The sequence below is a fragment of the Enterococcus sp. DIV0008 genome, assembly GCF_050542615.1.
Lineage (GTDB): Bacteria > Bacillota > Bacilli > Lactobacillales > Enterococcaceae > Enterococcus_D > Enterococcus_D innesii.
In genome coordinates this window covers 3,288,187-3,345,000 of the sequence record NZ_CP172937.1, presented here as the reverse complement: position 1 = coordinate 3,345,000, position 56,814 = coordinate 3,288,187, and the positions used below count along the sequence as shown (strand labels likewise).

55 protein-coding genes and 1 riboswitch (2 of these 56 cut by a window edge) are annotated in these 56,814 nt (G+C 45.4%); of the genes, 46 read left to right on the top strand and 9 right to left on the bottom strand.

Going from position 1 to position 56,814, the window contains the following annotated elements:
* From rsgA to IGI84_RS15675, 13 genes are all read left to right on the top strand, one after another.
* Positions 1-685: the 3' portion of a ribosome small subunit-dependent GTPase A gene (gene rsgA / locus IGI84_RS15735; protein ID WP_086291441.1), read on the top strand. 200 nt of this gene lie to the left of the window's left edge; only the last 685 of its 885 coding nucleotides appear in the window; its start codon lies beyond the left edge, outside the window; its stop codon occupies positions 683-685.
* An 8-nt stretch (positions 686-693) separates the two neighbouring features.
* Positions 694-1,347, top strand: coding sequence for a ribulose-phosphate 3-epimerase (gene rpe / locus IGI84_RS15730; RefSeq protein WP_005232947.1), 654 nt, complete (start codon positions 694-696; stop codon positions 1,345-1,347).
* Positions 1,348-1,980, top strand: coding sequence for a thiamine diphosphokinase (locus IGI84_RS15725; RefSeq protein ID WP_216691522.1), 633 nt, complete (start codon positions 1,348-1,350; stop codon positions 1,978-1,980).
* 142 nt (positions 1,981-2,122) lie between these two features.
* A complete protein-coding gene (mreC, locus tag IGI84_RS15720; RefSeq protein ID WP_077454117.1) occupies positions 2,123-2,980 on the top strand; it encodes a rod shape-determining protein MreC in 858 nt (285 codons plus the stop codon).
* 2 nt (positions 2,981-2,982) lie between these two features.
* On the top strand, positions 2,983-3,492 hold the full coding sequence (mreD, locus tag IGI84_RS15715; protein ID WP_005230239.1) for a rod shape-determining protein MreD: 510 nt from the start codon (positions 2,983-2,985) through the stop codon (positions 3,490-3,492).
* Positions 3,493-3,678: 186 nt separating this feature from the next.
* Positions 3,679-5,025: an NlpC/P60 family protein gene (locus tag IGI84_RS15710; protein WP_368256480.1), complete on the top strand. Its 1,347-nt coding sequence runs from the start codon at positions 3,679-3,681 to the stop codon at positions 5,023-5,025.
* Positions 5,026-5,094: 69 nt separating this feature from the next.
* Entirely contained in the window at positions 5,095-6,843 is a 1,749-nt protein-coding gene (locus tag IGI84_RS15705; RefSeq protein ID WP_368256482.1) for a PTS sugar transporter, read from the top strand.
* Positions 6,824-8,854 (top strand): BglG family transcription antiterminator, encoded by a 2,031-nt coding sequence (locus IGI84_RS15700; RefSeq protein WP_368256484.1) that lies wholly within the window; start codon positions 6,824-6,826, stop codon positions 8,852-8,854. Before IGI84_RS15705 ends, IGI84_RS15700 begins: the two co-directional genes overlap by 20 nt.
* A gap of 12 nt (positions 8,855-8,866) precedes the next feature.
* Complete coding sequence (locus tag IGI84_RS15695) at positions 8,867-9,301, top strand: PTS sugar transporter subunit IIA (protein WP_005232954.1); 435 nt, start codon at positions 8,867-8,869, stop codon at positions 9,299-9,301.
* A 317-nt stretch (positions 9,302-9,618) separates the two neighbouring features.
* Complete coding sequence (locus IGI84_RS15690) at positions 9,619-11,391, top strand: PTS mannitol transporter subunit IICBA (RefSeq protein WP_144771831.1); 1,773 nt, start codon at positions 9,619-9,621, stop codon at positions 11,389-11,391.
* Positions 11,392-11,406: 15 nt separating this feature from the next.
* Positions 11,407-11,844 (top strand): PTS sugar transporter subunit IIA, encoded by a 438-nt coding sequence (locus tag IGI84_RS15685; protein ID WP_005230254.1) that lies wholly within the window; start codon positions 11,407-11,409, stop codon positions 11,842-11,844.
* Positions 11,845-11,866: 22 nt separating this feature from the next.
* On the top strand, positions 11,867-13,015 hold the full coding sequence (locus IGI84_RS15680; RefSeq protein ID WP_010748851.1) for a mannitol-1-phosphate 5-dehydrogenase: 1,149 nt from the start codon (positions 11,867-11,869) through the stop codon (positions 13,013-13,015).
* 175 nt (positions 13,016-13,190) lie between these two features.
* Positions 13,191-13,490 carry a hypothetical protein gene (locus IGI84_RS15675; protein ID WP_010748852.1) on the top strand — a complete coding sequence of 100 codons (300 nt, stop codon included), beginning with the start codon at positions 13,191-13,193 and terminating at the stop codon, positions 13,488-13,490.
* Between the two features lie 137 nt (positions 13,491-13,627).
* Here IGI84_RS15675 and IGI84_RS15670 read toward each other — a convergent pair whose 3' ends face one another.
* Positions 13,628-14,140: a type 1 glutamine amidotransferase domain-containing protein gene (locus tag IGI84_RS15670; protein WP_142425192.1), complete on the bottom strand. Its 513-nt coding sequence runs from the start codon at positions 14,138-14,140 to the stop codon at positions 13,628-13,630.
* Positions 14,141-14,264: 124 nt separating this feature from the next.
* Here IGI84_RS15670 and IGI84_RS15665 point away from each other — a divergent pair, with 124 nt between their 5' ends.
* The 3 genes from IGI84_RS15665 (at position 14,265) to IGI84_RS15655 (ending at position 16,196) form a co-directional block, all read left to right on the top strand.
* Positions 14,265-14,816, top strand: coding sequence for a hypothetical protein (locus IGI84_RS15665; RefSeq protein WP_368256487.1), 552 nt, complete (start codon positions 14,265-14,267; stop codon positions 14,814-14,816).
* Positions 14,817-14,997: 181 nt separating this feature from the next.
* Positions 14,998-15,432: a hypothetical protein gene (locus IGI84_RS15660; RefSeq protein WP_077454124.1), complete on the top strand. Its 435-nt coding sequence runs from the start codon at positions 14,998-15,000 to the stop codon at positions 15,430-15,432.
* An 8-nt stretch (positions 15,433-15,440) separates the two neighbouring features.
* Positions 15,441-16,196 carry a DUF6681 family protein gene (locus IGI84_RS15655; protein ID WP_086291449.1) on the top strand — a complete coding sequence of 252 codons (756 nt, stop codon included), beginning with the start codon at positions 15,441-15,443 and terminating at the stop codon, positions 16,194-16,196.
* 56 nt (positions 16,197-16,252) lie between these two features.
* On the opposite strand, the gene IGI84_RS15650 is transcribed toward IGI84_RS15655, so the two are convergent.
* Positions 16,253-16,660, bottom strand: coding sequence for an Hsp20/alpha crystallin family protein (locus IGI84_RS15650; protein ID WP_077454126.1), 408 nt, complete (start codon positions 16,658-16,660; stop codon positions 16,253-16,255).
* Positions 16,661-16,834: 174 nt separating this feature from the next.
* Between IGI84_RS15650 and ispE the strand changes: the two genes are divergently transcribed.
* The gene (gene ispE / locus IGI84_RS15645) at positions 16,835-17,686 is read left to right on the top strand and encodes a 4-(cytidine 5'-diphospho)-2-C-methyl-D-erythritol kinase (protein WP_034878197.1); all 852 of its coding nucleotides are present in this window, start codon (positions 16,835-16,837) and stop codon (positions 17,684-17,686) included.
* Positions 17,687-17,863: 177 nt separating this feature from the next.
* On the opposite strand, the gene IGI84_RS15640 is transcribed toward ispE, so the two are convergent.
* On the bottom strand, positions 17,864-18,043 hold the full coding sequence (locus IGI84_RS15640; RefSeq protein ID WP_077454128.1) for a hypothetical protein: 180 nt from the start codon (positions 18,041-18,043) through the stop codon (positions 17,864-17,866).
* A gap of 306 nt (positions 18,044-18,349) precedes the next feature.
* Here IGI84_RS15640 and IGI84_RS15635 point away from each other — a divergent pair, with 306 nt between their 5' ends.
* From IGI84_RS15635 to thiT, 7 genes are all read left to right on the top strand, one after another.
* Positions 18,350-19,297: a metal ABC transporter substrate-binding protein gene (locus IGI84_RS15635; RefSeq protein WP_430600555.1), complete on the top strand. Its 948-nt coding sequence runs from the start codon at positions 18,350-18,352 to the stop codon at positions 19,295-19,297.
* Positions 19,298-19,309: 12 nt separating this feature from the next.
* On the top strand, positions 19,310-19,990 hold the full coding sequence (locus tag IGI84_RS15630) for a metal ABC transporter ATP-binding protein (protein ID WP_005232967.1): 681 nt from the start codon (positions 19,310-19,312) through the stop codon (positions 19,988-19,990).
* On the top strand, positions 19,963-20,793 hold the full coding sequence (locus IGI84_RS15625; protein ID WP_005230272.1) for a metal ABC transporter permease: 831 nt from the start codon (positions 19,963-19,965) through the stop codon (positions 20,791-20,793). Before IGI84_RS15630 ends, IGI84_RS15625 begins: the two co-directional genes overlap by 28 nt.
* 151 nt (positions 20,794-20,944) lie before the next feature.
* A complete protein-coding gene (purR, locus tag IGI84_RS15620) occupies positions 20,945-21,769 on the top strand; it encodes a pur operon repressor (protein ID WP_005230273.1) in 825 nt (274 codons plus the stop codon).
* A 177-nt stretch (positions 21,770-21,946) separates the two neighbouring features.
* Entirely contained in the window at positions 21,947-23,320 is a 1,374-nt protein-coding gene (glmU, locus tag IGI84_RS15615) for a bifunctional UDP-N-acetylglucosamine diphosphorylase/glucosamine-1-phosphate N-acetyltransferase GlmU (RefSeq protein WP_368256494.1), read from the top strand.
* Between the two features lie 116 nt (positions 23,321-23,436).
* Entirely contained in the window at positions 23,437-24,411 is a 975-nt protein-coding gene (locus IGI84_RS15610; protein WP_005230276.1) for a ribose-phosphate diphosphokinase, read from the top strand.
* A 182-nt stretch (positions 24,412-24,593) separates the two neighbouring features.
* A riboswitch (TPP riboswitch) is annotated at positions 24,594-24,695 on the top strand.
* A 51-nt stretch (positions 24,696-24,746) separates the two neighbouring features.
* Positions 24,747-25,319: an energy-coupled thiamine transporter ThiT gene (gene thiT / locus IGI84_RS15605; protein ID WP_074934241.1), complete on the top strand. Its 573-nt coding sequence runs from the start codon at positions 24,747-24,749 to the stop codon at positions 25,317-25,319.
* Positions 25,320-25,373: 54 nt separating this feature from the next.
* Here the strand turns inward: thiT and IGI84_RS15600 are convergent, their stop codons facing one another.
* On the bottom strand, positions 25,374-26,162 hold the full coding sequence (locus IGI84_RS15600; RefSeq protein WP_005232973.1) for a hypothetical protein: 789 nt from the start codon (positions 26,160-26,162) through the stop codon (positions 25,374-25,376).
* 231 nt (positions 26,163-26,393) lie between these two features.
* Here IGI84_RS15600 and IGI84_RS15595 point away from each other — a divergent pair, with 231 nt between their 5' ends.
* From IGI84_RS15595 to gor, 18 genes are all read left to right on the top strand, one after another.
* Positions 26,394-27,110, top strand: a complete 717-nt coding sequence (locus IGI84_RS15595; RefSeq protein WP_368256496.1) for a class A sortase — start codon at positions 26,394-26,396, stop codon at positions 27,108-27,110.
* Positions 27,111-27,185: 75 nt separating this feature from the next.
* Positions 27,186-28,850 carry a patatin-like phospholipase family protein gene (locus IGI84_RS15590; RefSeq protein ID WP_368256498.1) on the top strand — a complete coding sequence of 555 codons (1,665 nt, stop codon included), beginning with the start codon at positions 27,186-27,188 and terminating at the stop codon, positions 28,848-28,850.
* Positions 28,843-29,058, top strand: coding sequence for a YdbC family protein (locus tag IGI84_RS15585; RefSeq protein WP_005230288.1), 216 nt, complete (start codon positions 28,843-28,845; stop codon positions 29,056-29,058). The genes IGI84_RS15590 and IGI84_RS15585 overlap by 8 nt, the downstream gene beginning before the upstream one ends.
* 27 nt (positions 29,059-29,085) lie before the next feature.
* Positions 29,086-29,970: a YicC/YloC family endoribonuclease gene (locus IGI84_RS15580; RefSeq protein ID WP_288362432.1), complete on the top strand. Its 885-nt coding sequence runs from the start codon at positions 29,086-29,088 to the stop codon at positions 29,968-29,970.
* A 13-nt stretch (positions 29,971-29,983) separates the two neighbouring features.
* Positions 29,984-30,265, top strand: a complete 282-nt coding sequence (locus tag IGI84_RS15575; protein ID WP_005230307.1) for a hypothetical protein — start codon at positions 29,984-29,986, stop codon at positions 30,263-30,265.
* A 124-nt stretch (positions 30,266-30,389) separates the two neighbouring features.
* Positions 30,390-31,004 (top strand): guanylate kinase, encoded by a 615-nt coding sequence (gmk, locus tag IGI84_RS15570; RefSeq protein WP_005230308.1) that lies wholly within the window; start codon positions 30,390-30,392, stop codon positions 31,002-31,004.
* A 5-nt stretch (positions 31,005-31,009) separates the two neighbouring features.
* A complete protein-coding gene (gene rpoZ, locus IGI84_RS15565; protein ID WP_005232977.1) occupies positions 31,010-31,315 on the top strand; it encodes a DNA-directed RNA polymerase subunit omega in 306 nt (101 codons plus the stop codon).
* Positions 31,316-31,443: 128 nt separating this feature from the next.
* Positions 31,444-33,846 carry a primosomal protein N' gene (gene priA / locus IGI84_RS15560; protein WP_368256501.1) on the top strand — a complete coding sequence of 801 codons (2,403 nt, stop codon included), beginning with the start codon at positions 31,444-31,446 and terminating at the stop codon, positions 33,844-33,846.
* A gap of 10 nt (positions 33,847-33,856) precedes the next feature.
* Positions 33,857-34,348 (top strand): peptide deformylase, encoded by a 492-nt coding sequence (def, locus tag IGI84_RS15555; RefSeq protein ID WP_005230314.1) that lies wholly within the window; start codon positions 33,857-33,859, stop codon positions 34,346-34,348.
* Positions 34,341-35,294: a methionyl-tRNA formyltransferase gene (gene fmt, locus IGI84_RS15550; protein ID WP_096741976.1), complete on the top strand. Its 954-nt coding sequence runs from the start codon at positions 34,341-34,343 to the stop codon at positions 35,292-35,294. The genes def and fmt overlap by 8 nt, the downstream gene beginning before the upstream one ends.
* Entirely contained in the window at positions 35,284-36,642 is a 1,359-nt protein-coding gene (rsmB, locus tag IGI84_RS15545) for a 16S rRNA (cytosine(967)-C(5))-methyltransferase RsmB (protein ID WP_015510616.1), read from the top strand. Before fmt ends, rsmB begins: the two co-directional genes overlap by 11 nt.
* Positions 36,643-36,656: 14 nt before the next feature.
* On the top strand, positions 36,657-37,397 hold the full coding sequence (locus IGI84_RS15540) for a Stp1/IreP family PP2C-type Ser/Thr phosphatase (RefSeq protein ID WP_077454136.1): 741 nt from the start codon (positions 36,657-36,659) through the stop codon (positions 37,395-37,397).
* A complete protein-coding gene (pknB, locus tag IGI84_RS15535; RefSeq protein WP_430600552.1) occupies positions 37,394-39,397 on the top strand; it encodes a Stk1 family PASTA domain-containing Ser/Thr kinase in 2,004 nt (667 codons plus the stop codon). Before IGI84_RS15540 ends, pknB begins: the two co-directional genes overlap by 4 nt.
* 223 nt (positions 39,398-39,620) lie before the next feature.
* Entirely contained in the window at positions 39,621-40,088 is a 468-nt protein-coding gene (locus IGI84_RS15530) for a CtsR family transcriptional regulator (protein WP_005230319.1), read from the top strand.
* Positions 40,089-40,093: 5 nt separating this feature from the next.
* Entirely contained in the window at positions 40,094-42,574 is a 2,481-nt protein-coding gene (locus IGI84_RS15525; protein WP_008381720.1) for an ATP-dependent Clp protease ATP-binding subunit, read from the top strand.
* Positions 42,575-42,843: 269 nt separating this feature from the next.
* Positions 42,844-43,764 carry a peptidase U32 family protein gene (locus IGI84_RS15520; RefSeq protein WP_220426906.1) on the top strand — a complete coding sequence of 307 codons (921 nt, stop codon included), beginning with the start codon at positions 42,844-42,846 and terminating at the stop codon, positions 43,762-43,764.
* Positions 43,765-43,777: 13 nt separating this feature from the next.
* Positions 43,778-45,019, top strand: coding sequence for a peptidase U32 family protein (locus IGI84_RS15515; protein WP_008381725.1), 1,242 nt, complete (start codon positions 43,778-43,780; stop codon positions 45,017-45,019).
* A 93-nt stretch (positions 45,020-45,112) separates the two neighbouring features.
* Positions 45,113-46,459 carry a glutathione-disulfide reductase gene (gene gor / locus IGI84_RS15510; protein WP_096741972.1) on the top strand — a complete coding sequence of 449 codons (1,347 nt, stop codon included), beginning with the start codon at positions 45,113-45,115 and terminating at the stop codon, positions 46,457-46,459.
* A gap of 161 nt (positions 46,460-46,620) precedes the next feature.
* Here the strand turns inward: gor and IGI84_RS15505 are convergent, their stop codons facing one another.
* The 4 genes from IGI84_RS15505 to IGI84_RS15490 all read right to left on the bottom strand — a co-directional run bounded on the left by IGI84_RS15505 (position 46,621) and on the right by IGI84_RS15490 (position 50,744).
* Positions 46,621-47,607 (bottom strand): polyprenyl synthetase family protein, encoded by a 987-nt coding sequence (locus tag IGI84_RS15505; protein WP_368256616.1) that lies wholly within the window; start codon positions 47,605-47,607, stop codon positions 46,621-46,623.
* Positions 47,608-47,618: 11 nt separating this feature from the next.
* Complete coding sequence (locus tag IGI84_RS15500; RefSeq protein WP_005232987.1) at positions 47,619-48,179, bottom strand: Gx transporter family protein; 561 nt, start codon at positions 48,177-48,179, stop codon at positions 47,619-47,621.
* A gap of 10 nt (positions 48,180-48,189) precedes the next feature.
* Positions 48,190-48,597 (bottom strand): NusG domain II-containing protein, encoded by a 408-nt coding sequence (locus IGI84_RS15495; protein ID WP_005230326.1) that lies wholly within the window; start codon positions 48,595-48,597, stop codon positions 48,190-48,192.
* Between the two features lie 206 nt (positions 48,598-48,803).
* A complete protein-coding gene (locus IGI84_RS15490; protein ID WP_005230327.1) occupies positions 48,804-50,744 on the bottom strand; it encodes an NAD(P)/FAD-dependent oxidoreductase in 1,941 nt (646 codons plus the stop codon).
* A 270-nt stretch (positions 50,745-51,014) separates the two neighbouring features.
* On the opposite strand from IGI84_RS15490, the gene pplA reads away from it, so the two are divergent.
* The 3 genes from pplA (at position 51,015) to menA (ending at position 54,258) form a co-directional block, all read left to right on the top strand.
* Positions 51,015-51,953, top strand: coding sequence for an extracellular electron transfer flavoprotein PplA (gene pplA / locus IGI84_RS15485; protein ID WP_077454144.1), 939 nt, complete (start codon positions 51,015-51,017; stop codon positions 51,951-51,953).
* A 262-nt stretch (positions 51,954-52,215) separates the two neighbouring features.
* The gene (locus IGI84_RS15480) at positions 52,216-53,292 is read left to right on the top strand and encodes an FAD:protein FMN transferase (protein ID WP_411415924.1); all 1,077 of its coding nucleotides are present in this window, start codon (positions 52,216-52,218) and stop codon (positions 53,290-53,292) included.
* Between the two features lie 12 nt (positions 53,293-53,304).
* Positions 53,305-54,258, top strand: a complete 954-nt coding sequence (gene menA / locus IGI84_RS15475) for a 1,4-dihydroxy-2-naphthoate polyprenyltransferase (protein ID WP_411415923.1) — start codon at positions 53,305-53,307, stop codon at positions 54,256-54,258.
* Positions 54,259-54,535: 277 nt separating this feature from the next.
* On the opposite strand, the gene IGI84_RS15470 is transcribed toward menA, so the two are convergent.
* A complete protein-coding gene (locus tag IGI84_RS15470; protein ID WP_411415922.1) occupies positions 54,536-55,498 on the bottom strand; it encodes a biotin--[acetyl-CoA-carboxylase] ligase in 963 nt (320 codons plus the stop codon).
* 433 nt (positions 55,499-55,931) lie between these two features.
* Between IGI84_RS15470 and rpoB the strand changes: the two genes are divergently transcribed.
* Positions 55,932-56,814: the 5' portion of a DNA-directed RNA polymerase subunit beta gene (gene rpoB / locus IGI84_RS15465; RefSeq protein ID WP_008381746.1), read on the top strand. It continues 2,735 nt past the right edge of the window; 883 of the gene's 3,618 nt are visible here — the first part of the coding sequence; its start codon is at positions 55,932-55,934; its stop codon lies beyond the right edge, outside the window.

Genomic DNA, 56,814 nt, shown 5'->3' with positions numbered 1-56,814 from the left:
ACCGCCAGTCGCAAATGTGGATCAAGGAGTGGTCGTGACAAGTCTAGTTGAGCCGAACTTCTCCTATAACCTATTGGATCGCTTTTTAGTGACCTTAGAGTATGAGGGGATCGAACCGATCATCTTTTTGACAAAAGCGGATCTTGTGAAAGATCTTGCCGCAATGAAAGCAATTGAGGAGACCTATCAAGCAATTGGCTACCACGTGATCACGTCAAAAGCAGAAGGCGAAGATCTATTGGAACTTCAACGGTACTTCCCTGAGCGGATTACCGTCTTTATGGGGCAATCCGGTGCTGGAAAGTCTACGCTATTGAATCGAATCGTCCCGGAATTGGCATTGGAAACAGGAGTGATCTCAGAATCTCTCGGACGGGGGAAACATACGACCCGTCATGTGGAGCTCTTGCCGATTTGTGATGGATTGGTTGCCGATACGCCTGGTTTTAGTTCAATCGATTTTCTGGAAATCGAAGCAGTAGAGTTACCAAAGCTCTTCCCTGATTTTTTAGCAGTAGCTGCCAACTGCCGTTTTAGGGAATGTATGCACCTCAATGAACCTGATTGTGCAGTCAAGCAGGGAGTTGCAGCAAATGAGATCGCCGAGACTCGTTATAAGAATTACGTGCAATTTTTAGAAGAGATTGAAAACCGACGTCCGGTTTATAAAAAGAAGAAAAAGTGAGGGAAAACATGATGAAACTAGCACCATCTATTTTAAGTGCCGATTTTGCAAATCTTCAAAGAGACATTGAGCTGGTAGAGCGCCATGGCGCAGATTACATTCACGTAGACGTGATGGACGGTCATTTCGTCCCTAATATCACCTTAGGCCCAAACATCGTTAAAGCGATTCGCCCAGTTACCAAACTGCCGTTGGATGTTCACCTAATGATCACCGAGCCAGAAAAGTATATCCATGCCTTCGCAGAAGCTGGAGCAGATATCATTGGTATCCACGCAGAAGCAACACCTCATATCCATCGTGCGATCCAAATGATTGTGGCAGAAAATGTCAAAGCAGAAATCGTCATCAACCCAGGCACACCAGTTTCAGCCATTGAACATGTTTTATCCATGTGTGATCAAGTGTTAGTTATGACGGTCAATCCAGGGTTTGGTGGGCAATCCTTTATTGAAGAATCACTGGAAAAAATTGCGGCGCTGGCTGCTTTAAAAGAAGAAAAAGGCTATCATTATGATATCGAGGTAGATGGCGGGATCGTTCCTGAGACAGCCAAACGTTGTCTGGAAGCAGGTGCAAATGTTTTCGTAGCAGGAAGCTATATTTACGATGCCGATGAACCTGCAGCACAAATCAGAGCCTTGAAAGAAGCTTTGCAATAAATGAAGATTTTGTTAGCAGCAGGTGGGCGCCCTGAAAATTGGCCACAGTTGATGGCGTATGATAAATACATTGGAATTGATCGCGGGGCCCTGTTTTTGCTTCAGCACCAACGGCCAGTCGATCTGGCAATCGGTGATTTCGACTCCCTGACCGTAGCAGAACTGCAAGCGGTCAAACAACAAGTTAGGACAGTGATTCAAGCCCCTGCTGAAAAAGATGATACAGATACCCAATTGGCATTGGTGGAGACGTTGCGCCGCTATCCAGAAGCGCAAATCGACTTGATTGGTGCAACAGGGGGACGTCTCGACCATCTTTTAGCCAATCTATGGCTGCCCTTAGAAGATCGGTTTCGTCCATTTGCCCCAAATCTGCGTTTTTTAGATCGTCAAAATGTTGTTCAGTTCTTTTTACCAGGCACCTATCAACTGGAAAAAGAACTCGGAATGCAGTATTTGGCGTATTGCTGTTTGACGCCGGTAACAGATTTGACGTTAACAGGTAGCAAGTATTTATTAGAAAACGTCCAAGTACCGTACCCAACTTCATATGCCAGCAATGAATTTCTGACACAAACAGCAGGTTTTTCCTTTAGCAGCGGGATGATAGCAGTCATTCAAAGTTGTGATTAAGAGACGGAACGTCTCTTTTTTTTGTTGAAAATTTCAGAAACTTAATTACAAAAAAAACATTAAGACGGTCAACTTAGCTTTTGTTTGCAGGGTATTAATGGTAAAATTGGAACTACAGTTTGGAATTATTTGAGGTGTCTTTGTGAAAAAGTTTAATCCTAATAAAAATATTATCATCACATTGATTATTGTGATTTTAGTTGTCACGGTATTAAGCGTGACGATCGCCCGCCGAGCAGCGGGAAACTCCACCAATGCCGTGCAATCTACGGTCAATGACTCCGTTGGCTTTATCGATAAAGTGATTACCGCTCCTTTTCGTTGGATCGAAAATGGTGCCAATTCAGTCAAAAATTTATTTGTGACCTATGAAGAAAATGAACGTTTAAAAGAGAAGTTGGACAGTTTTGAGGAACTGGAACAAGCGAAGGACAATGCGCAAAGAGAAATCGATGCCTTGAAAGAAGAGCTAGAGCTGAACGCAACCTTGACGAATTATGAACGGATCTCCGCCAATGTCATCAATCGGTCACCGGATACTTGGCAAGATATGCTGATCGTGGACCGAGGCTCAAGAGATGGCGTTGAGGTCAACATGGCAGTCATGTCACAAAAAGGCTTGATTGGTCGTGTCATTGAGGTCAATGCAGCTTCTTCTAAAATTGAACTTTTGACTTCTGAAAACCAGAATTCCAACCACTATCCGGTTCGGATCAGTGGCGAAGATGGGTCAAACTTTGGGATCCTAAGTAGTTACGATCAAAAAGAACGTTCCTTAGTCATTACCCAATTGACGGGGGACAATGAGCTGAAGGAAGGCGATGTCGTGCAGACCTCTGGATTAGGAGGGAACTCGCCCGCCGATTTAGCGATCGGAACAGTGATCCGTACCACCAAAGATGAGTTTGGTCTTGATACCCAAGTATTTGTAAAACCGTATGCCCAAATGTATGATATTCAAGCAGTAACGATTATCAAACGCTTGGCAGGTGAGGAATAGCCATGAAAAAGCATGACTACATCAAATACCTGGCAGCGGGCGTCTTCTTTTTGATGATGTTGGCAGATGGACAACTGACGCGTTTTTTGGAAAAATGGACCCAAGACAATTATATCGCCAGTGCCCATCTTTTGCTGATCGCCCTTTTGTGTGGCGCAAAGTATTTGCCGAAAAACTTTTTGATTACCACGGCGCTGGTGATCGGCTGTCTCTATGACGTGTATTATGTCGGTGTGATCGGCATCTACACGGTGGCGTTTCCCTTGATCGTGTGGATCATGTACATTTTGAAAAATACGCTTTATCAAAATGTATTTACCATGTTTTTCGGAATGATCATCTTTGTTACCAGCTTAGAAGTTGTGACGTTGGGCGTCCAGTTGCTATTTAAGATCGCATCAGTTAGCACGTCATTCTTTGTTTCCCGCTTTTTAGCACCAACGCTTTTATTGAACATCATTTTGTTTATCCTTTTAGTCGTTCCATTCATGAAGCTATTCAAAGACGAATAGCTTCATTTTTTTTTGCGTTTGACGGTATAAAAATAACAGCGATTGAAATGTTTTTGTAATATTCCTTTTATCTCTCTGACATACGGCTGTGTTACAATCACACTATCGTGAAGGACTTTAGGTATTCTTAAGCATTTATACATAAAAAAACCATATTAGGGGAAGCAACAGCCGGAGGAATGAAGAGTGAAAAAGCGAATTTTATCTTTCTTGTTAGTAAGTTCAATTGTTCTTACTTCTGCAGCAGCACCGACACTTGTCTTTGCATCAGATTTTGACAATAAAATTGAAGAAAAAAATCAAGAAATCTCTGACTTGCAAAACCAGCAAGCAAGCATCCAGTCACAAGTAGCAGCACTTGAAAGCGACGTGGCTGCAATCAATGAAAAAGCCCAAGCTTTGTTGCAACAACAAGGGGATTTGCGTGCGGATTCTGAAAAGTTGAAGCAAGAAATTGTCGATTTGAAAGTCAGAATCGAAAAGCGTGAAGAAGCGATCCAAAAACAAGCCCGTGACGTTCAAGTCAACGGTCAAAGCACAAACTTTATTGATGCAGTATTAGAAGCTGACTCTTTAACCGATGCCATTGGTCGTGTGCAAGCAATGACAACGATCGTCAATGCTAACAAAGATCTTGTGGATCAACAAAAAGCAGACCAAGAAGCAGTTGAAGCGAAAAAAGCGGAAAACGACGATAAATTGGCAGAAATCGCAGCGAACCAATTTGAATTAGAAACACAATTAGGGGATCTACAAGCCAAACAAGCTGATTTAAATGTTTTGCAAGCGGAATTGGCTGTTCAACAAGCATCGAAAGAAGATGAAAAAGCTGATTTAGAAAAACAAAAAGAAGAATACGAAGCAGAACAAGCACGCATCGCTGCAGAAGAAGCGGCGGCAGCAGCAGCTCGTGAACAAGCAGCACAAGAAGCGGCAGCAGCTGAAGCAGCTACTCAGGAAGCAGCATCAAGTGAGTCTTCAACGTCGAATTCAACGACATCAAACTCAACAACAAATTCTAGTACGACGACTGATACTACGCAAGGCAGTTCATCACAAGGTGGCGGTTCAACAAATACGACACCATCGACGCCTGCCAACAATAACAATAGCAATAACAACCAAGGATCGAACAATAGCGGCAATGGTGCAAGCAATACTCCTGCACCCGCACAAACGGTCAACGGTTCAGCAATCGTAGCAGAAGCAATGAAATACATTGGTACCCCTTATGTTTGGGGTGGTACGACACCAGATGGCTTTGACTGTTCTGGCTTTACACAATATGTATTTGCTAAAGTTGGCATCTCATTACCACGGGTAACTTACGCACAAGAATTTTCCGGTACGGTGATTTCGATCAACGAAGCAAAAGCTGGCGACCTGTTATTCTGGGGTAGCCGTGGAAGCACGCATCACGTGGCGATCGCTATGGGTAACGGACAATACATTCATGCACCAACACCTGGTCAAAGTGTTTCTGTCAGCAGTTACTCTTATTACTCACCAGATTTCGCGGTACGCGTAAACTAAATCAATTGAAGCTATTTCAAAAGCTGGCGTTTTACGTCAGCTTTTTTTGATTTCTGTTTAAAAAAACGTATGCTTTTTTTGTTTTCAGTCTTGCCAGAACATCTTATAATAGAAAAGAGAAAGGAAGCGGATAAAATGAACAAGACCTCGTCTTCCAGAGAAAAAATGATAACGGTTAAGTTTTATACGAATTATCTTTCTCGCATGATGATGCCGAATCTAAGTATTTTTATTGCGTGGATGCTGATTTCATTCCTGCTGCCTTTTTTTTCAGTCGATCAACAAGTGATCCAGCAAATGGAACAAGGGGTCTTGACTGTGTTGCTGCCCCTCATGATTGCTTATACAGGTGGGCAAATGTTGGCACCTGAGCGAGGTGGGGTCGTAGGAGCAGTGGCGGTCTTAGGGGCTATTCTCGCAACGGATATTCCCCAAGTCTTTGGGGCGATGCTACTGGGACCACTGGCAGGCTGGCTGTTGTATCGCAGTGATTCGTTCGTTAGTAAGGTCAAAAGTGGCTATGAGATGCTGGTGCGCAATTTTATTGCAGGTGCGCTTGGCGGACTCCTTTTTTTAGGTAGTTATTTCCTATTGGCGCCGCTTTTTAATTGGTTCAGTCTCGGCAGCTATCAGCTCGTGGATTATTTCGTTCGGCAAAATGTCTTGCCCTTTATTCATATCATTGTAGAACCATTGAAAGTTTTGTTTTTTAATAATATTGTCAATCATGGACTATTTACGCCGCTAGGAATCGAAGCTGCGGCAGTCAACGGTCAGTCGGTTTTATTTTTGATCGAGGCCAACCCCGGTCCGGGATTAGGGGTCTTAGCGGCGTATCTTTTCTTTGGTTCAAAGCGAAACCGAACGAATGCCGCAGCATCCATTTTTGTGCAGGCCATTGGCGGGATTCATGAAGTGTATTTCCCGTTTGTTCTGCTCGATCCTTGGGTGTTGCTCGGTCCGATCGTTGGTGGTTTCAGCGGTACACTGATCTTCCAATTTTTAGGAGTAGGCTTGAGAGCACCGGCGTCCCCGGGCTCGATTTTGGCGATATTACTCAATACACCGGCTTCTATGATCCTGGGTGTCTTAGCTGGGATTGTCGTCAGTACGGTCGTATCGTTTGCAATTGCTAGTGTGCTATTAAAACGGAAGACCAATACAGAAAATGAGGAGCGTAAGATGCCGAAAATGAAGAAAGTGACGGAGATCGTCGTGGCCTGTGACGCAGGGATGGGGTCCAGTGCAATCGGCGCCAGCATACTAAAGAAAGAGTTAGAAGAAGCCCAGCTAACGTTTCCTGTCCGCTATCAGTCGATTTATCGTGTGACGGATGATCCCGCGCTTTTGGTGATCACCCAACGGGAATTAGCAGCTATTGCCCAAAAGCAGACACCTCACGCACAGCATTATGTGTTAGATAATTTTTTGGCGGCAGATGAGTATACCCCGCTGATCCAAGAATTACAAAGAAGAGAACAGGATCCGCAACAATCGCTACAAATCGAAGCAGCAAGTTCGCTAGGGTTTTCAACGATCATCTTTTTGTATACTGGAAAAAAACGCGGTTCACAAACGATGGCAGTGGAGATACTAAGAAAAATGGCCCGCCAACAAGCGCTTCCTTTGACCATCAAAAAAATGGCATATGAAGGACAAGCTCTTGATCCTACGGCAATCTATATCCTCCCGAAAGAACTTGCAGAAAAGTGCCCGATCCCAGATGTTCCTTTACTGGTGGTGGATGATTTATTGACGACAGATGCGTATCGTCAGTTACTGACAGAAGGAGTCGACTATGTTTTTGACCAATCGTGAAACACTTTTATTAACGGAATTGATGAATAGTACCGGTCCGGTTTCTTTAGATCGCATGATGCAAGTCTTAAAAGTCAGTAAACGAACGGTGTACCGTGAACTGGCTAATCTAGAAAAATCCCTGGAAACAGTAGGAGCTACCTTAGAGAAGGTCGGTCGTGGTCATTTCCAAATTTTTGCATCAGAAACGAGCATTCGCCAATTACAAGAAGCCATTATGGCAGATACCGATCAAGAATTCGCGGCTAGTGAGCGGCAACACCGTATTTTGTTGCAACTGACTACCGCCACGAAGCCTGTATCCAGTCATTTTTTCTTGGAGCGTTACCAAATCAGCAATACGACGTTTTTTTCAGATATCAAACAACTAGAAGAAAGTCTCGCACGGCTGCCGTTAAGGATCGTGCGCAATCAAGGGTATGAGATCGAAGGCTCCGAAAAGTACCGGCGGTTGCTCACAGCCAATACACTAGTGATGGAGATCAATGAATACCAATTTTTCCATTTACTGGAAACCGATGATGAAGCCCCGTTTATTTTTCAATTTCTGTCCCGTGACCATCTATTGCTAGCCCAGCGGCTGATTCGAGAAACCATCGAGCCGCAGTTCAAAGAACTTAGTGACCGCAAATTGGCGTTTATCGTCTTGATGCTGGCGCTAGCCATGGATCGGGTAGCTTTGGGCTACACGGTGGAAGAAGAGACGTACCCGAGTCAGATCAACAAAGACTTGCTGAAGGTGGCGAAAAAGATTTTTGCTCAGATCGCCGAAAAGACCAAACTGCTTTATTCCATCAACGAAATCGTCTTTTTTGCCGTGTTACTAGGTGATTTTGCCAATTCCTTTGACCGTGATTTTTTTGATGACCATTTTGATACCGACTTGGCTTATCGTGTAAAACGCTTGATCGAATTGGTCAGTGAGCAAACGGAAGTGGCGTTTTATGAAGATACGAACTTGTATAAAATGCTGCTGACCCATATCTCAGGTGTGATGACGCGGGCGATTTTAGAAGAAGATCATTTGAACAACCCTATCCTAGAAAAAATCATGAACCAGTATGTCGAGATCGCCAGCGGGATTCGCAATCATTTGCCGCAAGTCTTTCCGCAGCAGCAGTTCTCGGAAGAAGAAATCGCCTATATGGTCCTGCATTTTGCCAATTCGTTGGAAAAAAATCCGAAAGTGTTAGAAGTCAATATTGCAGGGATCTCTCCTAGCGGATTAGCCTCCATCAGTTTATTAGAGATGCAGCTGCGGAAACATTTTCCCTTTATCAATCAAATCACCTTCTTTCGAGTGGGGGATGTCAAACGGGAAAATATCGAGGAGACCTATGACTTGGTGATCTCGACTTCCTTGCTGCCAGGGTATCAAGGAGAATACAAACTCGTTTCACCGATCTTGCTAGAAGAAGACATTCAAGAGTTGAAGAAGGCCTTCCAAGCCATTAGTCAGAAAAAACGTTCCGCCAAAAAAGCGCCCTCTGCTTTGGTCAAAGAGGAATCCTATGAAGCGGTCTTGGCTTTTATCGAAGCTATTAACCAGCTATTGGCGCTGTTTCAAGTGCAGACCATTGATAACCCATCGGACTTGGAAGAAACGTTGCAGCTGGTGCTGACGTCTTTTGATGCACATGTTGTTTTGGATCGTGAGAAAGTTGTTGATCGTCTCTTAAGGCGCTACTTCCAAGCGCCAGTGGGCATTCCTGACACCCACTTTGCCTTGTTTCACGCGGCGAGTTCGGCGATCCTGCAACCTGTTTTTCGTATTTTCGATTTGAAACAGCCACTGCCACTTCTAGCGATGGATAAAAAAGAAATCGCTGTTACCCGTTTATTAGTCATGCTGGCGCCGTATCCTATCAATGAAACAAGCTCTCAGATGTTAGGAAAAATCAGTGGTTCGATCATTATGAATGATCTAAATACGGAGATTTTTAATTCCGGCAATGATTCGATTATTTATCAGTTGCTCTCTTCGCTCTTGATTGAAGAAGTAAAACAATAGGAGGGATCAGCGATGTATATTCCACAGGAGCGGATTTTGTTGGATCAACACTTTACCGATGCCACAGAGGCTCTGACAAAAATTGGCGAGTACTTAGTCAACCAGGAGATCGTTTCCTTGCCCTATGTCAAAAGCCTTTTGCGGCGCCATCAAAAAACAGGTGTTTACATCGGTAACTTTGTGGCATTGCCCCATGCGGAAGAAGAAGCCCAGCAATGGATCAAGGAAGAAGGACTCTTTTTGATCCAAGTGCCTGATGGCGTCGACTTCGGCACGAAGGAGCAGCCCAAAATCGCTACGATCCTTTTCGTAGTCGTCCTAAAAGAGCAGCAATTAGCTGTTTTGCAAGAAATCGCCTTTTTTTGTTCTGATATGCAAAATGTTCGGGCGCTTAGTGATGCCGAATCGGTTGAAGAGATCCAACAGATTTTGCTGGCAGAAGAATAAGCGATCAGCAGCAGACTGGCTTGCAACAAGAGCAGCGAACGAAATACATGAATGAGCTGCCTCCGTGTGCTCGCTCTTTCTACCTTGAGTAGAAGGAGCGGGTACACGTTTTTTTTTTTGCGTTTTGGCAAAAAACAAATAGAAATGCTTCACGTGAAACATAACAAAAAGCCAGTGAGTGTAGGGCTACTCGCCTTTTTTTGTGATGTCCGTTTGGCTACAAGTTTTGGCACAGTTTTTTGTGCCAAAGTACGACTTTCGAGCTTTTTGGGAAGCGCCTACAATAAGGGTGTAAGCAGACGAGAGGAGAGAAAAAAATGGAACAGACACAAAAAGCAGCCAAATCATCAGTCAAAGCAAAAGTTCAAAAATTAGGCAGTACGTTGTCGAGTATGGTGATGCCGAATATCGGCGCATTGATTGCATGGGGTGTATTAACGGCATTATTTATTCCAGATGGGTATTTACCAAATGAAGCCTTTGCAACGATGGTCGGTCCAATGCTAACGTATTTGATCCCAATCTTGATCGGGTACACTGGCGGGAAAGTGATTGCTGGTGACCGCGGAGCCGTGGTTGGGGCGATCGCAACGATGGGGGTCATCGTCGGAACGGATATCCCAATGCTATTGGGTGCAATGATCATGGGTCCTTTAGGCGGTTGGGTCATCAAGAAATTTGACGAGATCTTCCAAGACAAAGTTCGCGCTGGCTTTGAAATGTTGGTCAACAACTTTTCATCAGGTTTGATCGGTTTTGCTTTAGCATTACTGGGCTTTGTAGCAATCGGGCCAGTTGTTAACACCTTGACAGAAGCAATGGCAGCAGGGGTAGAAGTGATCGTCAATGCCCACTTGATTCCATTAGCCAATATTTTTATTGAACCAGCAAAAATCTTATTCTTAAACAATGCCATCAACCATGGAATTTTGACACCACTAGGCACTGAGCAAGTCAGCGAATTTGGGAAATCGATCCTTTACTTATTAGAAGCCAATCCTGGACCTGGTTTAGGAGTCTTGCTAGCCTTCACTTTCTTCGGAAAAGGAGCAGCGAAATCTTCGGCACCTGGAGCGATCATCATTCACTTTATCGGTGGGATCCATGAGATCTACTTCCCATACGTCATGATGAAACCATTGATGTTCTTAGCAGTGATTGCCGGCGGTGTATCAGGAAGCTTTACCTTCCAATTGCTAGGTGCAGGCTTACGGGCACCTGCTTCACCAGGTTCGATCATTGCGATCTTAGCAATGACGCCATTCAACTCGGTGATGAGTGTCGTTTCTGTCTTAGCCGGAATTGCCGTAGGAGCAGGCGTGTCCTTTATCGTCGCTGCCGCAATTTTGAAAGCGGATGCGAAGGATACAGTGGATAATTTTGAAGAAAAAGTACAACAAACGCAAGCAGCAAAACTCAGCGCTAAAGGCTTGGCGGCTCAACCAATGACTGGCATCAATCGTATCATCTTCGCATGTGATGCAGGCATGGGCTCCAGTGCTATGGGGGCATCGATCTTACGTAAAAAAGTCAAAGAAGCGGGTCTTCCACAAAATGTCTCGAATTCCGCCATCAACAATTTGACGGACGATGCCAATACGCTGATCGTCACTCAAGAAGAATTGCAAGAACGTGCCAAACAAAAAGCGCCAAATGCGACCTTCGTCGCGGTTGAAAATTTCCTGAACTCTCCACGGTATGATGAAATCGTAGCCACATTGTCAGGGACTAAGACAGCGGGGGAGTCAGCAAAAACGTCTGAAGCAGGCAACCAGGCAGATGTTCCTTCCGCCAATGACCTTAAGCAAGTCAGTGAAATCATTTTGGCCCACGATGATCGCAAAGGTTCGGCAACGATGGCTCAGAAAGTCTTCCAAGATCTTTTAGCCAAAGAAGCTCTGACGATGCCGATCAGAAAAAGCCATATCAATGATCTCCATGCCAACGCCTCTTCATTGGTGATCACGAAAGAAGCCTTAACGCCGCAAGCGCAAACGTCAGCGCCAGAAGCGATCCACCTATCTGTCAATAATTTGATGGGAACGACGAACTATCAACGGATCGTAGCATCGATCAAAGCAGCAAATTAAGAAAGGATGAGCCGAATGCAAGTATTAGAAAAAGACATGATTGAATTGAACAAACAATTTGCGACCAAAGAAGAAGCCATTCGTTACTGCGGCGAAAAACTGCTGGCGGCAGGCTGCGTGGAAAAAGAATACGTCGAAGCCATGCTTGAGCGTGACGAGATGCTCTCAGTCTATATGGGGAACTTTATTGCGATTCCTCACGGTACGGATGAAGCAAAAAAATACGTCAAAAAATCAGGTATCTGTATCGTGCAAGTGCCGGATGGCGTGAATTTCGGTACCGCGGACGAAGAAAAAATCGTCACCGTCCTTTTCGGCATCGCGGGCAAAGGAGAAGATCATCTGCAATTGGTCCAACAAATCGCCCTCTTTTGCAGCGATATCGATAACGTTGTCGAATTGGCGGATGCCTTAGATAAAGAAGAAATCGCCCAAAGTTTGACCGTGGCATAAGGATTTAAGGAGGAGACAAGACATGAAGGCAGTTCACTTTGGTGCAGGTAATATTGGTCGCGGCTTTATCGGCGAGATATTGGCTGCCAACAACTTTGAAATCACATTTATTGATGTCAATGAAACGATCATTGACGCCTTAAAAGCAAGACAAGGGTATACCATCGAATTAGCCGATGAGACCCAAGAACAGATCCACATCGAGCATGTGACAGGATTGAACAATGCCAAAGAACCAGAAGCGGTGATCCAAGCGATCGCCGAGGCAGACATCCTTACGACCGCCATTGGTCCCAACATTTTGCCGCATATCGCTGAGCTGATCGCCAAAGGCTTAGAGGCACGTCAGCAACACCCAGACAAGCCAGCTATTGATGTGATCGCCTGTGAGAATATGATCGGCGGATCGACCTTTTTAAAAAGCGAAGTGCAAAAATACGTTGCGGATTGGTCAGCATTGGAAGCGACGGTTGGTTTTCCAGATGCAGCGGTGGACCGCATCGTACCGCTGCAACACCATGAAGATCCCTTATTCGTTCAAGTAGAACCCTTCTGCGAATGGGTGATCCAAGAGTCAGGGATGAAATCCTCGATCCATCTGCAAGGGGTCCATTATGTGGCGGACCTGGAACCGTATATTGAACGGAAATTATTCAGTGTCAATACGGGTCATGCTACGGTAGCGTACACAGGCGCCCTCCAAGGCTATCAGACGATCGATGAAGCGATGCAGGACCATTTAGTGGTTATCCAATTAAAATCCGTTCTCGAAGAAACTGGGCGGCTTTTAATTGAGAAGTGGGCTTTTGATCCTGAAGAACATGAACGGTATATCGAAAAAATCATCCAACGCTTTAAAAACAAACACATTTCCGATGCCATCACACGGGTGGCACGGACACCTGTCCGCAAATTAGGAACCGAAGAACGCTTTATTCGACCAGTCCTTGAGTTAGAAAAACGCAACATGCAGCCAGATCATCTCTATGAAACGATCGGCATGATCTTCAACTACAAAGACCCTGAAGATGAGCAAAGCCAACAGTTACAAGCACTTTTGGATGAAAAATCACTACCGGAAGTTATTGCAGAAATCACTGGCTTACAAGATGAAGACATGATTGAAACGATCCGACAAAACATTGAAAAATATGCGTATGTTGCCGCATAAAAACGAGTAACACACAGAAGAAGCAGATAAATTGCCGCATCCGTAAAAGCTAGCCCAACAAGCGAGCTTTTGCGGATGCGTTAATTTCTTTCAACGCTTGTTCTGTGTTTTTTTGCTCACTGATTGACCTTTGCTGCTAACTTGACGATAATAAGAAAAGAAATGAGGGAGAGCGATGGAACGATGGTTTGAAGAAGCCCAGCTTCAAGTAATTGAGTTGCCAATCGAATGGCAGGAAAACCGCCCCGTCTATCGGGCCTTTATCCGTGAATTGCCGACGATCCAGGGGGAAGGAACTTCACGGCAAGCTGTTTATCGGCAGTTGGCAGAAGCCTATGCGGCTTACCTTGCACAACTTCGAGAGGCCAATGAGACACAGGAAGAAATGACGTCTTCCTTATTATCGACGGAAGAATTATTGCGCTACTATGATGGCGAGACTTTCGATGGTTTTGAGCTGCCCTCTGACGAGTAACGGGGAAAGAGCCATTCACTGAAAACTGAAAAGCTACGCAAGAAAAAACCGCTCAGCTGCAGCTCGATCGATACGAAGGATCGAACGCTGCAACTGGCGGCTTTTTTTCTATCAAAGAAACCACGTCTTATTCGCGGTTAGTTCAATGCCTCAGTAATCGCTTGATTGAAGGCATCTAGGTCATCTGGGTTCCGACTGGTGATCAACCGATAAGTTTCGTCGATCACGACGGGCTCATCTTTGACGGTGGCCCCTGCGTAGGCTAAATCTGGTCGCACAGAATCATAAGCCGTCAAGGTCAAATCTTTCGTCAGTCCTGTTTGGATAAACAGTTGTGGCCCGTGGCAAATGGCAAAGACGGGACGATCAGATGTCAAAAAGTCTTTCGTCAATGACACATAGCGCTCATCGGTTCGTAATTGGTCAGGGGAGAAACCGCCTGGGATCAACAAAGCATCAAAACTGGCGGGATCGATCGTATCGATGGCCGCATCGACGGGAAATGTTCCACCTTGTTTGCCTTCGACGGTCTCGGCGCCTTCATTACTAATAACGACTACTTCGTGTCCAGCCGCTTCCAGTGCTTCTTTGGGTGACGTCAACTCAACATCTTCAACTAGATCAGTGACAATAACAGCAACTTTACTCATTCGATCTCCTCCTTATTACTTGATGAACAATTTGTTCACCTGCTATTATTTATGCTAACGAAGATTTTCGCTGTTGACAAATCATCTGTTTGTCCGCAGCTTGAAAAAGAAAGAAGGCAACGTCATGGCAACGATCCAACTATTTATCTCTGATACCCCCCTTTGCTTTGAAAAAGCGGAATTCACTTTTATGGAAGAAACATTTGTCATCGAGAAACAGCAATTATTTGAAAAAGTTGATGCGGTGATGCATCAGGAAGTATCCTCGGCCTTGGTTTCATTGGTAGAAAAAGCCCTTTTGACGCTAGAAGCGATCGGGGAAGAAGAGGATTATTTCGACCTGCTTTATTTGACCTATGAGAATACCCGCCATTCCCTCAGCGGACAGCAATTACTCGCGCAGCCTTTTCCAGATGTAGAAGCAGCCTTGCAGCCAGTCTTTGATGAGTTGGCAGAACCGATCGTAGAAAAGTTTTATGAGGAGCTGACCAATCAGCTAGAAGAAGTCGCTGATGATGAACTGTTTAGTTCTTATTATCTGGATGAGGAAGAAGCGGTGATCCAAATCGATGCCCCGATCCAACATGAAGAAGTGATCGCATTGCCCGCCCTTTTACGGGATTACCATGGCACGTTGCACCTGACCTTTGAAAAGTTTTATGAATACCTTGTGTAGCGGCGGCAACTGTCGTCGTTATTTTTTGTGAAAACAGTTACATGTTTAGTTTTTTTTAAATCCTGCGACAGAAGCCTCGGGAATCTTGACCCTTTTGTCAGAAACGATTATAAAGGTAAGAAGAGGCTGAAGGAACCGAGACTGCCAATGGGCAGAATCGGGTAAGAAAAGGATGAGAATCATGCGAAAAGTCCCGCCTATTTTAAAACCAATTGCACTTTTAACGATATCAACGATCATTGCCACTGCTACCGGCGTGGTGAATTCAGGCAGTTATCGCCAACCAAGTCGTGCGACGGAAACGACAGAAACGACCGAACAAGCACCAAGTGAAAGCACACCGTCTTCGATAACGGAGGACAGTCAAAATCAAACACCTGCTAGCACGGACTCACAACCGACGAACGATGACCAGCAGACAACACCGTCATCCAGCAGTGAAGTAGTAACACCAGAAACGACCCCGTCTTCTTCGGTGCCGACAGAAACGACACCATCAAGCGATGAGAGTGTTTCACCGACGACACCGGAAAACAATCAAGAAACGCCTTCTTCAAGTGAAGAAACCACGCCAGATCAGCAAGTGATCATGGATGAGAATCAAGGAAATGAGTAGGTGAGAAAATGACGCTTATTTTAGATTTAATCAACGGCATCCACAAATTTTTGGGCTATCTTGACATCAGTCCCAAATACTTGAATCGCGCCTATACCATCCTCAGTATCATTCCAACGGCGTATATTTTGCGGATCGTCTATGGAATGTTTGCGAACCAAAACTATTTTCAAGCGATCCTTTATACGATCGGCTTTTTGGTCTTAGTCTATTTCTGGGTACTGAATATCTTCTATTATTTCTTGAATAAAAACCTGAAGTTCGATGTCACTCAGACCTTTGTCAAAGTCTTGCCGGATGAAGTCTTCAATATTGAAGGGGAAACTATCAGCACCACCGACATTGATCGTTTGACGACTGAAAAAGCGGTGATCGATTTTGAAGAAGACTATCAGCTAGTATTGGCGAATCATTTGCAGACCTTGATCGCTCAAGAAGAATTGGCGATCAAACCGTCATCCAATGGCTTTACGATCCCGAAAAATACTTTGTACCCTTACTATTTTGTCAAACAGCAAGGGAAAAACGAGTACGTATTGCAGATCGGGACCAGCTACACGGAGATGACGAAAGTCGGCACGATTCAATGGACCGGCAAGCAACCTCTAGAGCCAGTGGGCTTATTTATCACTGGCGGTGATTTTGTCAAAAACGATGTCAAATACCATGAACCGTACAGTTTGAAATTGTACGTCAAAAAAGAGGTCTCCGAAGAAGAACCACAGACCTCAAGACAGGCATATCGACGACAAGCACGCAAATAAGAAAAGGCAGTTCCCCCAGAGCGTTCTCTGAAGGGACTGCCTTTTTGGTATCTCGGTTATTCGATCGGAATATTTTTTGCGGGTGCGTCTTTGTAGCTAGCTTTCGGTAAGGTCAGGGTCAAAACGCCGTCTTCAAACACTGCTTTAATGGACTCTTCATCAATGTCTGTGATGGTGAAGGTCCGTTGATAGGCACTGCTAGAGCGTTCTTTGCGCAAATAATGTCCGAAATCATCCTCGGTTTCAGTGGTCTCTGTTTGAGCCGCTGAAATCGTCAAGGTATTGTTGACGTAACTGACGCGGATGTTTTCTTTCTTGATGCCGGGTAAATCTGCTTGAACGAGATACTTGTCTTCGTACTCTTTAATGTCCGTGTTCATTTGCCGTTCTTGCCAAAAACTGTTCATTAATTTGCCTAATAGTTCTTCGCCGCCTGCTAAATCTCTTGGAATCAAATTTGCCATGTGGTTCCCCCGCTTTCTTTTATCTATTGAGTTGGTACCTCTATTTTACGAGGAACCAAGCCAAAGGGCAACCAAAATGGCAACAATCACAAAAACAAGAGAAATCACTCAACTATCTTATAAGAATCTGCTATGATAGAACTAAATAACTATCAGATGATTGGATGAATGAAGATGGAGATTATTGAAAAAGCGCCAGCTAAGATCAACCTCGGTCTCGATGTGTTAGAGAAAAGAACAGACGGTTACCATGAGTTGGAAATGGTGATGTCTAGTGTTGATCTAGCCGACCGTCTGATAATGGAAGAGATAGCAGAAGATAAGATCATTGTAGAAACCAACAAAGCTTTTTTACCAATCGATAAACGCAATAATGTCTATCAGGCCGCCAGTATTTTAAAAAAACGCTATGGTATCAAAAAAGGCATCCGCATTCGCATCACCAAGAATATCCCGGTGGCAGCTGGGTTAGGTGGTGGCAGTACGGATTGTGCGGCAGCGTTGCGGGGGATGGTTCGCCTTTGGGACTTGGATCTTTCCATGGCAGAGCTGATCGATATTGGTATGGAAGTTGGTACTGATGTTCCCTATTGTCTGTATGGGACCACTGCTCATATTGCAGGAAAGGGGGAGCTAGTGACGCCGCTGCGGCCGATGCCGCAATGTTGGGTCATCTTAGTCAAACCTCGTCTGAGTGTTTCAACGGGGAAAATCTTTCAAGAAGTCGAGCTAGACCAACTGCACCATCCAGATATCGCAGCATTGTCTGCCGCCGTCTTAGCCGAAGACTACTCGGCTATGATCGCTGCCATGGGCAATAGCCTAGAAGCCATCACGATCCCAAAATATCCGATCGTCCAACAGATCAAAGATCGCATGATGAAATATGGTGCCGATGTTGCCTTGATGACCGGCAGCGGACCGACTGTTTTTGCTCTTTGTCAAAAATATTCACGGGCACAGCGGGTCTACAATGCCTTAAAAGGGTTCTGTGACGAGGTTTATCTTGTACGTACATTGAAATGAAGGAGTCAAGGACACAGGCAGGAAGTGCCTGTGTTTTTTCGTTCCTTCGATAAAAATCAGTCATATAGCGAAGAAAAAGGCAGCTGAGGTAGGGAGGAAGCATCTAGAAGCTGCCCTACACAAAAGTCCCCGACGAAAAAAAGGCGTCGGGGTCTGATTCTTTACCTAAAGCAAAGGCTATTCTTTTTGGTGCTGCTTCTTTGCGGATTTTTTCTTTTTGTCTTCTTCATACAATGGTTTGTCGATCGTTTTGCGGATTTCTTCGGTTTGCTGCGATGCAGGATCTTCTGGTAAATCAACTCGATTCAGCAATTCGCTGTTGTTTACAGTTGGCGGCACAGTTACAAATTCGTTCATCTTCGTTTCCTCCAAGTGCTTTTAGCTTATTATCCTACATACTCTCTAATTTTTCAAGCTGACACAAAGGAATCGCATGGCCAACAGTGTAAAATAAGACGATGTTCCCGAGAGAAGAATCCGCTTCAAATGAACGTTTTCTCCTATGTTTTCCGATTTATCTCGAAATAAAAGTTTTAAATCGTAAAACGTACGATTTGTCTTGACGAACCGGAAATCATTTGATAGAGTAACTTTTGCTAACAAAACGGAGTTGTTCCGTTTTAAAATAAAAAGATGAGCCAGCAAATGGAAGGGGAAGTCCCGATGAAAAAAATCTTACTTACTACAGCACTCCTTTTAGGGGGCGTGCTTCTTGGCGCTTGCGGGCAGCAAGAAGCGACAAGTCAATCGAGTGACACCGAGAAGCTGTCGATCGTCACGACGTTTTATCCAATGTACGAATTTACGAAAGAAGTCGTAGGCGATGCAGCAGAGGTCTCCTTGTTGATCCCTGCAGGAACCGAACCTCACGACTATGAGCCAAGTGCCAAAGATATGACCAAAATTATGGATGCAGATGCCTTTGTCTACAATAGTCCTGAGCTAGAAACTTGGGTCGCTAGTTTGACGGATTCCGTCGATCCTGAGCAAACAGCCGTGATCGAAGCGGCCAAAAACATTCAGTTGGTGGAAGGCACAGAGGAAGAGCATGGTCACGAGGATGAAGACAGCCATGAAGGCCATGATCATACGTATGACCCTCATGTTTGGACCGATCCAGTCTTAGCGATCCAAGAAGTAGAAACGATCCGCGATGACCTGATTGCGAAGTTTCCTGAGCAAAAGGCAACCTTCACGGAAAATGCGGCTGCCTATATCGAAAAACTTTCTGCTTTAGATGAAGCCTACCAAGCGGCGTTAAAGGATGCGACTCAGCGGACCTTCGTTACGCAGCACGCAGCCTTTTGCTATTTGGCACGGCAGTATAATTTAGTCGAAGAATCGATTTCGGGCATTTCACCCGATCAAGAACCAACGCCAAGTCGGTTGGCTGAACTGAAAGAATATGTAGAAGAAAAGCAAGTCAAAGTTATCTATTTTGAAGAAAACGCGTCATCGAAGGTGGCTGAGACCTTAGCCTCTGAAACAGGAGTGGAGCTGGCGGTCTTGAATCCATTAGAAAGCTTGACGCAAGCGCAGATGGATAACGGCGAAACATACCTGTCTGTAATGGAAGACAATTTGGCAGCATTACAAAAAAGTATTCACTAAGGAGGCGCCTGCGTGCGTTATATCGATGTAAAAGATTTGACCTTTTATTATGATGATGAGCCCGTCTTGGAAGATATTTCCTACTTTGTCGAAGACGGCGAATTCGTGATTTTGACCGGCGAAAATGGGGCGGCAAAATCTACTTTGATCAAAGCAACCCTTGGTTTGTTGAAACCTTCTAAAGGAGCAGTCACCTTGGCGACCAAGAATGCCGCTGGTGAAAAATTAAGCATCGGCTACATTCCTCAGCAGATTGCTTCCTTTAATGTGGGATTTCCCAGCACCGTTTTGGAATTGGTCCAATCAGGCCGCTACCCAAGAGACCGCTGGTTCAAGCGACTGACGAAACGAGACCATGAACATGTCCGCCGTGCATTAGATGCCGTCGGGATGTGGGACGTGCGTCATAAACGGATCGGTGAGTTGTCCGGTGGCCAAAAACAACGGATCAGCTTGGCACGGGTCTTTGCCACGGATCCTGATTTATTTATTTTAGATGAACCAACCACGGGGATGGATGAACAATCCCGCAATCTGTTTTATGAACTGCTGCGACACAATGCTCATGACCACGGCAAGTCGATTTTGATGATCACCCATGATCACGAAGATATCAAAGAATATGCGGACCGTCAGATCCGTTTAGTGCGGAAGGAGGATTCACCATGGCGCTGCTTTCATATGAATTCATGAGAAGAGCTTTTCTTGCGGCGATTTTTATTGCTGGTATCGCACCAATGCTAGGGGTCTTTCTGGTGATTCGACGACAGTCATTGATGGCTGATACGCTGTCCCATGTCTCTTTAGCAGGGGTGGCACTAGGCTTCTTTCTAAATCTAAATCCCAGTTTGACGACGCTATTGATCGTAGTCATTGCCGCAATCATTTTGGAATACTTGCGAACACTGTACCGCAGTTATTCAGAGATCTCGATCGCCATTTTGATGTCCGGCGGTTTAGCGTTAGCCCTCGTACTGATGAACCTTAGCGGTGGAAACTCCGCAACGAGTATCCAATCGTATTTGTTTGGGTCGATCGTTACGATCACACAAGAACAAGTCTGGATCTTAGGCTTTTTGTTTTTAGTCGTTTTTGCTTTATTTTTCTTATTCAAACGGCCCATGTACATCTTGACCTTTGATGAAGATACCGCCCATGTCGATGGCTTGCCTGTGCGAGTGATGTCGATGCTCTTTAATGTCTTGACGGGGGTGGCAATCGCCATGATGATCCCGATTGCGGGTGCATTGTTGATCTCTGCGATCATGGTTTTACCAGCTGCCATCAGTATGCGTTTAGGCAAGAGCTTCAACGCGGTGATTTTGATCAGTGTCGTGATCGGCATGATTGGGATGATGTCTGGTTTGACCAGTTCCTTTTATTTGGACACACCACCGGGAGCGACGATCACGCTGGTTTTTATCGCTCTTTTCTTAGTGATCAATTTGATCAAACGCATCGTGATCCTCGTGCAACGAAAACAGCGCCTCAAATAAAGGGCTTTATGAAAAAGAAACGAAGAATTTTCGTTTCTTTTTTTTAAACTCTAATCAAAACCGAACAATATAAGCAATATTTCAGATAATGCTCGCATTTATCCCGAAAAAGCCTTATAATAAGGCGAATAAACTAAAGGAGTTGTCCGGTGTGAAAATACGTCGAAGTGAACGACTGATCGATATGACACATTACTTGTTGAATCATCCCCATGAATTGATTTCATTGTCCTTCTTTTCTAAACGATATGCCTCTGCAAAATCATCGATTAGCGAAGATTTATCTATTATCAAAAAGACCTTTAAAGAACGAGGAACAGGCATTCTTGATACCGTGCCAGGCGCTGCTGGCGGTGTTTTTTTTGTGCCTGAAATTTCTGAAGAAGAAGCGTATGCGTACGTCGAAGGGCTGGCAGAACGCTTGTCTGAGCAAGACCGTTTGTTGCCTGGCGGCTATGTTTATCTATCTGACTTATTGGGCGAACCGGAATTGCTGCGCCAAGTCGGCCGCATCATCGCTTCCAAATATTTAGGCGAACAAATCGATGCGGTGATGACCGTTGCTACTAAAGGAGTGCCGATCGCTCAAGCAGTCTCTTACTACTTGAATGTTCCCTTCGTGATCGTGCGTCGTGATTCCAAGATCACTGAAGGCTCGACCGTGAGTGTCAATTATGTCTCTGGTTCTTCAGAGCGCATCGAAAAAATGGAATTATCCAAGCGCAGCTTAAAGCGCGGCTCTAGAGTATTGGTGGTCGATGACTTTATGAAAGGCGGCGGCACGGTCAATGGGATGAAGAGCTTGATTGAAGAATTTGAAGCCGAATTAGTCGGTATTACGGTTTTTGCCGAAACGAAATTCAAAGGCAAGCGGGCCATCAGCGATTACAGCTCTCTGCTGTATGTTGAAGATGTCGATACCCAGACCAAAACGATCTCGGTAGTACCGGGAAATTATTTTGAGAAAAAAGCCTGATTTTTGTGGCTCTTAGACTGGCGCAAGCAGCTGTTTTTAAAACGGCGGCTGCCAGTCTTTTTTTGATTGGTCTAGGTGGCGATTCCTTAAATCGTTGAAATTTACAAGTACTTGGGCTAAACTGTTTATAGGAAATTCAATGAATAAAAATCCTTCAGATTGATAGGAGTGGAATACGTGGACGCACGTTTTGCAATAATTTTAGCGGCTGGAAAAGGCACGCGCATGAAATCGAAGTTATATAAAGTGTTACATCCGGTTTGCGGTAAGCCAATGGTGGAGCACATCATGAACCGAGTGGTGGAAACAAATCCTGAAGAGATCGTGACGATCGTTGGTCACGGGGCGGAAATGGTCAAGGAGCAACTGGGGGATCGCACCAATTACGCCTTACAAGCCGAACAATTAGGTACCGGTCACGCTGTCGTTCAAGCCGAATCATTTTTAAAGGGCAAAAAAGGCACGACCTTAGTAATTAGTGGGGATACGCCGTTATTGACGACGGAAACCTTGAATAACTTGTTCGATTACCATCAAGGGAAAAATGCATCGGCAACGATCTTGACGGCACAAGCGGCAGACCCAACGGGCTATGGCCGGATCGTACGGGATCATGTCGGCATCGTGGAAAAAATCGTCGAGCAAAAAGATGCGTCGACCGAAGAAGCACTGATCCAAGAAATCAATACAGGCACGTATTGCTTTGACAATGAATTGTTATTTGACGCCTTGGCAAAATTAGATACGGACAATGCCCAAGGGGAGTACTACTTGACTGATATTATCGAGATCTTAAAGGAAGACGGCAAAATCATCGCTGCTTATCAAACCGAAGATTTCCATGAATCTTTAGGGGTCAACGACCGCATCGCCTTAGCCGAAGCCAATCGCTTGATGCGCCAGCGGATCAATCGTCAGCACATGCAAAATGGCGTGACCTTGATCGACCCGGCGACGACTTATATCGACGAAGGCGTTGTGATCGGTTCAGATACCTTGATCGAAGCCGGTGTGATCATCAAAGGGAAGACGACGATCGGAGAAGATTGTGTCATTACGGCAGCTTCTGAAATTGAAGACAGCAAGATCGGCAACCAAGTGACGATCAAGGCATCGACGATCGAGGAGAGCATCATCCATGATGGCGCCGATGTTGGTCCCAATGCCCATCTTCGCCCCAATGCGGAAATTTTGGCCCATGCCCATATCGGTAACTTTGTGGAGGTCAAAAATGCGACGATTGGCGAAGGCACCAAAGTCGGACACTTGTCTTATGTTGGCGATGCGACCTTAGGCAAAAACATCAATGTCGGCTGCGGCGTAGTCTTTGTTAATTATGACGGCAAGAGCAAATTTAAAACGACTGTCGGGGACAATTGCTTTATCGGCTCTGGCTCCAATCTGGTTGCGCCCTTGACCATCGAAGAGGAAACGATGATCGCTGCTGGCTCAACGATCACCAAAGATGTTCCTAAACACAGTATGGCTATTGCCCGCGCCCGTCAGGAAAATAAAGCGGATTACGCGAAAAAGTTGCCTTATCTAAATTAGAAATAGCGAAATGACTTGATTTCTTAAGGAAAAATGACTACTATTTATTAGGAAGAAGATTCTAGTAAAAAGGAGTCATTTTTTTCTAGATGAACGCAAAGAAAGTGGAGGTTCTCATGTCAAATCATTATTTTGATCCAAGATTGAAGATTTTTTCTCTGAACTCAAATCGTCCTTTGGCGGAAAAAATCGCAGCTGCAGTAGGTGTTGAATTAGGTAAGTGTTCAGTCAAACAATTTAGCGATGGTGAAATCCAAGTGAATATTGAAGAAAGTATTCGTGGTGCCCACGTCTACGTGATTCAATCAACCAGCAGCCCTGTAAACGATAACCTAATGGAATTGCTGATCATGATCGATGCTTTGAAGCGCGCCAGTGCGAAGACGATCAATGTAGTAATGCCTTATTATGGTTATGCAAGACAAGACCGCAAAGCGCGATCAAGAGAACCAATCACCGCAAAACTTGTAGCAAACATGATCGAAAAAGCTGGTGCGAACCGCATGGTTACACTGGATTTGCATGCCTCACAGATTCAAGGGTTCTTTGATATCCCCGTTGACCACTTGATGGGTGCACCATTGATCGCCAACTACTTCTTGGAAAGAGGCATTCAAGGCGATGATGTCGTAGTTGTTTCACCAGACCACGGGGGCGTGACTCGTGCCCGCAAATTAGCTGAGTTTCTTAAGTCACCAATCGCGATCATCGACAAACGTCGTCCGAAAGCCAACGTAGCGGAAGTCATGAATATCATTGGTCATGTTGAAGGCAAAACTTGTGTCTTGATCGACGATATGATCGATACTGCGGGTACCATCACATTGGCTGCGAATGCGTTGAAACAAGCAGGTGCCAAAAGTGTTTACGCCTCATGTACCCACCCTGTCTTGTCAGGACCTGCCTTGGAACGGATCGAAGATTCGGCCATTGAGCATCTAGTTGTGACAGATTCGATTCACTTGCCAGAAGACCGCAAGTCGAAAAAAATCGATGAGATCAGTGTCGGTGCCTTGATGGGCGAAGCGATCAAACGAATCCATGAGAACAAACCAGTAAGTCCACTGTTTGAATCAAAATTATCAATTTAATCGTGTCTCATATGCATGAGAACAACAGCCAATGGTCGGTCTTTAGCCCCTCATTGGCTGTTTTTTTTCTGAGGAGTTTCAGGATGTTTTTAGAAAAAACGATCGCAGTCATGTTTCTTTTCACCAATTTATGGTATTCTTGAAAGTGACTTGCGAAACGCAAGCAAAAAATAAAATAGAATCTAATCACAAAGGGGAGTCTGCAAAGGCTGAGAATGAGAGTACTCTAAACCCTTCGTACCTGTTTCGATCATGCGAACGTAGGAATTGTGACGAGTTGAAGTGTCTAACACTTCTCCTTTGTGAATTGTGATGATTCTAAAGGAGGAGTTTTTTTGAAACGAAAAATGTCGCTGCAAGTGTGGACGGAAGGAACGATGATTGCTGCTATCGGGGTCGTCTTGTCGTATATCCCGATCCAGACAGCCAATTCCAGTATCGACTTGTCTCTAGGGCTCGTGCCCTTGGTCTTGTATTCGTATCGTCGCGGGGTGCTGCCGGGAATGACGGCGGGATTTATGTGGGGCTTGCTGAATATTTTGATTGGTAGTGCGATGCGTAACTTTATCACCGTTCCACAGATCATCTTTGAATATCCCTTTGCCTTTGCTTTTGGTGGGATGGGCGGCTTGTTTGCTAATAAAATCCAGCAAGCGATCCGACAAAACAGCAAAACCGTTACGTGGTATGTCGTCTTAGGGGGCATCGTGGCGGTGATTAGCCGTTGGTTTTGGCATTATTGGGCAGGGGTTTTTGTCTGGGGAATGTACGCACCGCCAGGACAAAGTCCGTATCTGTATTCCTTGATCTTTAATGGGTCATCGGTCATCATCAATATCGTTTATGTAGGGGTCGTATTAGGTCTCTTAGTCAAGGCCGCTCCAAAATTATTTGTGCCGAAAGTTTAGTTTTAGAAATGAAATCATAAAAAATGTCTTGATGCTCTTTGAAAAAGAGAAGCATCAAGACATTTTTTTGTCGAAAAATCCAAAAGCCAAATCTTCTTGATCAATTTCCAACGACCAGTTTTTTTTGCTGGCTGAGTAGCGCAAAACTGCAATTTGATCTAACTCTTTTTGATTGACCAATGTGCTTTTCAAGCCAGCATCTTCTGACAGATAGATCGGGATCGTATAAGTTTTATCGATCAGTTGCTCTTGTGTCAGACAGAAGACGATGCCTTCTTGCATGATTCCCCGCAATTCTTTCAGCAAATTAAAGTCGAGCTTTTCCACCGGTGTCGCTTTTTTAAAAAAGGAGAGACGATCATTGATTTTTTCTAAGACGATACGGGTGATCCGATCCGCCAAGATCCGGTAATATTCATCTAAATAGCGATAATAAACGCGGGAACGTGCATCTTTTAAGTCAAAGAAAACAAAGTTATTTTGCAGTTTGTAAAAGAAAGGGGAGTGGAGGTGTGTCTTCATGTGGCCGAAATATAACAATTCGGAGATCTCTAAAGGCGTCAATTCTTTGACCATCTCGTAATCATTAAAATCGATCCACTTCATTTCTTCGGCAATGCGACCTTTGTTGATCTGCTGAAAAAACAGTTGGACATCTTCCATTCCACGGATGACTTTTAAGCCCGTATGACCGTCGAATTCGCCGAAATCACTGGAAGGATCAAGCAAGAGCAGATTCTTGGGCTGATGGACAATGCTCTTGTTAAAATCTTGGGGGGCAAGCCCGCGGGTCAAGACGGCATTGCTGGTTGTATCAATATGTACGTAAATCGTGTTAGACATGCCGATCGATCCCTCCTATCTACTAAGTTCATTCTACAACAAAGCGCTGAAAATTGCTTGTATCTTTTCGTTTAAAGTTATATTACAAAATAACAGAAAAAACAATTTTTAAGTTCCCTTTTTCGACAAAAAAAGGCAAATCTTGTCTTTTCGTAAAAAAAATTGCCCAAATTGGCGTCTTTATGAGGATTTTGGTATGATAAAAGAAGAAACTAATGGAGACGAAAACCTATGAGAAAAAAGAAAAGCAGACTTTCGAATTGGCTGAGCAATCTCTTTTTGCTTTTGCTGTTATTGATTGGTTTAGCATTGATTTTTAATAATCAAATCAAAAATTATTTTATTAAACAAACAGGTGAAGCATACGCAGTCGGCACCATTGATCGTAGTGATGTGGAAAAAAACATGGAAGCGGAAGCGACCTTTGATTTTGATGCCGTGGAGCCGGCAAGTTCAGAAGCAGTCTTACGGGCGCAGCTGAGCAACAAAGCTTTGCCAGTGATCGGCGGCGTGGCGGTTCCCAGTGTTGGGATCAATCTGCCGATTTTTAAAGGCTTGGCCAACGAGGCCTTGCTGTATGGTGCTGGTACGTTAAGTCCCACCCAAAAAATGGGGGAAGGCAATTACGCGTTAGCTAGCCATCGCGCCCAATCGCCAGATCTTTTGTTTACACCATTGGATGATGTCGCCATCGGGGCGGCTATCTATGTGACCGATCTGGAAAATATTTACACGTATACCGCGACTTCTTCTGTGCGGGTCAATCCGACCGATGTCTATTTGCTTGACGAAGTAGAAGGCCGCAAAATGATCACGCTGATAACCTGTGGCGAAATGGGCGGTGTCACCCGTCGTGTGATCCAAGGTGATTTGGAATCTGTGACGCCAGTCGATGAAGCCACGGATGAGATGCTGGCGGCATTCAACATGGCACAACGAACATTTTAATCAAAAGAATAGCTCGAGTGGTACGGCAGCCGGCGTGTCATTCGTCTATTCTTTTTTGCTTAAGGAGGCGTCTTGATGAAAGTGAAAAAACTGACTTCGATCGATTTTCTTGCACAAAGGGCAGGGTTTCAAGAAAGCCGACTGGTCTTTTCCTTTTTTGAGTCGCACTCAAAAGCGCGACGAGCCTTTCTTGCCGACATGGCGCAGCAGGGCTGGCAGATCGACAGCCGTTATGGCCGCTTTTACCTTGCCGGGCAGTTTGATTTTGACCAAAAGACACTGACTATCACCAATCTGCTGGTGGAAGCAGCCGCCGAGTTTACTTGGAAACAACTGCTAGCTGTGACAGAAAGCTTTGCCCGCAGTCGTTTTGTAGCAGCCGTCTTGTGGCAGCTTCCTCATCGGAACCCCTTGGCTGAGTGGTTTATCCAGCAAGGGTATCAGGTGGTCCCTCAAGGGTATCAAAGAGTGCTAGCTTATCAGACGGCGCTGGTTTTAGGCGGTGGCGGTGCTCATGGGGCGTATCAAATCGGGGTTTGGCAAGCGCTGCAAGAACGAGGCATCACCTTTGAATGGATCACGGGAACTTCCGTTGGTGCGTTGAATGGCGCCTTGATTTTAATGAACGATGTGGAAGCGGCCGTCGATTTATGGGCAAATATCTCTAATGAGCAAGTATTGCACTATCCGCTTGCTTCGGTACGTGCTCAAACGCTGCGGGATTTGATGAATCAAGCCAACTCGCTGGTCCGCGAAGCGGTCAAAAGCAACGGCGCCAGTACCGAACCCTTGGCAAAGCTTTTGCAGAAGACCTTTGATCAAGAAAAATTCAGCCAAACTGCTTGTCATTTGCTGATCTGTACGACTCGTCTGCCCGACTTCAAGGAGACGATCTATGCCTTTGATCCATCCGCAGTTGAGGAAAATCTGCATTGGTTGTTGGCATCCGCCTCATTTTATCCAGCGATGCAGGCGCAAAAAATTAATGACGCCTATTACATCGATGGCGGCTATCGCAACAACCTGCCCATCGATGTCGCTCTACAGCAGGGGGCAACGGAATGTATCACCGTGGATGTCCAAGGACCCGGCATCAATAAAAGGACGGTTTTGACGGAAGAAACTGCGCAACTTTCGTTAGGGTCTCCTTGGTCCTTAGGCAGCTTTTTGGTTTTTGATGCCCAGCGTTCGCTGGATAATATGACCTTGGGCTATTTGGAAACCTTGAAAGTGTTCGGCAAATACCAAGGCCATTGGTATACCTTTGAAAAGACGGTTGATTTTCAGCCGTTATGGCGGGGTTTTTTGAAAGAGCTACGCCAGACCGACCCGTTGCTTTATCAGGAACTAAAGAAAAAAGAATTTTGGAAAAAAATGCGTAAATTCTATCAACAGGATGTGCCATTTGAGCAGTGGGGGCGTATACTGATAGAGTGTACCGCGAAAGTATTGTATCTAGCGCCTACGGTGATTTATGAGCAGGAAACGATGCTAACGGCTTTAGCTGAAAAAATTGCGCTAAAGGCAGTGGAAGAAGCCGATGCCTGGTCGATCACCGAGTGGCTGAGCTATTATCGCGACCGTTTTTTTGTCTTGTCCGAGCAAAACCGCTTTTTCTTTTTTTATCGGACGCAGCAATTGAATCTGCCCGCCCTTCAGCAGATTCGTCGGCGTTACCCGCTGACTGCTTTAATGGCAGCGTATAGTCACTATCTTTTGAAAGGAGCAGAAAATGGATAAATTTTCGTATGAAATCGTTGAAGAGATCGCCGTGCTTTCGGAAAATCAAAGAGGCTGGCGCAAAGAATTGAATTTGGTGAGCTGGAATGGGCGTCCGCCAAAATTTGATCTGAGAGATTGGGGCCCAGAGCACGAGAAGATGGGCAAAGGCGTGACCTTATCCAATGAAGAATTTGCAGAACTTAAAAAAGCCCTGCTTTCCATGTAAGAAAGCAAAAGGGTGAGGAGTGATCAAATGAAAAGTATGACTGGTTTTGGCAAAGGCAGTGCAGAAACACCAGATGTGCAGATCGAAATTGAAATCAAAAGTGTCAATCAGCGCTTTTTGGACCTGCAGCTGCGAATGCCCAAACAATTGAATCCTCTAGAAGGTGCTTTACGGCAGTCGATCAAGCAGACCCTCCAGCGAGGACGGATCGAATTGTATGTGACTTTAAAAGAAAAAACCGCAAATACGAAACAGATCGAGATCCAATGGGACCTGCTGGAACGTTTCATGCAGGAGATCGATACCGAAGCCAAAGACCGTTTTGACCTAGCAGAGCTGCCTAAAGCAGCATTGCTGGAACAATTCCTGCTCCATGAGGCTTTTCTAACGATCTCTGATCAAGAGCCAGAAGAAAGCACCTTAGCCGATGGCGTGATGGAAGCATTAGATCAAGCGCTGGCAGCGATCGACCAAAGCCGCTGGGTGGAAGGGCAAGGCATTCTGCAGATCTTACAAGAAAATCAGCGACAGCTACAGGAAAAACTGACAGAACTCAAACAATTCGTGACCCTCTATGAGGCGGACTACCAAGAACGCTTTGAAAAGAAACTGACTGCCTATCTAGGGGAAGAAGTCGAGCGCGATCGTTTACTGACAGAGTTGGCGATTTTATTGGAACGCGGCGATATTCACGAAGAACTGGATCGTTTAAGTATCCATTTAACGACGATGACGGAGCTGATGGCAGCTGAGACACCAATAGGTCGAGAGCTGGATTTCTTGATCCAAGAGATGAACCGGGAAGTCAATACGATCGGCTCAAAATCGAGTCCGATCCAAATCAAAAACAGTGTCGTCCAAATGAAGACGATCATTGAAAAAATCAGAGAACAAGTTCAAAACATCGAGTAGGAGGAATGAACCAATGAAATATTACGATATCACCTTTCACGAACTAAGCGGAAAAAATGTCATCAAGCGCAGTATTCCCTCTGACAAAGAGAATTTCTCTGCATGGGAAGATGCCTGCGTAGCCATCGAGCCGGATTTTCTTCATCTATTAGTTGATGGCGTAGCGGTTTCTTTAAATCGTCGGTACATCGTGCGTATCGATTGCCAAGAAGTGACGGATCCTACCGAAAAAGCGATCACCGCTAAAGACGAATTGGCAGGGGTCATCAATACCTTAAGCAACATGGGCTTTTAAGAAAGCAGCCGAAGTGTAGACTAGCAATTTCATGAAATTCCCATTATAATAAAGTAGTTCTTGAAAGTTGCTGAAAAAAAGTGCAAAATAGACGTTAAGCAAATGTCAGTGAAAGGACGTCATTATGTCAGAGCGAGGATTACTTATAGTTTTATCAGGACCTTCCGGAGTAGGGAAAGGGACCGTGCGCAAAGCAATTTTTGAGAGTGACGACAACGATTTTCAATATTCCGTTTCAATGACCACTCGTCAAAAACGCGAGGGAGAAGTGGAAGGGGTCGATTACTATTTCCGCACGCGGGAAGAATTTGAAGCCTTGATCGAAGCCGGTGAAATGCTGGAATACGCCGAATATGTCGGCAATTATTATGGCACCCCATTATCTTATGTCCAACAGACACTGGATCAAGGAAAAGATGTGTTTTTAGAGATCGAAGTGCAAGGGGCAAAACAAGTAAAAGACAAAGTTCCCGATGGTGTGTTTATTTTTCTGACGCCACCTGATCTGGCAGAATTACGCTCTCGTATTACAGGAAGAGGAACCGACTCTGCCGAAGTGATCGATGAACGGATGCGTGTCGCCCGTGAAGAAATCGAAATGATGGCTTTGTATGATTATGCCGTTGTCAATGATGAAGTACCTAAGGCAGTCCAACGAATTCGCGAAATTATTTCAAGTGAACATTTTCGCGTTGACCGAGTGATCGGAACCTATATCAAAATGTTAGAGGAGCTGTAAGAAATATGATGTTAAAACCTTCAATCGATTCTTTGTTGGATCGTGTCAATTCAAAATATTCATTAGTGATCTTAGCAAGCAAACGGGCGCATGAACTTGATGCCGGTGCGCAAGCAACACTAGAAAACTTTGATTCAGTGAAAAGCGTGGGTCAAGCGCTTGAAGAAATCGAAGCGGAATTAGTCGTTAATGATCCGCATCCAGAAATCAAACGGGCCCGCTTGAAAATGGAACAAGAAGAGCGCAAAGCGCAAAAAGACCAAGAACAAAAAGAATTAGAAGCGCGTATCCGCGACGAACAAAAGCTATAGACAAAAGCAAGCTAGAGCACGCCTGTGTTCTGGCTTTTTCTTTTGAATGGCGATGGTTAAATTTTTGTAAGGGGTACAGACAAACCCCCACCCATTTAGTAAAATAGAACCTAAAAGGAGGAGAAGAAATGGCGTACATAGCAGAAGTGATCGTGGATGTTCCCACGATGCAGACCGATCAGCCTTTTACCTATCTGATCCCATCAGAATTACAAGCCGCCATTGAGACAGGGATGCGGGTCGAAGTGCCATTTGGCAAGGGCGACCGCCATATCCAAGGGTTCGTCGTCGGCCTTTCAGAAGTTGCCGAACCGCAGCAGACCTTAAAACCAATCGTTCGTTTGTTGGATTTGTCGCCTGTCGTCAATGAAGAACTTCTCCAATTAGCCGACTACATGAAGGAAACGACCTTTGCCTTTAAGATTACTTGCTTGCAGACGATGCTGCCTAGTGTGATGAAAGCCGAGTACCAAAAGCAGATCGTTTTGCTGGAAGGAAATCATCCCATCAAAGAATATTTTCCCGAAGACGGCATCCTCAGTTGGCAAGACGCCGAAAGTGCAGGGCTGCTGCCGCAGTTGAAGCCTTTGCGGGAAGCCGCAGTAGTTGAATTGCAGTATCTCGTGAAAAATAAAAACAAAGCGAAAATGACCCGTTACATTGAACGCAAGATCGAGCCAGCAGAAATCCCCGCCGTCCAGCAACAGCTGCGCAAAGGGGCCAAACGCAAGCTGGAAATCTTACAGATTTTGACAGAGGAAGCCCGCTTGCCGGTTTCCTTTTTTACCGAACAAGGGATTTCCACCGCGGCTTTGAACCAAGCGCAAGAAGCTGGCTGGCTGACCTTTACGGAAGTTGAAGCCTACCGTGATCCTTACAAAGACCGTCAATTTCAAAAAACGGTCCCCCTTGAATTAAATGAAGAACAGGCAGCTGCAGTAGCGCAAATCACTGCTTGTGCGGATAACCAAGAGGCGCAGACTTTTTTACTGGAAGGGATCACCGGCAGTGGAAAAACAGAAGTCTATCTACAAGCGATCGCCCAATTGCTGAAACAAGGCAAAACCGCGATCATGCTCGTACCGGAGATCGCTTTGACCCCGCAAATGGTCGAACGCTTTAAAAGCCGTCTCGGCGACGCAGTGGCTGTTTTACACAGCGGCTTGTCCCAAGGTGAAAAATACGATGAATGGCGTAAGATCGAACGTGGGGAGGCGCAGGTGGTGGTTGGCGCCCGCTCGGCGATTTTTGCTCCGTTGAAAAACATCGGGGTCATCATCGTCGATGAGGAGCACGAAGCTTCCTACAAGCAAGAGGAAGCCCCTCGTTACCATGCGAGAGATTTAGCGATTTGGCGCAGTCAGTACCATCACTGTCCAGTGGTGTTAGGCAGTGCGACGCCATCATTAGAATCTCGTGCTCGGGCCCAAAAAGAAGTCTACCGCTTATTGAAATTGAATCAACGAGCAAAAACCAGTGCGCAATTACCGCAGATCGAAGTCGTGGATATGCGTACCGAATTTGCCAACAAAAAGTATCAAACCTTTTCTCGTCCGTTACAGGAAAAAATCACAGACCGTTTGGCCCGCAAAGAACAGATCGTCTTGCTGCTGAATCGGCGCGGCTACTCTTCCTTCGTGATGTGCCGCGATTGCGGGTATGTTTTGCCTTGTCCAAATTGCGACATCTCCTTGACGCTGCATATGGATACCAAAACGATGCGCTGTCATTATTGCGGGCATGAAGAACACATCCCCCATCGTTGCCCCAACTGTAATGCAGACAAGATTCGTTATTACGGAACGGGCACGCAAAAAGTGGAAGAAGAGTTGAAGGAACTGTTTCCTGAAGCGCGGGTCTTACGGATGGATGTCGATACCACCCGCAAAAAAGGCGCCCACGAAAAAATCTTGACCTTGTTTGGGGAGAAAAAAGCGGATATTTTGTTAGGGACTCAAATGATCGCTAAAGGCTTGGATTTCCCTGATATCACACTGGTAGGGGTCTTGAATGCCGATACTGCCTTGAACTTGCCAGATTTTCGTTCGAGTGAACGGACGTTCCAGCTGTTGACTCAGGTCAGTGGTCGGGCAGGTCGGGCGGAAAAAACCGGCGAAGTGGTGATCCAAACGTTCAACCCTGAGCACTATGCCATCCAGTTGGCGCAGTCGCAAGACTACGAAGATTTCTATCAAAAAGAGATGTGGATGCGGCACCAAAGCGGTTATCCACCGTATTATTTCACCGTCAAAATCACCTGCAGCCATCCCGAAGAGCAAGTCGCCGCTCAGAAGATTTTTGCGATCGCGCGGGATCTGCAGCAGGAGCTGTCACCGCAAAGTATTTTGTTGGGGCCGGCACCAAGTGCGATTTTGCGGGTGAAAAACCGTTATTACTACCAATTGATCATTAAATACAAAAATGAACCGCAGCTACCTGCTTTGTTGACCCGTCTGTTGGATCAAAGTCAAATCGATCAGCGCAAAGGATTGTACGTGTCGATTGACCAAGAGCCGTTGAATTTTATTTAGAGGAGAAAATATGCGTTATCCTATTATTATTACCCCCGATGAACGTCTTCGTCGGCAAGCAAAACCCGTCAAAGTAATTACCGATGAGCTCGTTCAGCTACTAGACGACCTTTATGAAACGATGGTTGCCCACGATGGGATCGGTATTGCCGCACCGCAAGTCGGCAAAAACCTGCAAGTGGCGATCGTGGAAGTCGAAGAAGACGATCGCTTTGAAATGATCAACCCTGAGATCATCGCTTCTTCTGGTGAATCCCTTGATGTGGAAGGCTGCTTGAGTATTCCTCACACCTTCGGGACCGTCAAACGAGCAGACGAGATCACTGTCCGCTATTTCGATCGAGAAGGAGAAGAAATGGAAGTGGAAGCATTCGGTTACTTGGCGCGGGCGATGCAGCATGAGATCGATCATTTAAATGGCGTGCTGTTTGTCGACAAGCTCGTCGAACGCATTCCTGAAGAAGACTTAGAAAAGTATATGGAGGAACATGAAAATGACTAAAATCGTCTTTATGGGTACCCCGGCGTTTTCCGTCCCAATTTTAGAAGGCTTGCTTGAAGCCGGCTACGAAGTGGCAGCAGTCGTGACCCAGCCGGATCGTCCCGTCGGTCGCAAAAAAACTATCACTCCGACCCCCGTCAAAGAAGCGGCGTTGAAGCATGGCTTGTTGGTTTTACAACCAGAAAAAATCAGTGGATCACCAGAAATGGAGCAGATTCAAGCTTTAGCACCTGACCTGCTGATCACGGCAGCTTTCGGCCAATTTTTACCTAGTGCTTTACTAGAAGTACCGAAGTATGGCGCTATCAACGTTCATGCGTCCCTACTGCCGAAATACCGAGGCGGAGCACCTGTGCATTATGCCATCATGGAAGGGGAGCAAGAAACGGGTGTAACCATCATGGAAATGATCAAAAAAATGGATGCTGGCGGTATTTTTGCTCAAGCTCGTTTGCCGATCACGGCACAAGATGATGTGGGGACGATGTTTGATAAGTTGAGCCTATTAGGCAAAGATTTGCTGCTGGAAACTGTGCCGAAAATCTTGTCAGGAGAGCTGCAGCCGGTTCCGCAAGAAGAAGCAAAAGTCACCTTTTCACCAAATATCAGCCGTGAACAAGAAGCCATCGACTGGCAGAAAACGGCGGTGCAAATCGATGCCCAAGTCCGAGGCATGCGGCCATGGCCGATCGCCTTTACGACACAAAACGGCAACCGCTGGAAGCTTTGGCAAGTAACACCACTGGAGCAAACGACGACAGCCCAGCCAGGAACGATCATTGAACGGACGAAAAAAACGTTGCTGATCGCTTGTGGTGAAGGCACGGTATTGGCTATCGATGAATTGCAGCCAGCTGGAAAAGGCCGACAAGACATTGCCGCATTCTTAAACGGCAGTGGACAACAGATTCAAAAAGGAGATCAGGTAGGTACCTATGAAGCGTAATCTTGGAGACATACAATATACAGTGCGCTTTGTGGCCCTAGAAGCGTTGTTACGAATCGAAAAAGGCGGCGCTTATTCCAATCTACTGCTGCGGGAATTGATGAATCAAGGGCGTTTAAATGACAAAGACGGTCGCTTATTGACTGAATTGGTGTACGGCACCATCAGTCGTCAGCTTTTATTGGATTATTATTTGGACCGGTTTATTAAAAATGCCCGCAAAGTCGATCCGTGGGTCAAAACGCTGCTGCGGCTTTCCTTGTATCAGATGCTGTATCTCGATAAAGTACCCGCCCATGCCATCATTCATGAAGCCGTGGATATCGCGAAAGCCAAAGGCAATCCGGGAACCGGTAAATTCGTCAATGGGGTGCTGCGCACGATCCAACGACAAGGAGTGCCAGACTTGGCATTGATCAAAGACCCAATGGAACGTCTAGCAACGGAAATCAGTTTGCCCCTGTGGCTAACGAAGAAACTAGTCAAACAAATTGGGATCGAAGAAACCAGTGAGCTGGGCTATGCCCTATTTGAACCCAATCATGCCAGTGGTCGTATCGATCTGCAGCGCATCTCGCAAGCAGCAGCGATCGAGCGGCTGCAAGAAGAAGGCATCGACGCACGGCCAAGTGAGCTTTCCCCCTATGGGGTTGTGGCTGACAAAGGCTTTATGGCGGGCTCTTCCCTCTACAAAGAAGGCTTACTGACGATCCAAGATGAAAGTTCGATGCTGGTTGCCCCCGTTTTACAAGTAGCTCGGGACCATCAAGTATTGGATGCCTGCGCCGCACCAGGAGGCAAAACGACCCATATCGCTGCCTTCTTGTCTGCCGCAGAGGGCGGCAAAGTGACAGCACTGGATATCCATGCCCATAAGGTTAAGCTGATTCAGCAAAATGCCCAACGTTTAGGCGTAGAAGCAGTTGTGGAAACCCGCGTGATGGATGCGCGGGAGACGGCTCAAACCTTTGCACCCGAACAATTTGATCGCATCTTAGTGGATGCCCCTTGTTCTGGACTAGGATTGATGCGCCGTAAGCCAGACATCAAATACAGCAAGACGGAAGCCGATTTCCAACGCTTGCCGCAGATTCAGCGAGAGATTTTGGAAAGTGCCGCCCCAACCTTGAAAAAATCGGGTATAATGGTCTACAGCACATGTACGATTCTAGCGGAAGAAAATCAACAAGTCGTGGCAGCGTTTCTTGCTGACCATCCTGAATTTGAGCAAATGCCTCTTGCGGTAGGACCGCTGGCAGCTGAAGCTGTTCAAGAGGATATGTTGACGATCTATCCGCAAGATTTTATGACAGATGGCTTTTTTATCAGTTGTCTACGCAAAAAGTAACGAGGTGAAAGAAATTGGAGATTCGTTTTCAAACAGATGTCGGCAAACGTCGCAACACAAACCAAGATTTTGCAGCAACCTATGTAAATAAAGCCAATGTGACATTGGCCTTGCTTGCCGATGGCATGGGGGGCCACCGGGCCGGAGATGTCGCTAGCCGTCAAGCAGTCAGTGAGATCGGCACCGCTTGGGAACAGACAGAACTGACAGATAGTGAAAAAACTGCCCAATGGCTGATCCAAAAAATCCAAGCGGAAAGCCAAGTGATTTTCCAAAAAGGACAAGAACAAGAAGAACTTAGCGGCATGGGCACCACGATCATTGCTGTGGCCTTATTAGGCGACCAGTTTACGATCGCCAATGTCGGGGACAGCCGTGCCTATCTTTTACGCAATCAAGTGCTGACCCAAATCACAGAGGACCATTCACTGGTCAATGAATTGGTGAAGTCAGGACAAATCACAGCAGAAATGGCCTTGAATCATCCTCGCAAAAACGTTTTGACCCGCTCGATCGGTATGCCAAGCGAAGTCGAAGTCGATGTGGCGATCCACTTTATTGCAGACGGGGATTATTTGCTGCTGTGTTCAGACGGATTGACCAACATGGTCTCAGATGAAGAGATCACAGCAACGATCCAAGAAACCCCTGAGCTGGAAGAAGCAGTGCAATCATTGATCGATCAAGCCAACGAACGCGGCGGTGTCGACAATATCACGGTATTATTGATTAAAGTTGGAGGAGAGCGCCCATGATCGAAATTGGGAAGAAGATAAACGGCCGATATAAAATCATCGGCAATATCGGCAGCGGCGGAATGGCAAATGTGTTTTTGGCGCATGACTTGATCTTAGACCGTGAAGTGGCAATCAAAGTGCTTCGTTTTGACTTCCAAAACGACCAAAGTGCGATTCGGCGCTTTCAACGAGAAGCCTTGGCGGCGACTGAGCTGGTTCATCCCAACATCGTAACCGTTTATGATGTCGGTGAAGAAGACGGCATGCAGTTTTTGGTGATGGAATATGTCAAAGGAATGGATCTCAAGCGCTATATCCAAACGCACTATCCCGTACCTTATTTGCAGATCGTTGATATCATCCAACAAATCTTATCAGCGGTGGCATTGGCCCATCAGCACCGCATCATTCACCGGGACCTAAAGCCCCAGAATGTGCTGATCAATGAAGACGGCGTGGTGAAAATCACCGATTTTGGGATCGCGATCGCCCTATCCGAAACGTCGATCACCCAAACCAACTCGATGCTAGGTTCGGTGCATTATCTGTCACCAGAACAAGCACGAGGCAGTATGGCCACCAATCAATCAGATATTTATGCGATTGGGATCATCCTCTATGAAATTTTAACCGGCAAAGTACCCTTTGATGGCGAATCAGCCGTAACGATCGCCTTGAAACACTTCCAAGATGAGATCCCGTCGATTCGGATCTATGACAAAAATGTTCCGCAATCGTTGGAAAACGTCGTGTTGAAGGCGACCGCCAAAGAACCGGCGGATCGTTACAAGACCGCCGATGAAATGCGGGCAGATCTCGATACCGTGTTGTCTCCTGAACGGCTCAATGAACCGAGATGGGAACCTCATGCCCTGATGGATGAAACGAGAGTGCTGACCCCTGTGGAAGCAGCCCAAGTCGAAACGCCGCCAGTGGAAGAACCCGTGGCAGAAACGGCAGCGGATCAAGCTGAAGAAGCGGCGCAGCCGAAAAAGAAAAAACGCAAACGCTGGCTACTGCTGCCAATCATTATGGTGATCGCACTGCTAGGAATAGGCAGTTACTTCCTATTCGGCGGTGGTCGAGGAGATGTGGCAATTCCTGAAGTCAGTGGTCAGACAGAAGCCGCCGCTCGGGCCGAACTGGAAGCCGCCGGTTTGAAAGTGGCAGACGAGGTGGAAGAAATCGAAGATGATGAAGTCGAAGAAGGCAATGTCGTCAAAACCGATCCCCCAGAAGGCAATGAAGTCAAAAAGAATTCCGTCGTGATTCTCTACATCAGTAGTGGAACGAAGAAAATCACCCTTGATGACTATGAAGGTCGTTCCTTTGATGATGTCAAAAAAGAGTTGATCGATTTGGGCTTTGATGAAGACAGAATCAAAGAAGAGCTAGAGTCGTCAGATGATGTCGATGAAGGGGATATTATCAGTCAATCACCAGCAGCAGGGCGGGAAGTTTCCCCAGCAGAAGACGAAATCACCTTTAAGGTCAGCTCCGGACCAGATAGCTTCGCAATGGACAACTATTATGGCATGACAGAGGCAGATGCACGAGCAGCATTGACTTCTCGCGGTGTCGACCGATCACAGATCGAAGTGAACTATCAATCTAGCAGTCAACCATCAGGCACGATCATCGCCCAAGCACCCGCAACAGGTGAAACGGTGGTGACTTCCCAAACGACCATCACTTTGACGGTCAGCAGTGGGCAGGAAATGGTCAATGTACCAAGAATTGTTGGGAAAAGCCAAGCCGATGCAGAAGCAGACTTGAATGAAGCGGGATTGGACTCAACTTTTGAGGAAGAGGACGGCTATAATGACTCAGTACCAGCTGGACATGTTGTCCGTGTCTCTCCAGGTGCTGGAACCTCCGTCGAAGTTGGCTCTACTGTAACGGTCACGATCTCTAGAGGACCTGAACCAGATGATTCGTCCTCATCGACGCCAAGCAGTAGTTCAGATGATTCCTCTGATTCAAGCGCTACGAGTGAAAGTAGCTCAGAAAGTGATTAGAAACTAGCTAAAACCAAATACTTTAACCAAGCAGCCTTCGGGGACCAAAGAATTCTCTTTTTGTTCCCCGTCCAGCTGCTTGTTTTTGTTTCTAAACCTTATAGTGAGGCACCGGTGTCTTTAAAATTTCCTTTAGTCCGGCTATTTGTGCAAGCGTACATCTTTCCAAGGATTCAAAAATTGGGTATAATGAAGGTCAGAATTAGTCAAGGGAGGGAATGAATTGAGTCATCACAATACTTCCGATTTGATTGAAGCATATTTGAAGAAAATTCTTGAAGACAGTGAAACCATTGAGATTCGTCGCGCAGAAATGGCAAATTTGTTCAACTGCGTGCCCTCACAAATAAATTACGTGATCAATACCCGCTTTACCGTTCAAAGAGGCTATGCGGTTGAAAGCAAACGCGGCGGGGGCGGCTATATTCGGATCGAGAAAGTCAAAATCACGGACAGCCACCACTACTTAAAAGAAATGAATCAATTATTCGATGAAACCATCTCGGAAAAAGATGCATATGCAATAATCCAGAAACTTTATGAGGAAGGAATCCTGTCCAAGCGAGAAGGCAATTTATTGTTGACCGTCATCGCGAAAGCAGTTCTAGGACGTTCTCCTTATGAAAATAGAACACGAGCTGATTTGCTCCATGCAATTCTAGAACGATTAAGTTACGAAGACAGGAAGTGAAAGAGATGGATGAATTATTCACCCAACGCGCGAAAGCCGTTTTGGCTATCGCCCAAGAAGAAGCAAAATACTTTAAGCACCAAGCAGTAGGTTCTGAACACATTCTATTGGCATTGGTCATTGAACAAAACGGGATCGCCGGCAAAACCTTGCGGGAAATGAATATCACAGAAAACGATATTCGTGAAGAAATCGAACATTTAACAGGGTACGGCACCGTTCGTCAATACCCAGAAAACGCCTATCTCGCGTATTCGCCACGAGCAAAACATACATTTGCTTATGCAGGGGATGAAGCCAAACGCTTAGGGGCACCACAAATTGGTACTGAACATCTATTATTAGGCTTATTAAGAGACGAAGACATTTTGGCTTCACGAATCATGCTGAATCTCGGCTTGAGTCTCGCGAAAATGCGTCAGCTTTTGAAGAAAAAAATGGGCTTCAATGAAAGCAAAACCAACGGAAGTGCTGGTCGTCGTCGTCCAGCCCAAGCCAAAGCGCAGCAAGGAACACCGACCTTGGATTCCTTAGCCCGTGATTTGACCAAATTAGCCCGTGAAAAACGCCTAGATCCTGTTGTCGGGCGTGCCAAAGAAGTCAAGCGGTTGATCCAGATCCTTAGCCGTCGGACCAAAAACAACCCTGTTCTCGTGGGGGAACCTGGTGTTGGGAAAACCGCGATCGCCGAAGGCTTAGCCCAAAAAATCATCAATGGGGAAGTCCCAGAAGACATGCAAAACAAACGCTTGATGATGCTGGACATGGGGGCTTTAGTTGCCGGAACGAAATACCGTGGGGAATTTGAGGACCGAATGAAAAAAATCATCGATGAGATCTATCAAGATGGTCAAATCATCTTATTCATTGATGAATTGCATACACTGATTGGGGCCGGCGGAGCCGAAGGGGCGATTGATGCCTCGAATATTCTGAAACCAGCCTTAGCCCGTGGAGAATTGCAAACCATCGGTGCCACAACGCTAGATGAGTACCAAAAATACATTGAAAAAGATTCTGCGTTAGAACGCCGTTTTGCTCGGGTGCAAGTCGACGAACCAACACCAGAAGAAGCGGAAGAAATTTTACGAGGCTTGCGTCCTCGTTATGAAGAACATCATGGGGTGGAAATTTCTGATGATGCGTTACACGCCGCTGTGCAATTGTCCGTACGTTACATCAATTCGCGCCAATTACCAGATAAAGCCATCGATTTGATGGATGAATCAGCAGCCAAAGTGCGTCTAGACAAAACCGATGAAAGTTCTGAATTGGCAGATCTGCAAAACGAGATCGCCAACTTGATCGAAGAAAAAGAAGCCGCTATTCGCCAGCAAGATTTTGAAGCAGCAGCTCGTCTACGGATCAAGGAAAAGAAATTGACCCAACAGCTGACGGAAGTAGCGTTTATGGAAGTCAAAGAAGCGTCAGGCTATGCCGATAGTGTTACTGCAGAAGATGTTGCCACGGTCGTTTCCCAATGGACCGGCGTACCTCTGCAGCAGATGGAGAAAAAAGAAAGCGAACGCTTGTTGGATCTTGAAAAGATCTTGCATCAACGGGTAGTTGGCCAAGAAGAAGCGGTCAAAGCAGTCGCTCGTTCGATCCGCCGCGCCCGCAGTGGATTGAAAGACCCCAACCGCCCAATCGGTTCCTTCATGTTTTTAGGGCCGACCGGTGTCGGGAAAACCGAGCTTGCCAAAGCCTTAGCAGAAGCGATGTTTGGTAGTGAAGATGCCTTGGTTCGTGTCGATATGTCCGAATTTATGGAAAAATACAGCACGAGCCGTTTGATCGGTTCACCGCCAGGCTATGTCGGCTATGATGAAGGTGGGCAATTGACGGAAAAAATCCGTTCAAAACCTTACTCCGTCATCTTATTGGACGAGGTGGAAAAAGCCCATCCCGATGTCTTCAATATCCTCTTGCAAGTGCTGGATGATGGCCATTTGACGGATGCCAAAGGTCGGAAAGTCGATTTCCGCAACACGATTTTGATCATGACCTCTAATATCGGTGCCCAACAAATCCGTGAAGAAAAAAGCGTTGGTTTTAATGTCACTGATTTAACGAAAGATCACCAAGCGATGCAAAAACGGATCTTAGAAGAGCTGAAAAAAGCCTTCCGTCCAGAGTTCTTGAACCGTGTGGATGAAACAGTGGTCTTCCAATCCCTAGGTGAAGGGGAGATCCACGAGATCGTGAAGATCATGAGCAAAGCGATCATCAAACGATTAGGCAACCAAGACATCCAATTGAAGATCACGCCATCTGCCATTGATGTGATCGGTAAAGCTGGTTTTGATCCAGAATATGGGGCACGGCCGATTCGTCGGGCCTTGCAAAAAGAAGTCGAAGACCGTTTAAGTGAAGCACTCCTATCAGGACAAATTCATTTAGGTGACAAAGTGACGATCGGTGCTTCCAAAGGATCGATCACCCTCAATGTCAAAGAGGGACAAGCACGGGTCTTGCAACAAGTTTAAGTCGAGCCAATAACGGCAGCGGCGTTTCTATGGTCGAGCAATCGGCATCCATAGGAACGTCGCTTTTTTGTCTTGCTATGTCTAGTAGTGATCAAGAAGTCTCCATTGATTATGATTGGTGATTCACAAAAAAATATCCTTCTAAATAGCTTTACGACAACGGTTGATTAATGAGCCAAGTGATATTCGTGAAAAAAAGAGTAACGAGACCTCTTGGAAAGAATCCTGCTGTGTGATACTATGAATGAGTTGAAAAAAGGAGGAGTATTATGGTTGAGATTATCGCCACGGTGGAATCGATCGAGCAAGCACAGCAGCTCATCCCTTATGTTGATACATTGTTTTTTGGAGAAGAGACATTCGGGCTGCGCCTACCGGCCTCTTTTTCTCGTGAAGAGCAAATCAGACTGATCGACATGGCCCACGAAGCTGGAAAGAAAGTGACGATCGCAGTCAATGGCATCATGCATCCAGAAAAAATGAAGCTGATTCCAGAATACCTAGCATTTCTGAAGACCAATCAAGCCGATCAAATCGCTCTCGGAGATCCTGGGATTATTTACCGCATGAAGCAAAATCCAGAATGTGCCTTGCCATTTATCTATGCAGGGGAAACCTTAGTAACGAGCGCTCGTCAAATCAATTTTTGGGGACAAAAAGGAGCAAAGGCAGCCGTTTTAGCGCGAGAAGTTCCTTTCGAGGAAATGAAAATCATGGCGCCACAACTAAATATTCCTGTGGAAGTATTGGTTTATGGTGCGACCTGCATTCACCAATCGAAGCGTCCGCTTTTACAAAATTATTATAACTATACCCAACAATCGGAAGAAAAGAACCACGACCGTGGGTTGTTTTTATCCGAACCGAAAAAAGAAGAAACCCACTATTCCATTTATGAAGATAGCCACGGCACGCACATTTTTGCCAATAACGACATTAATTTGATGCTGCAGCTGGCGGAATTAGCCGCAACAGGCTTTCAAACCTGGAAGCTGGACGGAATCTATACACGAGGGGCTGCCTTTGTGGCAATTGCTAAGCTTTTTGCCCAAGCCAAGAGCCTTGTGGAAAGTGGGAAGTGGCAAGCAGAGCAAGCAGCTGTGCTCAGTGAACAAGTTGCCCAACTTCATCCGGCAGAACGTGGGTTAGACACTGGATTTTATGCCATCGATCCTGACGATATCAAGTAAGGAGCAAGAACAAATGACCGTTAAACAAGCATTGAAACGACCAGAAGTGTTAGCACCAGCTGGTACGTTAGAAAAATTAAAAACAGCGATCCACTATGGCGCTGACGCTGTCTATATCGGCGGCAATGCCTATGGTCTACGGAGTCGCGCGGGTAACTTTACCTATGAAGAAATGGCGGAAGGGGTGGCTTTTGCCAAAGCCCACAACGCAAAAGTCTATGTAGCAGCCAACATGGTGACCCATGAGGGCAATCAGGAAGGTGCAGGGGAATTCTTTCGGGAATTGCGAGATGTCGGTATTTCGGCCGTGATCGTTTCTGATCCCGCTTTGATCCAGATCTGCGCAACAGAAGCGCCGGGTCTACCGATCCATTTGTCCACCCAAGCTAGTGCCACGAACTATGAAACATTGGAATTTTGGCGGGAAGAAGGCCTAGAACGGGTCGTCCTCGCCCGAGAAGTGTCGATGGAGGAAGTCGCTGAGATCCGCAAAAATACTAGCGTGGAGATCGAAGCCTTTATTCATGGCGCCATGTGTATTTCGTATTCTGGCCGTTGTACTTTGTCCAATCATATGTCGATGCGAGACGCCAATCGCGGCGGCTGTTCGCAATCTTGCCGCTGGAAATATGATTTGTTTGACATGCCGTTTGCAACGGAACGAAACAGTTTGACTAAAAACGGGACAGTGGAAGAAGAGTTTTCCATGAGTGCTGTGGATATGTCGATGATCGAACATATCCCTGATCTGATTGAAAACGGCGTGGATAGTTTCAAAATCGAAGGCCGCATGAAATCGATCCACTATGTTTCAACCGTGGCGAACGTTTATAAAGCAGCCGTGGACAGTTACATGGCCGATCCAGAGAACTATGTCTGCAAACAAGAATGGATCGATGAACTGTGGAAAGTTGCGCAGCGCGAGCTTGCCTCAGGCTTTTACTACGATACCCCGAGTGAAAATGAGCAGTTGTTCGGTCCGCGTCGGAAAATTCCGCAATACAAATTTATTGGGGAAGTCATGGCGTATGATCCGGCAACGAAAACAGCTACGATTCGGCAACGGAACCACTTTTCCGTCGGCGATGAAATCGAATTTTACGGTCCCGGATTCCATCACTTTCACCAAACCGTCGAAGTCATGTATAATGAAGACGGTGAATCCATCGATCGTGCACCAAATCCTATGATGCTGCTGACGATGCCGGTCAAAGAACCGGTGGAAGTCGGAGACATGATTCGGAAGAAAAAATAAGGTCGAGAGTTTCTCTCGGCTTTTTTTGTTGAATCAATCCAGCCAAAAAGGATCGATGAGAACATAGACAATCTTAAGGAGGAAACAACAAATATGGAAACATACGACTACATAGTAATTGGTGGCGGCAGCGGCGGGATCGCCTCAGCCAATCGTGCAGGGATGCACGGCGCCAAAGTATTATTGATCGAAGGCAATGAATTAGGCGGCACCTGTGTCAATGTCGGTTGTGTACCGAAAAAAGTCATGTGGCAAGCTAGTGAGATGTTAGAAATGATCAAACGGGACGCAACTAGCTACGGCATTTATCCACATGTGGATAAATTTAATTTTACTGAACTTGTGGATAACCGTGAAAAATACATTGATTTTTTACACACAGCCTATCAAAAAGGCTTAGACAGCAACAATGTAGAAGTTATCCACGGTTATGCACAGTTTGTGGATAACCACACGATTACCGTCAATGGGGAAAACTACCATGCAGCAAATATTTTGATTGCCACCGGTGGAAAACCTAGCGCGATGAATATTCCCGGCGGTGAGTACGCCATTGACTCGAATGGTTTTTTTGCGTTGCGAGAAGCACCAAAGCGTATGGTCGTCTTAGGGGCAGGCTACATCGCAGCCGAAATCAGCGGTGTCAGCCAACAGCTGGGCAGCCAAGTGGCTTGGGCGTACCGCAAAGAGCGGCCATTACGAACCTTTGACAAGATGCTTGCGGATAATCTCGTGGAGATGTACCAAGAATCAGGAATCGAAACTTATGCAGGCTACGTGGCCTCTCGTATCATTAAAGAAGGTGACGAGTATATCGTTCACTTTGAAAATGGCGAAACCTTGACCGGCGATTGCGTCCTTTTTGCTGGTGGTCGTGTGCCGAATACGGACAAGTTAGGCCTAGAAAACACCGATGTCCAATTGGATGAAAAAGGGTTTATCATTGTGGACAAATATCAAACTACTACGGCTGACTCGATTTTTGCAGTGGGCGATGTCATTGGAAAATTGGATTTGACCCCGGTTGCGATCGCCGCCGGTCGTCGCTTGTCTGAACGCTTGTTCAACGGTCAAAGCGATGCGTACTTGGATTATAATTTAGTACCGACGGTCATCTTTACGCATCCACCGATTGCCACGATTGGTTTATCCGAAGAAGCAGCCTTGGAAAAATACGGCCAAGAGCAGATAAAGGTGTATCGTTCGCGCTTTACACCGATGTACTTTGCTTTAAATGAGTATCGCCAAAAGTGTGAGATGAAATTGGTGTGCTTAGGAGAAGAAGAAAAAATCATCGGTCTGCACGGCATCGGGATCGGTGTCGATGAAATGCTGCAAGGCTTCGCTGTAGCCATCAAAATGGGTGCTACGAAAGCAGACTTTGATCAAACCGTTGCCATTCATCCGACGGGGTCAGAAGAATTTGTGACGATGCGTTAAAAGAAAAAAAGCCTCAACGGACAGATGAATTGTCCGTTGAGGCTTTTTTCGTATAAACTTCTAGCTATCAACTAAAAAGTCCCCAAAAGTAGATCAGAAATCTACCCTTGGGGGCTTATTTCAGGATGATTCCAGCTGCAAGGCTTTTGCTAGATCCTTGATCAGTTCTGACGCCCAAGGATCTGAGCAGTGATCTGATAAAGATATGTTTTGGTTTCATCTTTGGTCTCAGGCAATTTCTGGATCGCCTGCAAAGCTTTTTTCGTGTAGTCGGCAGCGAGTTTCTTGGCTTCGTCAATCCCGGCGCTTTCTTGGACGATCCGATAGACTTCATGGGTATCCGCCTCAGTCATTGTGCCTTGTTTTTCCAGCAGTGGCAACAGTTGTTGGCGGTCATTTTTCAGTGCCATCAACAGCGGCAAAGAATAGACGCCTTGCCGAACATCTTCCAATACTGGTTTTCCTAAGGCAGTCGCGTCTTGGCTGTAATCCAAGACATCATCCATGATTTGAAAGGCAAGGCCAATGGCTTCGCCAATCTCACGGGCTTGATTGGCAAAGCGCAAAGAAGTGCCGCTTTCATAAGCCCCGATGAAGCAGCTTAAAGCAAACAACTCAGCGGTTTTGCCGCGAATGTTTTCTAAGTAATCCTCGACAGTGACGGACAAATCGTATCGTTTGCTCATTTGCCCTAATTCGCCGGCCAGGATTTTTTCCATACTACGGGAATTCATCTGCAAGCTTTTCATGGAGCTGGCATAATCCGCCATCAATTTAAAGCAGCAGACAAAGAGGTAATCACCAGCATAGACAGCGACATCGTTGCCAAATTCGGAACGAATGGTCGGCAGCTTGCGGCGGATGTCCGCATGATCAACGATATCGTCGTGGATCAGCGAAGCAGTGTGGAGCATCTCGATCGAGGCCGCCAATGCGACGGCTTTTTCGCGATCTTTGTCGCTGCCATAAGCAGAAAAGAGCAGCTGATAAGCAGGACGCAGCAGTTTTCCACCTGAATGGATCATGGCCAGGATCGCTTGTTCGACCTCTTTGTTTTTTAGTTTTAATGATTTTTCCATCAATTGCAAGGAGGCAGATAAGTCAGCTTGCAGTGCTGGATACTCTTGCCACATGGAATGAAGTTTCATAATTAACTCCTTTATTCTGAATCCGAGCGCCATTTGACTTTGGTCTGGCGTTCATAATCAATTTGAAAACGGCGCAGTGTTTCGACACGGCGCAGCAAGTAGTTGGCGGCGATCCCGATAGCGATCCCGGACAAGATCCCAAAGAAAGACAGGACCGGCAAGTAGAGCATCACGCTCCAGGATTGAGCGATCCATGAGGCGGTGATCAACTGTCCGACGTTGTGCAAGAAACCGCCGGCCGCACTAATGCCGATGATACTGACACGCTTAGGCCCCAACTGTTTCACCAAAGACATCCCAAAGTAGCTCAGTAAGGAACCACTCATACTATATAAGAAGGTCGAAACCGTTCCTCCTAGTAACGTCGTTAAGATCAGTCTTAGCCAAATCAAGAGAAAGCTGTCTTTTTTCGGCATGGTGAACAAAGCAATAATGGTAATTAAATTTGCCAAACCTAGTTTCGCACCAGGCGCAAAGGCAAATGGATAAGGGATCATATTTTCAACTAAACCAATCACGACCCCTTGGGCGACCAGCAGTGAGATGAAAATTATTCGTTGTAATCGACTCATAAGCAAACGATCAATAGATTAGATCGTCGGTCTCACTCCCATCTGCGGCTTGGATTTCGATCACCAATTTATGAGGTAGACAGACGATGGTTTCCCCATTTTTACTGGCCCAGCCACGGCGGACACAAATCTGGTCGCCGCAATCAGCTTCCTTGATTCGGATCCGATCGCCTTCGATCTCCAGTAAATTGGTATCTCCGTCTTCATCTTCATAAAGATAGGTGTATGCTTTTTGACCTTCAACTAAGTCAAAACGTTTGATTTCTGTCCCATCGACCCGTAAGACGGCTTCTTTGTCAGCCGTTTGCGTCTGGCCAAAAATAAAAAGCGGTAAAAAAGAGCTGAGGATCAAAACAAGTATGATGACGCCATCCCATGGTTTTAAATGGGCATCGCGGATAAATTCTTTTAGTTTCATCAAAAAAGACTCCTGTTCTTTCATGTGATGTGTCTCATTCTAGCATAAGAAGACAAGATTCTACTAGCTGAATCCTCAATAATCCACCGATTTCTGTGCAAGGACGATCAAGAAAAAGTTCTGTACTTGGAAAGAGACCAAGACACTGATTGAAAATCAGAATGTCTTAGTCTCATGAAGTCGTACAGGTATTCTATTTTGCTGGCTTATTTATTGCCATATAAGGAGCGAGGGGTACCGTACCACCATTTTCCAAGGGTACGTTGCAACCATGGGATTACCCAACGGTCTAAACCGACTGCGCGTCCTGAACCGTTCATCAAGGCAAATGCAACTGGAATGAACCAGATGTTTACCCAGTAGAACATACCAGACATACAGAAAGTCAACACCAAAACGATAGTCGTTGCGTTTACTAACCAAGTGAAGAGACCAGCCATCAATGCAAGAGCTAAAGCAATTTCAAAGAAGACCATGAATTTTTGGAAGAACATGGCAACGTCGTTGTTTGGCATAATAAATTGCATAACTTTTGTGAACCAGTCAGGTGATTTTTCAATCACGATCATTGGTTGTTCACCGTAAGCATAGCTCAAACCGAAGTGTGCGGCTTGTGTCGCTGCATCGGCTGCTTCACCGGCACCACTAGCGGCACTTGCTGCATCGGCTGCTTCACTAGCACCACTGGCTGCATCAGCGACTGTTTGATATTCCCAAGTCCAAGGGAATACGCTGTTGCCTTGGAACCAAGAACCTTCACCGAACCAAGTACCAGGTTTGAAGACTTCCCCATTCGTACCCAAAATTTTCTTGAAGGCTTCAACGAACCAGACAAGACCATAGAAAATACGAAGCGGAACACTCCACAAGACGTTACCGTAACGAGACGTGTGACCACGAGCGACTGTCCGGTCATCTTTGATGTGGAAGATTTCATGCATCAAGTATTGGAACATGTAGTAACCAGAACGAATATCAAAGAAGTATTTCAAGTTAACGATGTGTTTCATAATGATCGCTAAGAAACCGCTCAGGTGAATCTTATTGAATAAGTTCGCCACGCCCCATTTGGCACCGATGGAAACCATAAATCCTTGGTAGTTTCCTTTGAATTTATGTTTTTCGCCACCTTTGATGGCTGAAACGATATTCGTTGCTGCAGTGTGACCTGTTTGTTCAGCTGCTTGCACGATTTGTGGTGTTGGTGTGTTCGGGAATTCTTCGAAGTAAACCAAGTCACCAATAATATAGATGTTTTTGTCTTCGTAGCCTTTTGCTTCCATGTACTCATTGGCAACTAGACGGAACCCACGAGCAGTTTCTAAACCGAAATCAGCAGCATCGCTAGTTCCTTTGACACCGGCAGTCCAGATCAATGTGTGGGTTGGGATCGTTGAACCATCTTTTAGTTTGATGTGGTCAGGTGCCACTTCAACGATTGGTGCATTCAAGACAAGATCAACATTGTTTTTCTTCAAGTAACGCTCTGCTTTGGCTGCATCGTTACGATCAAGCATGTTTAAGATCGTTGGCATTGCTTCAACGACTTTCAAGCTGATTTCACTTGGGTCCAATTTATAATCGGAAGCTAAACGATCTTTCCAATCGATCAGTTCACCGATCATTTCGATCCCGGTAAATCCAGAACCACAAACGACAAAGGTCAACATTGCTTTGCGTAATGCTGCATCTGGTTCGATCGCTGCTTTTGCGACAGTTTTTTCAATGTGTTCGCGAATGCGGACAGCATCGTCAAATGACCATAAAGTAAAGCCGTTTTCTTTAACGCCAGGTGTACCGAAGTCATTCGGTTCGCCACCCATCCCTAAGATCAAGTAGTCAAATGAATAGCTACCTAATTTTGTTTGGACAGTTTTATTTTCTTTATCGATCCCAGTTACTGTATCGGTTACTAAACGAACATTTTTCTTGCGTGAGAACAAGCGCTGCAAGTCATATTGAATTGCGGTAGGTTCTACACGTCCTCCAGCGACTTCATGCAGTTCAGTCATCATCGTATGATAAGAGTGACGGTCGATCAATGTTATCTCAACATCATTGTCTTTTTTCAATTTCTTTGCCATGTACTTCGTAGCAGAAACGCCTGCATAACCGGCACCGACAACGACAATGTTTTTCTTTGCCATTGCAAATCTCTCCTTAATAAAAATAATCTATGATAATAATTACACAATCGTTCCTATTATATAGACAAATGGTTCATTTGTCTAACGATTCTGATGAAAAAAACGCATATTTCCTGAAATTCGTGAAAACTTGCGAAAATCAAAAAATAAGTCATTTTTTCGAGAAAAAGCGGAAAGGAAGCGGTTGACATATCGTAAATTTACTTTACAATGTTAGATGTATCACAAACTTTTTTGTGGGGAAAATAAACAAGTAAAAGGTGGATAATTATGAAAGCAAAGAAATTGATTGTAGGTATGGCGGTATTTTCATTCGCAGCATTATTGTTAGGGGGTTGCGGAGCGGACAACAACAATACAGCTTCTTCGTCAACTAGTGAAAGTACATCACAAACTTCTGCAAGCGATTCAGCATCAACAGAAAGCACGGAAGCAACCGTTGTTGCAGGCGAGCCAATGCAAGATGGGACATATCGTTTAGAAGAAAAGAACTACAAAAACGACTACCGTGTTACCTTTGAGATCACAGTCAAAGACGGCAAAATCGTTGAATCAAAATATGACAACGTCAATGCGGATGGCGAATCAAAAACAGAAAACACGGAATACAATGAAACGATGAAAGAAAAAGCAGGTATCAGCCCAGAAGAGTTTATTCCTAAATTCAATGAAGAGTTAGTTGCCGCACAAAGCCCTTCTTCAATCGAAGTAGTTTCTGGCGCGACTCATTCCTTTGATTCCTTCCAAAACTATGCACAACAATTGATTCAAGCGGCGCAAGCAGGCAACACGGAAACCATTGAAATCGACAATGGGGCAGACTTGAAAGACGGAACTTATACATTAGAAGAAAAGAACTACTCAAATGGTTACCGCGTAGTCTTCTCAATGACTGTGGCTGACGGCAAAATCTCTGAATCAAACTACGACTACCTAAACGAAGCCGGCGAGTCGAAAAAAGATGATGCATCATACAACGAAAACATGGAAGCTAAATCTGGTACAAGTCCAGAAGAATTCATTCCAAACTTCAATGAAGCTTTTGTTTCTGCAGTCAATGCTGAAGATGGTTCTGTGGCAGACATGGATGTAGTTTCTGGTGCAACCCACAGCTTCCACAGCTTTGTTATCTATGCACAACAATTGTTGAATGCCGCTGAAAAAGGCGACCAAACAACAATCGAAGTGGATAACTTCGTTACTGAATAATCACAACTTTTTTGAATGAAGAGGACAGCATTCGCTTTGAGTGCTGTCTTTTTTTCGTGGGTAGCAAGGTCACAAAAGCAAGTTCGTGCAAAAGGAAGCAATCTGGTGGGAAGGTTTTTTTAAAAGAACTGTTTTTTACAAAGAAGAAAAAGTTCGATTAAGGATTCCTAAAATACGTTGCGGAATCACGGAATGCCCCTTTTCATTCTGCCAAAAAAAGGCTATTATATGAAGGTTGAAGACAATAGAAAAGAGGAAAATCATGAAAAAGAAAGTAACGTTTTTTCTGATGTTTGTTTTTTTAGGCACAATGTTGGCAGCTTGTGGCAGTGAGCAGGAAGCAACGACGCTGCGAGAAGAACCATATTTTCAAGAAGAATTTTTATTAGGCACTTATACTCGGATTCGCATTTATGATGAAGGCAAAGAGGACGCCATGAAGCCGGCCTTTGACCGCATCAGAGAGTTAGGCGATAAAATCACCATCAACCAAGCAGGGTCAGAGATCGATGAGATCAATGCGCAAGCTGGTATCAAGCCGGTAAAGGTTTCGGATGACATCTATTATTTGTTAAAAGAAGCTTACGATTACAGTGTGAAATCAGAAGGCGGCTTTAATATGGCCATCGGTGCCATCACTCAATTATGGCGGATCGGCTTTGATGATGCCCGCAAGCCAGAGCAATCTGAGATCGATGAAGCATTGAAACATATCAATTATGAACAAGTCGAGTTTAACGATGAAGATCAAACCGTTTATTTAAAAGACAAGGACATGATCCTTGACCTTGGGGCGATCGCTAAAGGCTATATCACGGACGAAGTCGTCAAAGTGTTGAAGGACAATGGTGTGACTTCCGCGATCGTCGATTTGGGCGGGAATGTCTATGTGTTAGGTCATAGTAACCGCGGCACAGATGAGCCATGGAATGTCGGAATCCAAGACCCGAACAAATCTCGCGGCTCGATTATCGGCAGTATCAAAGAAACCAATAAAACAGTAGTTACTTCAGGGATCTACGAACGCTATTTAGAAGTAGACGGCAAAACGTACCATCATATTTTCGATTCTGAGACTGGCTATCCTTACGACAGCGATGTGGCAAGTGTGACTGTCATCACCGACAAATCCATCGATGGCGATGGATTAACTACGGTGGCATTTGATAAAGGGGTCAAGGAAGGCTTAGCCTATATCGAACAACATACCGAAAAGGGTACCGATGCGATCTTTATCACAAAAGAAGACAAAGTGTATGTAACCGACGGTATCAAAGATACCTTTGAACTTTCAGAGGAATCAGGCTACACGATGGGTGATCGTGCGGATTTAGAATAGGAGGAGTGAAAGATGTCTCTTTCAGTGTTTTTAGAAGTAGTGGAGATCCGTACCAAAGTGGCCAGTGTCTTCCCCTTCATTATGGGTGTATTGTTCTCGTTGGTGTATTTTCATGAATTTCATCCGTTGAATACCGCAATCTTTTTTCTGGGGATGCTGCTGTTTGATTTGACGACGACGTCCATCAACAATTATATGGATTTCAAAAAAGCCAAATCAGAAACCTACAAATACCAGCACAATGTGATCGGGCGCGAAAACATCTCAGAAGCTACTGTTCGCAATCTGATTTTTGCGATGCTGGCAGGAACCTTACTGATCGGTCTTTACTTGACCTTTGTTACCGGCTGGCTGCTGCTAGTGATGGGGCTGGTGGTTTGTTTTATCGGAGTCTTTTATACCTTTGGCCCCATTCCGTTATCGCGGATGCCTTTAGGCGAGGTGTTCAGCGGCGTAACGATGGGATTAGGGATTTTTGCCATCACGATCTATATCAATACTATTGATCAAAAAGTGTTTTATTTGGCACTGGATTTTGTGAACGGAACCTTTGGCTTAGTGGGGAACCTCTGGGCCGTTTGTGCCATTGTGTTGGCATCCTTGCCATTGATTTTCACGATTGCTGACATCATGTTAGCCAATAACTTACGGGATCTGGAAGCCGATATCGAAAATCACCGCTACACGCTGGTGTACTACATCGGTCGCGAAGCAGGTATCCGTCTATTTCAAGGAATGATGCTAGCTTCCTACGCCGCTATTTTGTTGGGCCTCTTGTTTGGTCTCTTCCAATGGCCGATTTTGCTCGTGTTTCTAACACTGCCGAAAATCCGCCAAAACTTGAAGGAGCATCAAGCCAGCCTGCCCCACCCACGTAGCTTCGGCTATTCGATTAAGAACATGATTTTATTCAACAGCAGCTATGCATTAGGCTTGCTTTTCTGTCTGTTGTGGCAATTGCTTTAAAAAAAAGATCGACCTGCTCTTTCAAGAGCAGGTCGATCTTTTTTATGTGAGGAATGAAATAGCGCATAAAAACTGTAGAAAAGACATGATAAAAGAACGAGCATGATACTTATTATGAAAAGATGAGGCTCACTTTTTCCGCGAAATTGATCGTAGCAGTAAAGTTTGTTTGGGAGCTGCCTAGGTTGCTTTTTATTTAACCCCTCGGAATAAGCAGGTCTGTTTATGGAGTGTTTGTGTTTACGCTTGCTGTGACTGGTTACCTACGAAAGCAGCCTCAATACCGTTCCAAACTGATTTCTCCAGAAGAAAGCACCTTGCGCTCCGTCGCTGTTTCCACCACCAATTCACCGGTGTTGGTAATGTCTTTGGCAATCCCTTCATAGGTCACACCTTGTTGCGTAAATTGAACGGTGCGGCCCAAAACGAAGGATTTCTGCCGATAGCGGGCCATATAATCCATGTCAGGCAGTTGTGCCAACAATTGGAAGAACCGACGCCAAATTTCTTGAATCAATACTGCTCGAGAAAAGGTTGGATACTCCTCACTAGGAAAGAGTGAGGTCGCTTTTTCCCGAATCTCTGCTGGAAACTGCTGTTGCGGAATCGAAAAACTGATGCCGATACCGATCACAACCGAGGTAATGCGGCCTGTCTCAAAGTCACTGGTTGCTTCAGACAAAATACCGCAGATTTTTTTTCCATCTAAGTATAGATCGTTGACCCACTTAATGGCCGTTTCCTTCATTAGAAGGGCGTCGATGGCTTCGGCGACTGCCACCGCCGCCAAAACGGTATATTGTGGCAATTCTTGAAACGCTTGGTTTGGTTTTAAAAGCAAGCTCATATAGATCCCTTGTTTTTTCGGTGAGAAAAACGGACGTTCGAAGCGGCCGTGACCGCCTGTTTGTGTTTCGGTCAAAAAAAGGGCGGGGGTTGCCAGTCCACTGTCCAAAGCGGCGATCTTGGCTTCTTTCATGGTGGATTCAACAGCTTCCTTGATTTGAATCGTGGGAATCATCGGCAAGGCTGCCGCAAGTGCTGCTTGATCGTAGCGATCATCCGAGACAAAGCGATAGCCGTTGGCCAAGTGTTCGAAATGATAGCCTTCTTTCTCGAGTTCTTTAATGGCTTTCCAGACTGCTGTACGAGAGATCGACAAAGCTTGGGCTAGTTTCTCTCCAGATAGCACAGTATCTTCTTTTTGTAATAAGGTCAGTATTTTTTCTTTTGTCGTCATAAGGATATCCTTCCTAATGTTTCACGTGTAACGTTTTCGTTAGCATAGCAAGAAATCGGCAAAAAGCAAAGTAGTTTCTTACGAAAAACAGTCCCCACCAGCCTTGTTTTTTTCTTTAGAAAATCTTAGGAAATGGGTGCGCCAGAAAAGCATTGTAACTTCCAATGAAAGCTTGACAGGAAAGTGCTTCATCTGTATAATAAGGAGTTGCAAAAACTATCTGAACGAAAAAAGCAGAAACGAAATATTGTCCGTTTCGGCTTAGGAATAAGGAAACAAAAGTAGAAAATGCCCAATGCATCCGTTCTATTTTTGGTTTTTTTTTGCCTAAAAGCCGCAAAAAATGCTTTCTGTAACCTATATTTAATATTTGTTACAGTTTTGTAAATAATCGGATAGCCTTTTTGAAAGACTTTATGAAGAGGTGAAGAGCTTGGCTGGACACGTAGTAAAATACGGAAAGCATCGCGAACGTAGAAGTTTCGCACGGATCAGTGAAGTATTAGAATTACCGAATTTGATTGAAATTCAAACCGACTCTTACCAATGGTTCCTAGATGAGGGCCTAAGAGAAATGTTTGAAGATATTTTGCCAATCGAAGGATTCAACGGTAACTTGTCCCTAGAATTTGTGGATTATGAATTGAAAGAACCAAAGTATACAGTAGAAGAAGCCCGTGCCCATGATGCAAACTATTCGGCACCATTACATGTTACTTTGCGTTTGACGAACCGTGAAACCGGGGAAATCAAATCCCAAGAAGTATTCTTTGGTGATTTCCCATTAATGACTGAACAAGGAACCTTTATCATCAACGGGGCAGAACGGGTTATCGTTTCTCAGTTGGTCCGCTCTCCGGGTGTATATTTCCATGGCAAAGTCGATAAAAACGGCAAAGAAGGCTTTGGTTCAACTGTTATCCCTAACCGCGGTGCGTGGTTAGAAATGGAAACTGATGCCAAAGATATCTCTTACGTACGGATTGACCGTACCCGTAAAATTCCTTTGACGGTCTTAGTCCGTGCCCTAGGGTTTGGTTCCGATGACACGATCTTTGAAATTTTCGGCGACAGTGAATCATTGCGTAATACGATCGAAAAAGACTTGCATAAAAACGCAAGCGATTCTCGTACCGAAGAAGGATTGAAAGATGTTTACGAACGTCTTCGTCCAGGCGAGCCAAAAACAGCAGACAGCTCACGCAGCTTGCTGAACGCACGTTTCTTCGATCCAAAACGTTACGACTTAGCAAATGTTGGTCGCTACAAAGTAAACAAAAAATTAGACTTGAAAACACGTCTATTGAACTTGACCT

Excerpts from the sequence above, each read along its gene's own strand:
- rpe (WP_005232947.1), top strand. The coding sequence starts at position 694 with ATGATGAAACTAGCACCATCTATTTTAAGTGCCGATTTTGCAAATCTT.
- IGI84_RS15725 (WP_216691522.1), top strand. The coding sequence starts at position 1,348 with ATGAAGATTTTGTTAGCAGCAGGTGGGCGCCCTGAAAATTGGCCACAG.
- mreD (WP_005230239.1), top strand. The coding sequence starts at position 2,983 with ATGAAAAAGCATGACTACATCAAATACCTGGCAGCGGGCGTCTTCTTT.
- IGI84_RS15705 (WP_368256482.1), top strand. The coding sequence starts at position 5,095 with ATGCTTTTTTTGTTTTCAGTCTTGCCAGAACATCTTATAATAGAAAAG.
- IGI84_RS15700 (WP_368256484.1), top strand. The coding sequence starts at position 6,824 with ATGTTTTTGACCAATCGTGAAACACTTTTATTAACGGAATTGATGAAT.
- IGI84_RS15695 (WP_005232954.1), top strand. The coding sequence starts at position 8,867 with ATGTATATTCCACAGGAGCGGATTTTGTTGGATCAACACTTTACCGAT.
- IGI84_RS15690 (WP_144771831.1), top strand. The coding sequence starts at position 9,619 with ATGGAACAGACACAAAAAGCAGCCAAATCATCAGTCAAAGCAAAAGTT.
- IGI84_RS15685 (WP_005230254.1), top strand. The coding sequence starts at position 11,407 with ATGCAAGTATTAGAAAAAGACATGATTGAATTGAACAAACAATTTGCG.
- IGI84_RS15680 (WP_010748851.1), top strand. The coding sequence starts at position 11,867 with ATGAAGGCAGTTCACTTTGGTGCAGGTAATATTGGTCGCGGCTTTATC.
- IGI84_RS15675 (WP_010748852.1), top strand. The coding sequence starts at position 13,191 with ATGGAACGATGGTTTGAAGAAGCCCAGCTTCAAGTAATTGAGTTGCCA.
- IGI84_RS15670 (WP_142425192.1), bottom strand. The coding sequence starts at position 14,140 with ATGAGTAAAGTTGCTGTTATTGTCACTGATCTAGTTGAAGATGTTGAG.
- IGI84_RS15665 (WP_368256487.1), top strand. The coding sequence starts at position 14,265 with ATGGCAACGATCCAACTATTTATCTCTGATACCCCCCTTTGCTTTGAA.
- IGI84_RS15660 (WP_077454124.1), top strand. The coding sequence starts at position 14,998 with ATGCGAAAAGTCCCGCCTATTTTAAAACCAATTGCACTTTTAACGATA.
- IGI84_RS15655 (WP_086291449.1), top strand. The coding sequence starts at position 15,441 with ATGACGCTTATTTTAGATTTAATCAACGGCATCCACAAATTTTTGGGC.
- IGI84_RS15650 (WP_077454126.1), bottom strand. The coding sequence starts at position 16,660 with ATGGCAAATTTGATTCCAAGAGATTTAGCAGGCGGCGAAGAACTATTA.
- ispE (WP_034878197.1), top strand. The coding sequence starts at position 16,835 with ATGGAGATTATTGAAAAAGCGCCAGCTAAGATCAACCTCGGTCTCGAT.
- IGI84_RS15640 (WP_077454128.1), bottom strand. The coding sequence starts at position 18,043 with ATGAACGAATTTGTAACTGTGCCGCCAACTGTAAACAACAGCGAATTG.
- IGI84_RS15635 (WP_430600555.1), top strand. The coding sequence starts at position 18,350 with ATGAAAAAAATCTTACTTACTACAGCACTCCTTTTAGGGGGCGTGCTT.
- IGI84_RS15625 (WP_005230272.1), top strand. The coding sequence starts at position 19,963 with ATGGCGCTGCTTTCATATGAATTCATGAGAAGAGCTTTTCTTGCGGCG.
- IGI84_RS15610 (WP_005230276.1), top strand. The coding sequence starts at position 23,437 with ATGTCAAATCATTATTTTGATCCAAGATTGAAGATTTTTTCTCTGAAC.
- IGI84_RS15600 (WP_005232973.1), bottom strand. The coding sequence starts at position 26,162 with ATGTCTAACACGATTTACGTACATATTGATACAACCAGCAATGCCGTC.
- IGI84_RS15595 (WP_368256496.1), top strand. The coding sequence starts at position 26,394 with ATGAGAAAAAAGAAAAGCAGACTTTCGAATTGGCTGAGCAATCTCTTT.
- IGI84_RS15590 (WP_368256498.1), top strand. The coding sequence starts at position 27,186 with ATGAAAGTGAAAAAACTGACTTCGATCGATTTTCTTGCACAAAGGGCA.
- IGI84_RS15585 (WP_005230288.1), top strand. The coding sequence starts at position 28,843 with ATGGATAAATTTTCGTATGAAATCGTTGAAGAGATCGCCGTGCTTTCG.
- IGI84_RS15580 (WP_288362432.1), top strand. The coding sequence starts at position 29,086 with ATGAAAAGTATGACTGGTTTTGGCAAAGGCAGTGCAGAAACACCAGAT.
- IGI84_RS15575 (WP_005230307.1), top strand. The coding sequence starts at position 29,984 with ATGAAATATTACGATATCACCTTTCACGAACTAAGCGGAAAAAATGTC.
- gmk (WP_005230308.1), top strand. The coding sequence starts at position 30,390 with ATGTCAGAGCGAGGATTACTTATAGTTTTATCAGGACCTTCCGGAGTA.
- rpoZ (WP_005232977.1), top strand. The coding sequence starts at position 31,010 with ATGATGTTAAAACCTTCAATCGATTCTTTGTTGGATCGTGTCAATTCA.
- priA (WP_368256501.1), top strand. The coding sequence starts at position 31,444 with ATGGCGTACATAGCAGAAGTGATCGTGGATGTTCCCACGATGCAGACC.
- def (WP_005230314.1), top strand. The coding sequence starts at position 33,857 with ATGCGTTATCCTATTATTATTACCCCCGATGAACGTCTTCGTCGGCAA.
- fmt (WP_096741976.1), top strand. The coding sequence starts at position 34,341 with ATGACTAAAATCGTCTTTATGGGTACCCCGGCGTTTTCCGTCCCAATT.
- rsmB (WP_015510616.1), top strand. The coding sequence starts at position 35,284 with ATGAAGCGTAATCTTGGAGACATACAATATACAGTGCGCTTTGTGGCC.
- pknB (WP_430600552.1), top strand. The coding sequence starts at position 37,394 with ATGATCGAAATTGGGAAGAAGATAAACGGCCGATATAAAATCATCGGC.
- IGI84_RS15525 (WP_008381720.1), top strand. The coding sequence starts at position 40,094 with ATGGATGAATTATTCACCCAACGCGCGAAAGCCGTTTTGGCTATCGCC.
- IGI84_RS15520 (WP_220426906.1), top strand. The coding sequence starts at position 42,844 with ATGGTTGAGATTATCGCCACGGTGGAATCGATCGAGCAAGCACAGCAG.
- IGI84_RS15515 (WP_008381725.1), top strand. The coding sequence starts at position 43,778 with ATGACCGTTAAACAAGCATTGAAACGACCAGAAGTGTTAGCACCAGCT.
- gor (WP_096741972.1), top strand. The coding sequence starts at position 45,113 with ATGGAAACATACGACTACATAGTAATTGGTGGCGGCAGCGGCGGGATC.
- IGI84_RS15505 (WP_368256616.1), bottom strand. The coding sequence starts at position 47,607 with ATGAAACTTCATTCCATGTGGCAAGAGTATCCAGCACTGCAAGCTGAC.
- IGI84_RS15500 (WP_005232987.1), bottom strand. The coding sequence starts at position 48,179 with ATGAGTCGATTACAACGAATAATTTTCATCTCACTGCTGGTCGCCCAA.
- IGI84_RS15495 (WP_005230326.1), bottom strand. The coding sequence starts at position 48,597 with ATGAAACTAAAAGAATTTATCCGCGATGCCCATTTAAAACCATGGGAT.
- IGI84_RS15490 (WP_005230327.1), bottom strand. The coding sequence starts at position 50,744 with ATGGCAAAGAAAAACATTGTCGTTGTCGGTGCCGGTTATGCAGGCGTT.
- pplA (WP_077454144.1), top strand. The coding sequence starts at position 51,015 with ATGAAAGCAAAGAAATTGATTGTAGGTATGGCGGTATTTTCATTCGCA.
- IGI84_RS15480 (WP_411415924.1), top strand. The coding sequence starts at position 52,216 with ATGAAAAAGAAAGTAACGTTTTTTCTGATGTTTGTTTTTTTAGGCACA.
- menA (WP_411415923.1), top strand. The coding sequence starts at position 53,305 with ATGTCTCTTTCAGTGTTTTTAGAAGTAGTGGAGATCCGTACCAAAGTG.
- IGI84_RS15470 (WP_411415922.1), bottom strand. The coding sequence starts at position 55,498 with ATGACGACAAAAGAAAAAATACTGACCTTATTACAAAAAGAAGATACT.